The organism is Hanamia caeni (genome assembly GCF_003721595.1).
In the GTDB taxonomy this organism is placed as follows: domain Bacteria; phylum Bacteroidota; class Bacteroidia; order Chitinophagales; family Chitinophagaceae; genus Ginsengibacter; species Ginsengibacter caeni.
Genome location: NZ_RJJR01000014.1, coordinates 1 through 57,671, shown reverse-complemented (window position 1 = coordinate 57,671; position 57,671 = coordinate 1). Strand labels below are relative to the sequence as shown.

55 protein-coding genes, 2 tRNA genes and 1 pseudogene (1 of these 58 running past the window's edge) are annotated in these 57,671 nt (G+C 38.3%); 26 read left to right on the top strand and 32 right to left on the bottom strand.

Annotation, left to right across the window (positions count from 1 at the left end):
- The 3 genes from EFY79_RS16125 to EFY79_RS16115 form a co-directional block, all read right to left on the bottom strand.
- Positions 1 to 63, bottom strand: partial view of a glycoside hydrolase family 88 protein gene (locus EFY79_RS16125; protein ID WP_123121762.1) — the beginning only. It extends 1,131 nt beyond the left edge of the window; 63 of the gene's 1,194 nt are visible here — the first part of the coding sequence; its start codon is at positions 61 to 63; its stop codon lies beyond the left edge, outside the window.
- Positions 64 to 184: 121 nt separating this feature from the next.
- Complete coding sequence (locus EFY79_RS16120) at positions 185 to 952, bottom strand: SDR family NAD(P)-dependent oxidoreductase (RefSeq protein WP_123121882.1); 768 nt, start codon at positions 950 to 952, stop codon at positions 185 to 187.
- Between the two features lie 185 nt (positions 953 to 1,137).
- A complete protein-coding gene (locus EFY79_RS16115; protein ID WP_123121761.1) occupies positions 1,138 to 3,099 on the bottom strand; it encodes a heparinase II/III domain-containing protein in 1,962 nt (653 codons plus the stop codon).
- A 382-nt stretch (positions 3,100 to 3,481) separates the two neighbouring features.
- Between EFY79_RS16115 and rocD the strand changes: the two genes are divergently transcribed.
- Positions 3,482 to 4,714, top strand: a complete 1,233-nt coding sequence (rocD, locus tag EFY79_RS16110) for an ornithine--oxo-acid transaminase (protein ID WP_123121760.1) — start codon at positions 3,482 to 3,484, stop codon at positions 4,712 to 4,714.
- 75 nt (positions 4,715 to 4,789) lie between these two features.
- On the opposite strand, the gene EFY79_RS16105 is transcribed toward rocD, so the two are convergent.
- On the bottom strand, positions 4,790 to 5,275 hold the full coding sequence (locus tag EFY79_RS16105; RefSeq protein WP_123121759.1) for a cytidine deaminase: 486 nt from the start codon (positions 5,273 to 5,275) through the stop codon (positions 4,790 to 4,792).
- A 198-nt stretch (positions 5,276 to 5,473) separates the two neighbouring features.
- Entirely contained in the window at positions 5,474 to 5,866 is a 393-nt protein-coding gene (locus tag EFY79_RS16100; protein WP_148041947.1) for a hypothetical protein, read from the bottom strand.
- A 953-nt stretch (positions 5,867 to 6,819) separates the two neighbouring features.
- Between EFY79_RS16100 and EFY79_RS16095 the strand changes: the two genes are divergently transcribed.
- Positions 6,820 to 7,269, top strand: coding sequence for an LEA type 2 family protein (locus EFY79_RS16095; protein ID WP_123121757.1), 450 nt, complete (start codon positions 6,820 to 6,822; stop codon positions 7,267 to 7,269).
- A gap of 67 nt (positions 7,270 to 7,336) precedes the next feature.
- On the opposite strand, the gene EFY79_RS16090 is transcribed toward EFY79_RS16095, so the two are convergent.
- Both EFY79_RS16090 and pyrE read right to left on the bottom strand, forming a co-directional pair.
- On the bottom strand, positions 7,337 to 8,437 hold the full coding sequence (locus EFY79_RS16090) for a mechanosensitive ion channel family protein (protein WP_123121756.1): 1,101 nt from the start codon (positions 8,435 to 8,437) through the stop codon (positions 7,337 to 7,339).
- 157 nt (positions 8,438 to 8,594) lie between these two features.
- Positions 8,595 to 9,227, bottom strand: a complete 633-nt coding sequence (gene pyrE / locus EFY79_RS16085) for an orotate phosphoribosyltransferase (RefSeq protein ID WP_123121755.1) — start codon at positions 9,225 to 9,227, stop codon at positions 8,595 to 8,597.
- A 22-nt stretch (positions 9,228 to 9,249) separates the two neighbouring features.
- Between pyrE and EFY79_RS16080 the strand changes: the two genes are divergently transcribed.
- Both EFY79_RS16080 and EFY79_RS16075 read left to right on the top strand, forming a co-directional pair.
- Positions 9,250 to 9,873 carry an NUDIX hydrolase gene (locus tag EFY79_RS16080; protein ID WP_123121754.1) on the top strand — a complete coding sequence of 208 codons (624 nt, stop codon included), beginning with the start codon at positions 9,250 to 9,252 and terminating at the stop codon, positions 9,871 to 9,873.
- A 143-nt stretch (positions 9,874 to 10,016) separates the two neighbouring features.
- Positions 10,017 to 10,709 (top strand): class I SAM-dependent methyltransferase, encoded by a 693-nt coding sequence (locus EFY79_RS16075; RefSeq protein WP_123121753.1) that lies wholly within the window; start codon positions 10,017 to 10,019, stop codon positions 10,707 to 10,709.
- A 47-nt stretch (positions 10,710 to 10,756) separates the two neighbouring features.
- Here EFY79_RS16075 and EFY79_RS16070 read toward each other — a convergent pair whose 3' ends face one another.
- The 3 genes from EFY79_RS16070 to EFY79_RS16060 form a co-directional block, all read right to left on the bottom strand.
- Positions 10,757 to 11,443, bottom strand: coding sequence for a class I SAM-dependent methyltransferase (locus EFY79_RS16070; protein ID WP_123121752.1), 687 nt, complete (start codon positions 11,441 to 11,443; stop codon positions 10,757 to 10,759).
- Positions 11,444 to 11,455: 12 nt separating this feature from the next.
- On the bottom strand, positions 11,456 to 13,168 hold the full coding sequence (gene recJ / locus EFY79_RS16065) for a single-stranded-DNA-specific exonuclease RecJ (protein WP_123121751.1): 1,713 nt from the start codon (positions 13,166 to 13,168) through the stop codon (positions 11,456 to 11,458).
- A 130-nt stretch (positions 13,169 to 13,298) separates the two neighbouring features.
- Positions 13,299 to 14,261: a polyprenyl synthetase family protein gene (locus tag EFY79_RS16060; protein WP_123121750.1), complete on the bottom strand. Its 963-nt coding sequence runs from the start codon at positions 14,259 to 14,261 to the stop codon at positions 13,299 to 13,301.
- Between the two features lie 264 nt (positions 14,262 to 14,525).
- On the opposite strand from EFY79_RS16060, the gene EFY79_RS16055 reads away from it, so the two are divergent.
- From EFY79_RS16055 to EFY79_RS16020, 8 genes are all read left to right on the top strand, one after another.
- The gene (locus tag EFY79_RS16055; RefSeq protein ID WP_123121749.1) at positions 14,526 to 16,073 is read left to right on the top strand and encodes an OmpA family protein; all 1,548 of its coding nucleotides are present in this window, start codon (positions 14,526 to 14,528) and stop codon (positions 16,071 to 16,073) included.
- A 146-nt stretch (positions 16,074 to 16,219) separates the two neighbouring features.
- Positions 16,220 to 17,050, top strand: coding sequence for an outer membrane protein assembly factor BamD (locus EFY79_RS16050; RefSeq protein ID WP_123121748.1), 831 nt, complete (start codon positions 16,220 to 16,222; stop codon positions 17,048 to 17,050).
- On the top strand, positions 17,022 to 17,363 hold the full coding sequence (locus EFY79_RS16045; protein WP_123121747.1) for a DNA-directed RNA polymerase subunit omega: 342 nt from the start codon (positions 17,022 to 17,024) through the stop codon (positions 17,361 to 17,363). Before EFY79_RS16050 ends, EFY79_RS16045 begins: the two co-directional genes overlap by 29 nt.
- 97 nt (positions 17,364 to 17,460) lie before the next feature.
- Entirely contained in the window at positions 17,461 to 18,654 is a 1,194-nt protein-coding gene (coaBC, locus tag EFY79_RS16040; RefSeq protein WP_123121881.1) for a bifunctional phosphopantothenoylcysteine decarboxylase/phosphopantothenate--cysteine ligase CoaBC, read from the top strand.
- A complete protein-coding gene (gene porD / locus EFY79_RS16035; RefSeq protein WP_123121746.1) occupies positions 18,647 to 19,564 on the top strand; it encodes a type IX secretion system protein PorD in 918 nt (305 codons plus the stop codon). Before coaBC ends, porD begins: the two co-directional genes overlap by 8 nt.
- The gene (locus EFY79_RS16030) at positions 19,561 to 19,962 is read left to right on the top strand and encodes a DUF4296 domain-containing protein (RefSeq protein ID WP_123121745.1); all 402 of its coding nucleotides are present in this window, start codon (positions 19,561 to 19,563) and stop codon (positions 19,960 to 19,962) included. The genes porD and EFY79_RS16030 overlap by 4 nt, the downstream gene beginning before the upstream one ends.
- Before the next feature lie 68 nt (positions 19,963 to 20,030).
- Positions 20,031 to 20,732, top strand: coding sequence for a CoA transferase subunit A (locus tag EFY79_RS16025; protein WP_123121744.1), 702 nt, complete (start codon positions 20,031 to 20,033; stop codon positions 20,730 to 20,732).
- 60 nt (positions 20,733 to 20,792) lie between these two features.
- Positions 20,793 to 21,446 (top strand): CoA transferase subunit B, encoded by a 654-nt coding sequence (locus EFY79_RS16020; RefSeq protein WP_123121743.1) that lies wholly within the window; start codon positions 20,793 to 20,795, stop codon positions 21,444 to 21,446.
- Between the two features lie 12 nt (positions 21,447 to 21,458).
- Here the strand turns inward: EFY79_RS16020 and EFY79_RS16015 are convergent, their stop codons facing one another.
- From EFY79_RS16015 to EFY79_RS16000, 3 genes are all read right to left on the bottom strand, one after another.
- Entirely contained in the window at positions 21,459 to 22,115 is a 657-nt protein-coding gene (locus EFY79_RS16015) for a response regulator transcription factor (protein ID WP_123121742.1), read from the bottom strand.
- A 54-nt stretch (positions 22,116 to 22,169) separates the two neighbouring features.
- Positions 22,170 to 22,988 carry a sensor histidine kinase gene (locus tag EFY79_RS16010; protein ID WP_123121741.1) on the bottom strand — a complete coding sequence of 273 codons (819 nt, stop codon included), beginning with the start codon at positions 22,986 to 22,988 and terminating at the stop codon, positions 22,170 to 22,172.
- A gap of 790 nt (positions 22,989 to 23,778) precedes the next feature.
- On the bottom strand, positions 23,779 to 24,144 hold the full coding sequence (locus EFY79_RS16000) for a hypothetical protein (protein ID WP_123121739.1): 366 nt from the start codon (positions 24,142 to 24,144) through the stop codon (positions 23,779 to 23,781).
- 674 nt (positions 24,145 to 24,818) lie between these two features.
- Here EFY79_RS16000 and EFY79_RS15995 point away from each other — a divergent pair.
- A complete protein-coding gene (locus EFY79_RS15995) occupies positions 24,819 to 25,484 on the top strand; it encodes a response regulator transcription factor (RefSeq protein ID WP_123121738.1) in 666 nt (221 codons plus the stop codon).
- A gap of 13 nt (positions 25,485 to 25,497) precedes the next feature.
- On the opposite strand, the gene EFY79_RS15990 is transcribed toward EFY79_RS15995, so the two are convergent.
- The 3 genes from EFY79_RS15990 to EFY79_RS15980 all read right to left on the bottom strand — a co-directional run bounded on the left by EFY79_RS15990 (position 25,498) and on the right by EFY79_RS15980 (position 27,061).
- Positions 25,498 to 26,232, bottom strand: a complete 735-nt coding sequence (locus EFY79_RS15990) for a lysophospholipid acyltransferase family protein (protein ID WP_233578036.1) — start codon at positions 26,230 to 26,232, stop codon at positions 25,498 to 25,500.
- 19 nt (positions 26,233 to 26,251) lie between these two features.
- A complete protein-coding gene (gene ung / locus EFY79_RS15985; RefSeq protein WP_123121737.1) occupies positions 26,252 to 26,923 on the bottom strand; it encodes a uracil-DNA glycosylase in 672 nt (223 codons plus the stop codon).
- A gap of 65 nt (positions 26,924 to 26,988) precedes the next feature.
- A tRNA-Arg gene (locus EFY79_RS15980) sits at positions 26,989 to 27,061 on the bottom strand.
- Positions 27,062 to 27,288: 227 nt separating this feature from the next.
- On the opposite strand from EFY79_RS15980, the gene htpG reads away from it, so the two are divergent.
- Positions 27,289 to 29,142, top strand: coding sequence for a molecular chaperone HtpG (gene htpG, locus EFY79_RS15975; RefSeq protein WP_123121879.1), 1,854 nt, complete (start codon positions 27,289 to 27,291; stop codon positions 29,140 to 29,142).
- 73 nt (positions 29,143 to 29,215) lie between these two features.
- Here the strand turns inward: htpG and EFY79_RS15970 are convergent.
- Positions 29,216 to 29,286: transfer RNA gene (locus tag EFY79_RS15970), tRNA-Cys, on the bottom strand.
- 127 nt (positions 29,287 to 29,413) lie between these two features.
- Between EFY79_RS15970 and EFY79_RS15965 the strand changes: the two genes are divergently transcribed.
- The 3 genes from EFY79_RS15965 (at position 29,414) to EFY79_RS15955 (ending at position 31,625) form a co-directional block, all read left to right on the top strand.
- Positions 29,414 to 30,292, top strand: coding sequence for a nucleoside phosphorylase (locus EFY79_RS15965; protein ID WP_123121736.1), 879 nt, complete (start codon positions 29,414 to 29,416; stop codon positions 30,290 to 30,292).
- 98 nt (positions 30,293 to 30,390) lie between these two features.
- Positions 30,391 to 31,182 carry a diaminopimelate epimerase gene (dapF, locus tag EFY79_RS15960; protein ID WP_123121735.1) on the top strand — a complete coding sequence of 264 codons (792 nt, stop codon included), beginning with the start codon at positions 30,391 to 30,393 and terminating at the stop codon, positions 31,180 to 31,182.
- Positions 31,182 to 31,625: an NUDIX hydrolase gene (locus EFY79_RS15955; RefSeq protein WP_123121734.1), complete on the top strand. Its 444-nt coding sequence runs from the start codon at positions 31,182 to 31,184 to the stop codon at positions 31,623 to 31,625. The genes dapF and EFY79_RS15955 overlap by 1 nt, the downstream gene beginning before the upstream one ends.
- 146 nt (positions 31,626 to 31,771) lie before the next feature.
- Here EFY79_RS15955 and EFY79_RS21300 read toward each other — a convergent pair whose 3' ends face one another.
- On the bottom strand, positions 31,772 to 32,080 hold the full coding sequence (locus tag EFY79_RS21300) for a hypothetical protein (protein ID WP_148041946.1): 309 nt from the start codon (positions 32,078 to 32,080) through the stop codon (positions 31,772 to 31,774).
- Positions 32,081 to 32,125: 45 nt separating this feature from the next.
- On the opposite strand from EFY79_RS21300, the gene EFY79_RS15945 reads away from it, so the two are divergent.
- A complete protein-coding gene (locus tag EFY79_RS15945; RefSeq protein WP_148041945.1) occupies positions 32,126 to 33,268 on the top strand; it encodes a glycosyltransferase family 4 protein in 1,143 nt (380 codons plus the stop codon).
- Positions 33,269 to 33,310: 42 nt separating this feature from the next.
- On the opposite strand, the gene EFY79_RS15940 is transcribed toward EFY79_RS15945, so the two are convergent.
- Entirely contained in the window at positions 33,311 to 35,695 is a 2,385-nt protein-coding gene (locus EFY79_RS15940) for a hypothetical protein (protein ID WP_123121731.1), read from the bottom strand.
- Positions 35,696 to 35,834: 139 nt separating this feature from the next.
- On the opposite strand from EFY79_RS15940, the gene murQ reads away from it, so the two are divergent.
- Positions 35,835 to 36,647 (top strand): N-acetylmuramic acid 6-phosphate etherase, encoded by an 813-nt coding sequence (murQ, locus tag EFY79_RS15935; RefSeq protein WP_123121730.1) that lies wholly within the window; start codon positions 35,835 to 35,837, stop codon positions 36,645 to 36,647.
- Positions 36,648 to 36,757: 110 nt separating this feature from the next.
- Positions 36,758 to 38,545, top strand: a complete 1,788-nt coding sequence (gene argS / locus EFY79_RS15930) for an arginine--tRNA ligase (protein WP_123121729.1) — start codon at positions 36,758 to 36,760, stop codon at positions 38,543 to 38,545.
- A 26-nt stretch (positions 38,546 to 38,571) separates the two neighbouring features.
- Here the strand turns inward: argS and EFY79_RS15925 are convergent, their stop codons facing one another.
- Together EFY79_RS15925 and EFY79_RS15920 are read right to left on the bottom strand one after the other, a co-directional pair.
- Complete coding sequence (locus tag EFY79_RS15925; protein ID WP_123121728.1) at positions 38,572 to 40,080, bottom strand: MATE family efflux transporter; 1,509 nt, start codon at positions 40,078 to 40,080, stop codon at positions 38,572 to 38,574.
- A 103-nt stretch (positions 40,081 to 40,183) separates the two neighbouring features.
- Positions 40,184 to 41,917, bottom strand: a complete 1,734-nt coding sequence (locus tag EFY79_RS15920) for a M1 family metallopeptidase (RefSeq protein WP_123121727.1) — start codon at positions 41,915 to 41,917, stop codon at positions 40,184 to 40,186.
- Positions 41,918 to 41,946: 29 nt separating this feature from the next.
- Here EFY79_RS15920 and EFY79_RS15915 point away from each other — a divergent pair, with 29 nt between their 5' ends.
- Positions 41,947 to 43,602 carry an ABC transporter substrate-binding protein gene (locus tag EFY79_RS15915; protein ID WP_233578035.1) on the top strand — a complete coding sequence of 552 codons (1,656 nt, stop codon included), beginning with the start codon at positions 41,947 to 41,949 and terminating at the stop codon, positions 43,600 to 43,602.
- A gap of 97 nt (positions 43,603 to 43,699) precedes the next feature.
- Positions 43,700 to 44,182 (top strand): PAS domain S-box protein, encoded by a 483-nt coding sequence (locus EFY79_RS15910; RefSeq protein ID WP_123121726.1) that lies wholly within the window; start codon positions 43,700 to 43,702, stop codon positions 44,180 to 44,182.
- Here EFY79_RS15910 and msrA read toward each other — a convergent pair whose 3' ends face one another.
- The 3 genes from msrA to EFY79_RS15895 form a co-directional block, all read right to left on the bottom strand.
- A complete protein-coding gene (gene msrA, locus EFY79_RS15905) occupies positions 44,183 to 44,737 on the bottom strand; it encodes a peptide-methionine (S)-S-oxide reductase MsrA (protein ID WP_123121725.1) in 555 nt (184 codons plus the stop codon).
- A gap of 86 nt (positions 44,738 to 44,823) precedes the next feature.
- Positions 44,824 to 45,264 (bottom strand): cold-shock protein, encoded by a 441-nt coding sequence (locus EFY79_RS15900; protein WP_123121877.1) that lies wholly within the window; start codon positions 45,262 to 45,264, stop codon positions 44,824 to 44,826.
- Between the two features lie 227 nt (positions 45,265 to 45,491).
- A complete protein-coding gene (locus EFY79_RS15895; RefSeq protein ID WP_148041944.1) occupies positions 45,492 to 45,890 on the bottom strand; it encodes a hypothetical protein in 399 nt (132 codons plus the stop codon).
- Between the two features lie 346 nt (positions 45,891 to 46,236).
- Here EFY79_RS15895 and EFY79_RS15885 point away from each other — a divergent pair, with 346 nt between their 5' ends.
- Positions 46,237 to 46,437: a hypothetical protein gene (locus EFY79_RS15885; protein ID WP_148041943.1), complete on the top strand. Its 201-nt coding sequence runs from the start codon at positions 46,237 to 46,239 to the stop codon at positions 46,435 to 46,437.
- Positions 46,438 to 46,488: 51 nt separating this feature from the next.
- Here EFY79_RS15885 and EFY79_RS15880 read toward each other — a convergent pair whose 3' ends face one another.
- A complete protein-coding gene (locus tag EFY79_RS15880; RefSeq protein ID WP_123121721.1) occupies positions 46,489 to 47,346 on the bottom strand; it encodes a sigma-70 family RNA polymerase sigma factor in 858 nt (285 codons plus the stop codon).
- 328 nt (positions 47,347 to 47,674) lie between these two features.
- Between EFY79_RS15880 and EFY79_RS15875 the strand changes: the two genes are divergently transcribed.
- Positions 47,675 to 48,688 (top strand): threonine aldolase family protein, encoded by a 1,014-nt coding sequence (locus EFY79_RS15875; protein WP_123121720.1) that lies wholly within the window; start codon positions 47,675 to 47,677, stop codon positions 48,686 to 48,688.
- A gap of 147 nt (positions 48,689 to 48,835) precedes the next feature.
- Here EFY79_RS15875 and EFY79_RS15870 read toward each other — a convergent pair whose 3' ends face one another.
- The 4 genes from EFY79_RS15870 to EFY79_RS15855 form a co-directional block, all read right to left on the bottom strand.
- Complete coding sequence (locus EFY79_RS15870) at positions 48,836 to 49,174, bottom strand: type II toxin-antitoxin system PemK/MazF family toxin (protein ID WP_123121719.1); 339 nt, start codon at positions 49,172 to 49,174, stop codon at positions 48,836 to 48,838.
- Positions 49,164 to 49,388 carry a hypothetical protein gene (locus tag EFY79_RS15865; protein WP_123121718.1) on the bottom strand — a complete coding sequence of 75 codons (225 nt, stop codon included), beginning with the start codon at positions 49,386 to 49,388 and terminating at the stop codon, positions 49,164 to 49,166. The genes EFY79_RS15870 and EFY79_RS15865 overlap by 11 nt, the downstream gene beginning before the upstream one ends.
- Before the next feature lie 244 nt (positions 49,389 to 49,632).
- A complete protein-coding gene (locus EFY79_RS15860) occupies positions 49,633 to 50,688 on the bottom strand; it encodes a sensor histidine kinase (protein ID WP_123121717.1) in 1,056 nt (351 codons plus the stop codon).
- A 13-nt stretch (positions 50,689 to 50,701) separates the two neighbouring features.
- The gene (locus tag EFY79_RS15855) at positions 50,702 to 51,382 is read right to left on the bottom strand and encodes a response regulator transcription factor (RefSeq protein ID WP_123121716.1); all 681 of its coding nucleotides are present in this window, start codon (positions 51,380 to 51,382) and stop codon (positions 50,702 to 50,704) included.
- 898 nt (positions 51,383 to 52,280) lie between these two features.
- Here EFY79_RS15855 and pgi point away from each other — a divergent pair.
- The gene (pgi, locus tag EFY79_RS15850; RefSeq protein WP_123121715.1) at positions 52,281 to 53,915 is read left to right on the top strand and encodes a glucose-6-phosphate isomerase; all 1,635 of its coding nucleotides are present in this window, start codon (positions 52,281 to 52,283) and stop codon (positions 53,913 to 53,915) included.
- Between the two features lie 309 nt (positions 53,916 to 54,224).
- Here the strand turns inward: pgi and EFY79_RS15845 are convergent, their stop codons facing one another.
- Positions 54,225 to 54,737: a DUF3276 family protein gene (locus EFY79_RS15845; RefSeq protein ID WP_123121714.1), complete on the bottom strand. Its 513-nt coding sequence runs from the start codon at positions 54,735 to 54,737 to the stop codon at positions 54,225 to 54,227.
- Positions 54,738 to 54,826: 89 nt separating this feature from the next.
- Here EFY79_RS15845 and EFY79_RS21915 point away from each other — a divergent pair, with 89 nt between their 5' ends.
- On the top strand, positions 54,827 to 54,952 hold the full coding sequence (locus EFY79_RS21915) for a hypothetical protein (protein WP_262684649.1): 126 nt from the start codon (positions 54,827 to 54,829) through the stop codon (positions 54,950 to 54,952).
- Between the two features lie 156 nt (positions 54,953 to 55,108).
- On the opposite strand, the gene EFY79_RS15840 is transcribed toward EFY79_RS21915, so the two are convergent.
- The gene (locus tag EFY79_RS15840) at positions 55,109 to 56,944 is read right to left on the bottom strand and encodes an ABC transporter ATP-binding protein (RefSeq protein WP_123121713.1); all 1,836 of its coding nucleotides are present in this window, start codon (positions 56,942 to 56,944) and stop codon (positions 55,109 to 55,111) included.
- A gap of 238 nt (positions 56,945 to 57,182) precedes the next feature.
- A pseudogene (locus tag EFY79_RS15835) lies at positions 57,183 to 57,671 on the bottom strand (transposase); the annotation flags it as partial.

Here is a 57,671-nt window from a genome sequence, read left to right as displayed (position 1 = left end):
TGTTTGTGCTTGAGCACCAGCCATCATTAGCAGGAATAAAAAACCAAATGAAATTTTCTTCATAACAGGTAAGTTGATTTTTCAAATAAGATGATTAAAAAAACGTATCATTAAAAAAATTATAAAGTAACAATAGATACTCAGATTCTTTTTTTCAAAATTCCCCTTTTTATTAATAAAATAATTATCGTCCCATCCAACCCCCGTCAACCGTAAGTATTTCGCCATCTACATAATCAGACGCATGCGAACTTAAAAAAACAGTTGGCCCGATAAAATCTTCCGGAACGCCCCACCTGCCAGCCGGTATGCGGTCAAGAATTGATATGCTTCTTGTTTCATCTTCGCGTAAAGCCTTTGTGTTATCGGTAGCGATATAGCCAGGTGCAATACCGTTTACATTCACTCCTTTTGATGCCCATTCATTCGATAATGCTTTAACCAAACTGGCAATTGCCCCCTTGCTTGCAGCATAACCCGGAACATTTATTCCACCCTGGAAAGAAAGCAATGAGCAGGTAAAAATAATTTTTCCACTGCCACGGTTTATCATTTCTTTCCCAAACTCACGGGCAAGGATAAACGCAGCGTCAAGATTAATGTCGAGTACAGCATCCCAATCCTCATCGCTGTGGATAGCAGCGGGATTGCGTTTGATGATGCCTGCATTATTTACAAGTATATCGATGACAGGATGCGCGCTTTTTATTTTTGAAATTGAATCATAGACTTCTTTCCTATTGCCGAGGTTCACGGCATAAGCAGAAAAATTCTTTCCCGATTTTTTTACTTCCTGCTCAGCACGGCTTCCCGGCTTTAGTGTCCCGGATACCCCAATCACATCTGCCCCTGCTTGTGCCAGCCCTATTGCCATTGATTCGCCAATACCCCGAGAGCAGCCTGTAACCAATGCAGTTTTTCCCGTAAGAGCAAATAGTTCATTAAATTTCATGTTGTAAATTTTTTTTTCATTTCGATTCAGTTCGTTTTCAATTATGCGCAGGAAACGCCCGGTTATCAAAATCCATACGTTATTCTTTTTCGCAAATATAGACTCAACTGTTTAAAATAAACGGCCCCGATGACGCTCACTGAATAAGTTGCGAAAGCAGATTGACTACATGAAACGGGAAATTGTTATTTATGAATTGTATACATAACCGAAGCTTTTTTGACAGGTTTTTTTAATTGTAACAGTACCCGCCAAATGTCACGGCCATCCCATGATTCTTTTAAACCCTGGTCTTCAGGCGTTACTAATTCTATTTTTTCTTTTCTGGCTTTCCAGATTTTTGTATCATAATCGAGAAAAACTTTTTGTTCACCCGGAAGATAAAATATGATTTTGCCTGGCGAACTGATATCTGTATTGCAAACGGTCATAAAAGTTTGCAATATATTTTTCGTTTCATTCTTCAATTCAAACCGATCTTTTATCTCGATGTCATTTTTTTCTTTATTCAATTTTACCTCACGGTTCCAACTCTCAATTCCTGCTTCAGGCGGGTAAGCATCGGCAATATCCATAGTAAGCCGCGAACTGCTTTTATTGTTTTGATACCTTACATCAGCGGCAGCAAAACGGCCTCCCTCTTGTTGTTCTGTATTATTAACTGTAGGTAAATTATGATAGGCTGAAGTATTAAACCAAAGTTGATACCGTTCCTTGGAAAATGTGCGGGCAGTATAAGTACCCGAACCAACGTCAATAATTACAGGGTTCCCATCCGCATATACCATAAAATCGCCGACATCATTATGATTATGGCTTTCGCCATTGTTTCCTCCATGGGAAGCAACAAATAAACCGTTATCAGTTCGCGAAGCCATTAGCTGCACATCGCTATACCAAACGTCCTTCACGGGATTTTCTTTGTACGGATATGCTGAGCAAGCCTTAATGGCTGTAAGATTGTAAAGAGCGCGGGTACGGTGAAAGCGCCCTGAGCCTTTCTCGTCATACGTGTGAAAAGCCCAGCTTCCCATATTCATCATGTCTCCATTACTCACGCCTTTGCCATATTGGAAAATTAATAAACCATCCGGCTGCATCGTAGGATGGGCATCGGCTACATTGATAAAATATTTTCCATCAATATGGGTGTTATAAATGTAATCGCCCATTTTGTTGATGAATGGATTTTTGTATACATCAAAATGGCCGCCGGTAGCGTCATAGAGTAAATTTAAGGCGTCAAAAACGCATGCGCCGGCGGCCGTCCAATAGCTGGGGCCCTCATCACAGCCACCATCATCGCCTAAACCGTTGATGTAATGATTAATAATTTTTATGGCAATGTTGAGGGCGTCAATTCTTTTAGTCTTGTCTTTTTGAATCAGCAAATTTGCCGTGATATAATTTGAAGCAATCCATGGCGCCCAATTGTTGGTTTTGGCCTTGGGATTCCCACCTCCCATCCAGCCATATTGCGCTGTAGTCATCGGTTTGAAAATCCGGCGATCAATTTCACAACGAATCCGTTGGCGGATTAATTTAGAAACTTTATCCAACTGCGGACCAACAAAATAATCCGTCCAGGCGAGTATTGCGCCGGTTTCAGCAGAAAACAGGTCTACAATTGGGTCTTCCACGTCAGGCAATCCAGGGCCGGCTTTTTGAATACCAACATGGGCGCTTACTCCCCAAAAACTTTCTTCACAAATTGACCAGATACCATTGATAATTTGATCAGTATATTTTCCATCGCCCGATACTGCTTCGGCTATTACCATATTCCACAACTGTTCTCGTTTTGAAAAAGAAATGTTTTCATAATCGGTGCGGTTGTTATTGCGCGTAAATTCCAACATTATGGTTGCCGGAATCTCTTTAAAAGGCTTGGAAAGCGATTCATCGCCTTTTTCAATTAAAAAATTAATTACGGAATCAGGCAATATCTTTTTCCAATCTTCAGCCTTCCTGGGAAAAGGTTTGAAATCGTCCTGTGAAATCAAAAAGCTTACTAATTGCTGATCTTTAAATTCGGGTAAAATATTTCTTTGAGTGATTTGAGCTTTGGCGGATACATTGAATAAAATGCAACATCCTGCCAGAAAGTAGCAGTAGGTTTTAAAGAAAGAATGTGATTTGATAAGCATAATTTGTCAATTAGAAGTTAAGCAATACGTTCATAAATGATCTGGTAAACAATTCTGCGTGGATTTCAGTTCAACCATTCAATATCAATTCAAAGGTTCAAAATCATTTTTTAATAAACACAACTTTCCTAAATTTTTTTAGCGAAAACAGGTAAAATAAAAAACCCGGGTATTTATTGCTTTGCTGTCAAATAGCCTTTTTTTAAAAAAATTATTATAGCCGTTTTTATTACCTTTGAGTTAAATAATACAGAATTGGCGTTCCAAGCTTATAAAACATCCTTTCTTTCCATGAACCTGGATTTTCTCGATCACAGACTGTGACCATATCGCCTATTTTCTGTTTTCTTTCTCATTAATACATTTTTTTAAATTAATTTCTATGTCTGTACAGTCTGCTGTGTCTCAAACTGATTATTATATTAACCTCGAAAATCAATATGGTGCGCATAATTATCATCCTTTGCCGGTTGTTTTAAAAGAAGGCAAAGGTGTTTTTGTGTGGGATGTGGAGGGCAAAAAATATTTTGATTTTTTAAGTGCTTATTCTGCCGTAAACCAGGGCCACTGTCATCCTGTTATCATTCAATCCCTGCTTGAACAAGCGCAAAAACTGACGCTGACAAGTCGTGCATTTCATAGCGAGCAATTGGCTCTGTTTTCCCAATTTATTACTGAGTATTTTGGCTACGACAAAGTGCTGCCTATGAATACAGGTGCGGAAGCGGTAGAAACAGCTTTAAAACTTTGCAGGCATTGGGCTTACAGGGTAAAAAAAATAGAACAGAATAAAGCTAAAATACTTGTAGGTAGTGGTAATTTTCATGGAAGGACACTTGGCATTATTTCTTTCAGTGATGATCCGGTTGCCAGGGATAATTTTGGCCCATATTTATCCGGCTTTGAGACAATTCCCTACAATAATTTACCTGCTCTGGCTGATGCGCTAAAAGATAATAATGTGGCAGGCTTTTTAGTGGAGCCAATCCAGGGCGAAGCCGGAGTAAATGTTCCTGATGAAGGATATTTGGCAAAAGCAAAACAATATTGCGAATATGCCAATGTATTGTTCATTGCCGATGAAATACAAACCGGTTTAGGCAGGACGGGGAAGCTTCTTTGTTGCGACCATGAAAATGTACGACCTGATATTTTGATACTTGGAAAGGCGCTAAGCGGCGGCGTGCTGCCGGTAAGCGCTGTACTGGCGGATGATAAAATTATGCTGACAATCAAACCCGGCGAGCACGGAAGCACTTACGGTGGAAATCCGTTGGCATCAAAAGTAGCGATGACGGCGTTACAGGTTTTAAAGGACGAAAAAATGGCTGAAAATGCATCGCGGCTTGGCGAAATATTTCGCGAAGAACTGAAAAAGATAAATTCAAAGCATATTTTAAAAATTCGTGGAAAAGGACTGCTAAATGCCATCGTTATCGACCATCCGGAAAGAGACGCTGCCTGGAAATTATGCCTTGAATTGAAACAAAACGGCCTGTTAGCCAAACAAACCCATGGAGATATCATCCGTTTTGCGCCGCCATTGATTATTACCAAAGAACATTTAATGGAGTGTTTGGATATTATCAGCAAAAGCCTGAAAGTGTTGGATTAAACAACATATATTAATTACTGTAAAATAACAGTAAATCAACTTTTAAGGTTGATTTATATTTCCGTTCACGGATTTTCATTTCATATCGCCGGCTCCAAAAACCAGTGGCAGCAGGTTCTCCGCATTTTCGATTTCGAAGACTTTTCCTGTCATTCCACTAAGAAGTATTGTGATTGAATTCTGAGTGCGCTCCTGGAATTCATAAAATGATTGGCGGCAAATTCCACAGGGGCTAATTGGGTGATCACTCTTTCCATTCAGATTGTGATATGAAATGGCAATGGTTTCAATCCCCACGCCTGGAAACAATGAGGATGCTGTGGACATTAAAGTTCGTTCAGCACAAATCCCTGCGGGATAAGCTGCATTTTCCTGGTTGGTGCCGCTTACAGTTTTTCCATTTACCAATTTTGCGAAAGCCCCCACTTTGAAATTTGAGTAAGGTGCATAGGCATTTTCCGTTATCTTTCTGGCTTGCTGTAGTAATTCTGCTTTTTGCTTTTCTAATTCTTCAATCGATTCATAAACGATATAGCTAAATCGAAACAGTTCTTTCTTCATCTTCTCATATTTGTCATAAAGATAAATTATTACAAATTATAAATTGGTTGACCGACAGGCCAAACAATAAATGAAGCAAAACTACTAACCATGCTTGTAATTTCGGCTTCCTTAAAATAAAAAAAGCCGCATAGAAATGCGGCAATTGTTAAGAACCAATCAGGTTCTGTAACCCCCAAAGAAAACGAGTTTATATAATTATTTCAATGCAAACATTTTTATTTCGCTAAATTGAATACCACCATTAAAGTCCAGATGTTTTAAGCGATAGTATGAAATTTGCGTTTTACTATCTTTTTTATCAAAACAACCAAAACATTCACATCCTGGTTTGGCTGGGTCAGGACCCAAAACGTATGCAATGGTCCTAAAGTTTTTTCCATCAACACTTTTCTGCACTTCGAAGTAATTAGTTGCTTGCCCGCTATTTGTTGACCAGCCAATATTTATTTTATTTTGAATTTCACTCACCCGGAAATTATCGATCTGGATTTTTCCGGCATTATTGCTTTGAGCCTGTGCTCCAGCAGAAATCAAAAAAAAGAAAATCAATAAAAAACTATTTCTAATTAAAAAGTATCTTGATATCATTGTACGATTTTTTATAATATTTACAATGAATATTAGAATTTAGAATTTTATAAAATTTGGATTCGCTCAATTATGCCACTAAATAGTTCTAAACAAATAGATCTTTTTTAATAATTAGGCATCATCTGGCAGGTTAAATAAAACCGCTTTTTTGTTTAAGAAAGAAAAAAGAATAGCTTGTCCTTTTGGTAAAATTTAAATCCATTCCCTAAAGTTTCGAGGTTTATAATTTCTATCTTAATGATCCGAAGATCTTTCAAGGGAAACAGGATTAGCTTATTCTAAACTGAGCTTTAAAGCTTAAAAACTCATAAACACAGTGCAAACATAGAGTGCATTTTCGAAAAATGCAATACCGTAAAATTACTGTTTTACAAACTTTGAATATTTTCTACTGTTTATGGGATTATTCCAGAATTCTGTTTAATTGAACGGCCATATTTCTACATCATATTTCAACAATATCCTAAAATTTTAGATAAGTTTAAAAAAATTCATTTTTATAAAATGGATAGATCTAAAAAGCAAATTGACATATTGTCATACCATATCCATCGCGAGGGTCTACACTCTTTTATCAAATTGTAAATTTTTAGGGGGTTCTTCAACGTCCTGATAATAGAGAAATAAAATATGTTCCATATATAAAATAAAATTTATAATGTTACTTACAATAGTATGTTTATCAGAATATTAGTGTTAAAAATGTAGTTATTTTATGCTATCTCTCTAAATGGACAAATAGTAGCGGAATAGTAGGCGGTATCGGACGGTCTTTGATTTATTTAAATAAGCATATCTTATATTTATTTAGTTGTTTACCAGCATTATAAGCTTAATTTCTAATAGCTAAGTATTTTAGTTAAATACTTTTATAATATAATTAATGGGATGCTAATAACGTTAGTAGTAAGAAGTCTATCTTTGTAATTAAAAACAAAAAAAATTGAAAAATGAAGAAGAAATTTGTAACGGTATTTTCGGCGGTGGTTGTCTTTATGTCATGCTCCTCTCCTAAGGCCCTTGAGTATCGGGAATATCATAATTTTTCAGTAGAAAAGCTGGGGTATAGTAATTCTACGATCAAAATAGACCTGGTATATTTCAATCCAAATAATTTTAGAATGCAACTTAGGAATACGGATTTGGACATTTTTATCAATGGAAAATTGTTTGGTCATAGTTCTACTGATACGCTTATTCCAATACCTAAAAGAGATACTTTCAGCTTACCGGTAATGTTTGACGTGAATATGCAAAGCCTTTATCAAAACGCTTTGAATACCTTATTGGGAAAAGAAGTAACATTGAAGGTTTCCGGTAAAGTAAAAATCGGGAAGGCAAATGTGTTTATGTATTTCCCCGTGAATTATGAATCGAAGGAAACATTTTCCTTGTTTTAGCTAAAAACGATTGCAGGTAGAATTCAATTGAATTTCAATATTTCACTGTTTTATTAAGCAGTATAGCCTAATGGGATAAAATATCCTGGCTTTTTTTGAGTTTCTCATGCTCAGGTTCAGTTGTGTGCTTCAGAAAAAGAGTTTGTGTAGGGTATGCAAACTTCACATCCATCTTTTCGAAAGACTGGAGGATTGCCAAATAGATGCCTTGGTGGGTTGACATATAAAAATTGAAATCCGGGGTAAGAACATAATATACAAACTCAAAATTCATACTGGAATGGTTGAACCCGGTAAAGTGGCCCCTGTCAAAGTTGACATTTTCCTGTTGGTTAATAATTTCTTTAACCGTATCGGGAATCAATTTTATCTTGTCTATAGGTGTATCGTAGATAACGCCGAAATTGAAAACCACTCTCCTTTTCTCCATTCGCCCGAAATTGTGAAGCCGCGACTTCGTAAGATCCTGGTTGGAAAAAACAATTTGCTCTCCGGCTGGATTCCTCACTCTCGTGGTCTTTATTCCTATGTATTCAATCACGCCAGCTTTATCATCTACTTGCACAAAATCGCCTACCTCAAATGGTTTATCAAAATAAATAGCAAAATAGCTGAATAGATCACCTAAAATCGCCTGAGCCGCCAGCGCTATAGCAATGCCACCTATCCCAAGGCCGGTAAGAAGGGTGGCCATATTGTATCCAAGATTGTCTAAAACAAAAATGAATCCGACGATGTAAATACAAAAATTAAATATTATAATCAGGCCGCCAGCTTGTTTTTGCCTCACTTCACTATTTTCTTTGTCTTTAAGGGCTGAAAGAATAAAATATCGGAGGCACGCGGTAATTATTCTCAATACGAAAAACATGACGACTATCCAAAGCGCAACCGAAATACGATGTTCCCACTTTTCAGAAAGTGACAAATAACTGATACCGGCATACAGGAGGGAAATATAAAGAATCGGGAAAATAGATTTTTCAACGCCCGCAACAATTAAGTCGTCAAATGTGGTGGCTGTTTTGCCTGCCCATTTTTTTAACGTTGAAATTACTGTTTTTTTTATAAGCTTGAGTACGGAAAATCCTACAAGCACTATCCCAATTGCAATTAACCAGGCTTGTATGGTATTGTGAAAAAAGACCTGTTGCCACCAATTATTCATAAATATTTAGACTTGCATGAAGAATTATGCCCGGGAATTTGCAATTTTAAAGGAATTAGAAACACTTGCCGGGTAGCTACTAAGGTAACTTAAAGGAAAAAGATGTCCAAATAGCAGCTATGAGTCTCATTTTTTAAGGCGTTATCTCAACTTATCACTATGATGCTCGCCAATTCGAAGGGTCTTTTCTCCATTGCAATAATTGCTGATGATCATCTTCAGATATTGAGTTTTGGCTTATAGCAAGTTCAATCAGCGACGGATAATCGGTCAGGGATTTGAGGCGGACTCCTGATTCATCAAATGCTTTTTTTGCTTCGTCAAATCCGTAATTAAATATGGATACCATGCCTTCTACCTGCAATTCAGCAGATTTTAAAACATCCACTACCTGCAAACTGCTTTTGCCGGTAGATATTAAGTCTTCAACCACCACTACTTTTTTCCCGGGTTCATAATATCCCTCTATCTGGTTTCCGAGGCCATGGCTCTTGGGCTTGGGCCTTACATAAATAAAAGGAAGCTTTAACTGATCGGCGGCCATTGCGCCCCAGGGAATTCCTGCTGTGGCCACACCGGCAATCATATCAGCCTGGTCAAAAGTTTGAAAAATCGTATTACACATTTCAGATTTAATAAATTCTCTTACAAAAGGAAAAGAAAGAATTTTCCGGTTATCACAATAAATTGGGCTTTTCCAGCCGCTGGCCCAGGTAAACGGATTATCAATGCTTAACTTAATTGCCTTAACTTGTAGCAATTTTTCAGCAATCGCTTTTTTATCAGTCATGGCGCGAAGATAACAAACCCCTATGAGCTACATTACAATTTACTTTGACAACAAACCTGTGTTTTTATGTGATGAAATCACTCCGGAAATTAATGAATACCGCCGCCATCCCGACGCGGTATTTATCGATGAATTATCAACCGCCGCCATCAATTCGCTTCTTCATGAAATAAAAAAGTCGCAATTTCATGCAGGGATAATTTTTGATAAAGATTTTCAAAAGCTGAAGCGCGATTTCTTTAAACATTTTGAGTTAATCAAGGCCGGAGGCGGACTGGTAAAAAATAATTCAGGAAATATGTTACTTATGTTCCGACGCGGAAAATGGGATTTACCAAAGGGCAAACTTGATGAAGGCGAATCGATTGAAGAATGCGCATTAAGAGAAGTTGAAGAAGAAACAGGCTTGCATCATCTTTCACTCATAAAACCACTCACCATAACCTATCATACGTACAATTTATTCGGCAAGCATAATTTAAAAGAAACGCACTGGTTTTTAATGCATGCAGACGGGAATGAAAATTTAATTCCACAAACCGAAGAAGATATTTCTGAAATACTTTGGGTGGAAAAACAAGATTTAAAAAAATACCTGGCAAACACCTTTCCTACTATCGAAATCGTCTTGAATTGCGCAGGTTAAATCAGATTATTTGCTCCTTTTTGTGAAGAATAAAGAAAGAAAATTTGAACTATAAAAGATTCATTAGTGCAAAAATTAGGCTTGTTTATTGACAGGTGCGTTTATCTTTTGCAATAACCTTAACCGTAAATTTAAATATTCGCATGGATAGAATTAAACTTATTAAATTCTTATTAGGCCGGAAGAAATCAAAACATTACCTAGAAATAGGAGTTTTTAGCGGTCACGTGTTTTTCAAAATAAAAAGTACATTCAAAGTTGCAGTGGACCCCGAATTCCAATTTAGTTTTTTTAGAAAATTAATTAAAACACTTTCCAATCCATATAATTTCTATAATAAGTATTTCCTAAAAACCAGCGATCAATTTTTTAGCGAAAATGCAGCCATTTTATTTAAATCAAAAAAAATAGACGTAGCATTAATAGATGGAATGCATGAACAAGATTTTGCGTTGCGCGATGTTGAAAACACTCTAAAATATCTTGATGAGGATGGTATAATTATCATGCACGATTGTAACCCGTTAAAAGAAGAAGCAACAATAAGTTTCCGGGAATGGCAGACAAAAGGAATGAACGGTACATGGAACGGAGATACCTGGAAAACAATTGTCCATCTTAGATCTCTCAGAAAGGACCTTAATGTGTTCGTTTTGGATTGCGATCATGGGTTAGGAATTATCACAAAAAGGAAGCCTGAAAACATGCTTAATTTTTCGCCAGAAGACATAAGTCACCTCACTTATGAACAATTTAATGAGACCAAAAACCACTGGATTAATTTAAAGCATGCCGATTATATCTTTGAGTATTTACAGCATGCAAAAATCATATAGAAAGATAGGTTGTAAAAGCAATTTAAGAATCTGCATTTTTTGTTGCTTTACTCATTCTGCCAATCGCTTTTTGACAAAATACAAAACTCCAGGTATTCCATTTTTTTGAAAAAATATTCCTCTTCAAACCCGGCACTTAAAAAAACTTCTTTATGAACAGGATTGAGATAAATCACATATATTTTTCTCGGAAACTTTTTTATTGAATCAAGAATATTTTTGACCACTTTTAATAATACAACCTCATCAAAAGGATTGAAAAAGAAGAAACAATTCTGGTAATTGCGAATTTGATACGAAGCTGCATCAGCGCATATCACTTCGAACTGAATTCCTGGGAATAATGTTGATATCTTTTCAACATTAGCTTCGGCTTCGATGCACAGCATCGTGGAAAAATCGATGCCGGTTATTGCTTTGAAGCCATAGTGGGCCGCTACCACCAATATTCTTCCCCTTCCACAGCCAAAATCAACAAGCGCATGATTTACGTTTTCTTGTTTAAGATATTCAAATGCTTTTTCAATCAAATAATAATTACTGGCCTGGTAAATGGATGCATGTGAAAGATTTTCGCTGTCAATTTTTTCATCGTGAAGCCGGTTGATTTTGATTGTATCAATTGCATATTTTTTTTCTCCACTTATTTCGTGATATACGGTAAATGCGCCCAGCCAGGGATTCCAGTTTTTAGAAATGAAATAAAAATATTTAAAATAATAGAGCATCTTCATTTCTACCAGACATTAATTCAGAGAATCAGAAAGCCTGAAATCGATTACTTTTAATTGAAAGTTGACTGTATTGTTCCATTCGTTTTCATCTATTGTAAAAACGAGATCCAGCGGTTTATTTAATTGAAGCAAATCAAATTTATCAGCAAGGTTAAAGCCAATTCCGGTCATGGTAATATTTTCATTTTTTACCACAAAGCGGATGTGCTTTTCCTTAACAATTTTAGTCCACGGAGTGCTCATCACGTTCCTCGCTATAAATACCGGGCGTAAATTTCCCGGGCCATACGGCTCCATCTGCTGTACAATATTATAAAAACCGGAAGTGATATTTTTAAAAGTAATTTCCGTGTTAATAATGAGTTCAGGAATAAGAAGCAAAGGATCAATATTTGCTGAAACAACTTCCTCAAATTTTTGGCTGAACGCTTCAATATTTTCAGGATACATTGACATTCCGGCTGCCGCAAAATGGCCTCCATAGCCTATGAGGTGCTCACGGCAGGCATGAATGGCCTCATATAAGTTGAATCCCGGAACGCTGCGGGCGCTGCCCCCTGCAATATTTTCACCAAGGGTTAAGATAACTGTTGGCCGGAAATAAGTTTCTATAAGCCTGCTGGCAACAATGCCAACCACACCTTTATGCCAGTGCGGTTGAAAAAGGACCGTGGTTTTCCGCGATATCATTTCAGGATTGTTTTCTATCATGGCCAGCGCCTCTTCCGTAATACTTGAATCTGCATCTTTCCGGTCGCTGTTATCGCTGTGAAGCATTTCTGCAAACTCTTTTGCCTTTAGCTCATCATCTTCAATAAACATCCTTACCGCTTTGGAGGCATCATCCATTCTTCCTGCAGCATTTACCCGCGGCGCAATGATAAAAACCACATTGGTGATAGAAATTTTGCTTTTAAGCTGGCTTAGCTCAATCAATGCTTTTATGCCTGCGCACGGTGATGTATTTAAATGTTGCAAACCATAATAAGCGAGAATACGGTTTTCACCTGTAATCGGAACGATATCCGCGCCGATGGCGGAAACCACTAAATCAAGATAGCAGAGATATTCATTTTCGTGTAGCCCTAACCGTTGACAAAGAGCAGTTATTAATTTAAATCCTACTCCGCAACCGCAGAGTTCCTTGTAAGGATAATTACAATCTTTTTGTTTAGGATTTAAGATAGCTATGGCGGGAGGCAATTGCTCGTCGGGAAGATGATGATCACAAACAATAAAATCAATTCCCAATGCGCATGCATACTGTATTAAATCCACCGATTTGATTCCGCAATCAAGGGAAATGATTAAGTCAAAATTATTTTCTTTTGCAAAATCAATTCCCTGTTTACTCACGCCATATCCTTCCTTATACCGGTGCGGAATATAAAATGCAATCTTCTCCTCATTATAAATTTTTTTTAGAAACCGGTACATGATTGCGACAGATGTAGTTCCATCTACATCATAATCTCCAAACACCAGGATTTTTTCATTGTTATCAATTGCAAGCAATATCCGCTGCACGGCTTTTTCCATATCCTTCATCAAAAAAGGGTCGTGTAATTGACAAAGCTGGGGCCTGAAATAATCTTTGGCTTTTTGGAAGCTGTCAATTTCCCTTTGCACCAATATATTGCATAATGGCAAACTGATGCCTAAAGAACTTTTTAACGACAACACTTTAGATTCATCGGCCTTCAATATTTTCCATCTCTTTTCCATTTATAAATTTTTCAGCGGGTGCAGCCAGCTTGGAAAAATGGCGCAGCAGTTTTGAATTAAAATAAAAACAGGAGTATTTATTCGTTTACTACATCCCCCGCAAATCCAGAAGTGAATGTATGTTTATTTCTTAATATTTCCTATCAGTAGTATACCTCACTAATTCTTCAAGCCCCCTGCGAATATCACCATCAGGATATTGTGAAAGTATTTCCAACGCCTCATCCCTGTATTGAATCATCTTTTTATTTGCATAACTAATTCCCCCCGCATCTGTTACTTTTTGCAAAACATACTTTATTTTATCAGGCTCCTTGTTTTGATTTTTTATAATATAAATAATCTTTTGTTTTTCACTTTTGGGGATATTGTTTAAAGTAAATATTAAAGGTAAGGTCAATTTCTTTTCCTTCAAATCATTTCCCGTTGGCTTGCCCACGTCGTCATTACCATAATCAAAAAGGTCATCTTTAATTTGAAAAGCAACCCCCGTTTTTTCTCCAAAAAGTTTCATGCGCGCCGTCAGCGCTTCATCTTTACTCGTGCTCCACGCACCTACAGCACAAGCGGAAGATAGTAATGAAGCGGTTTTGCTGCGGATGATTTCAAAATATATCTCTTCATTTAAATTGAGATTCCGGGCTTTTTCTATTTGCAACAATTCTCCTTCACTCATTTGCTTTACTGCATGAGAAAGAATATCAAGATGTTTAAAATCTCCGGCGCCTGTAGATAGCAATAATCCCTTTGAAAGAAGATAGTCGCCTACCAACACCGCAATTTTATTTTTCCATAGTGCATTAATGGAAAGAAATCCTCTACGTTCCAGGGATTCATCCACTACATCATCATGCACCAGCGTAGCTGTATGCAATAGCTCCACCAGCGCTGCCGCACGATAGGTAGATTCATTCACCTCACCATGAAGTTTAGCGCTCAAAAAAACAAACATCGGTCTTAATTGTTTGCCCTTTCTTTTGATAATATACTTCATGATCCTATCCAGCAAAGGGGCCTGGCTCTTTACGGAATCAGCAAACTTGTCTTCAAAAGTGGCTAATTCGGTGGCAATAAGATTTTTAGAAAACTGCATGATGTCTTTTGGAAAAAGGCAATTTAATACAGATTGGGAAATAAATCATTTTTAAAGCATTTAGAATTTAAAAAGCTTAGTAACCAAGCGATAAGATGAAATTAAAAGGCAGCGCTCTTAAATATTTGGCCTCGTAAGTACTCAATTCTATTAAGAATTAAAATATTAAATAATAAAAAAAAATAAAAAGTTTGAACTTTTCATACCCGTTCGATACTTTTGCACCCATTATTAACGTTTTGTTCGAAACCACAACTATAAACTATGCCAAAGAAAATTACTCTGCTGTTTATCGGGATATTCTCCCTTTTATCCTTTAATTTATTTGCCCAGGATTCTGGCCGCTATGATATTTATGATTCCAGCGTAATATCAAGCAAAGCAAAAAAGCAACAGGATGCATTTATGAATTATTCAAATGACTTTCCTGCCAAGCCAAGGAGCCAGACTGAAATCGGCGTTTCAGGTGGATTATTCGCTATCAGCGGCGATGTAAGTTCCAAACTCCCTACCGGCGGTTTTTCAGTTCATATCCGCAAAGCGCTTGGATATGTTTTTTCCTTAAGAGCACAATATGTATATGGCGTGGCCCGTGGCCTCAATTGGAAGCCTTCTTACGGTTATTCAAATAACGAAGTTTGGTCCGGCTTTAGCGTTGCCGATCTTGACAAAGTATATTATAATTATAAAACCACCGTCAGCGATTTGTCTTTGCAGGGAATATTTACTTTAAATAATGTAAGATTCCACAAACAGAAATCAGGTATGGTTTTGTACGCAGGCGTTGGCTTTGGAGCAACTGTTTACAATGCAAAAGTACAGGTGCCCGATAATTTTAATAGTGTACAGGCTGTAACCGACCAGTATGGCGACCGCAAGAAAACCAGGGATGCATTAAAAGACTTGCTGAAAGATGTTCCATATACCCCGGCCCAGAATGAAAATAAAACCAAACCCACCCTTGGCGGACATCCGTTACGTCCAACTGGTACCGGCCTTGCAGGCGTGGCGTTTAAATTGAGCAAAAGAGTGAACCTTGCAATTGAAGACAGGTTCACCTTTACCAAGGATGACCTGTTGGATGGACAGCAATGGCAGGAGCACCCTCTGCTTGATCCGGCTCAAACAAGGGATTTTGACAGTTATAATTATTTTTCTGTTGGATTAAACTTTAATGTCGGAAGTAAGGCAGTTGAACCGCTTTGGTGGGTAAATCCACTTGACTATGCTTATAGCGAAATCAGCGTTCCAAAACATATGAAACACTGGAAAACTGAGTATATTGATACTGATGGCGATGGTGTAGTGGACGATCTGGACAAAGAGCCAAATACACCGGAAGGATGTCCTGTTGACACCCACGGCGTTTCAAAAGATACAGACGGCGATGGTGTTCCTGATTGCAAAGACAAACAATTGATAACACCAACTGAATGCCAGCCTGTGGATGCAGACGGCGTAGGAAAATGTCCTGAACCCGAATGTTGTAAAACGCTGGCTGCACAGGCAACTATGTGCAATCTGGGTAATCTTCCAAGTATTTCTTTCAAAGGCAGAAGCACTATCTTGTCAGGCGATGCACAATCGATGCTCTCAAACGTAGCTTCTCAATTGAAAAACAATCCTAACTGCAATATTACGTTAAGCGGATACCCTTCTGCTACAAAGGCTTCCCAGGCAGTTTGCAATAAAAGGCTGGAAGCGATCAAAGCTTACTTTACAGAAAAAGAAGGAATCAGTGCAGATCGGATTACACAAAATTGTGAAACTGGTGGCGGAGACGCAAATACAGTTGATATAAAAGCAGATTAACTCCAAATTATAAATTCTATATAAACCCTCCCGAATTTCGCGAGGGTTTATTTTTAATTCCTTATGAAAACATTAACTACGTTGATTTTGCCTGCATTAATTTAAAATACATATTTGTCTAAATTCACTTAATTTTGCGGCTCTTTATGAAGTTGAAGACAATCCTGGTTTTATTGATTATACCCTTTATGATGCTTACCGGTTGTAGCAACCAGTTTACAAAGGTCCTTAAAAGCACTGATTATGAGTATAAACTAAAGAAAGCAGACGAGTATTTTACTAATAAAAAATACAGGTTTGCACAGCAATTGTACGAAGAATTATTTCCCGTGTTTAAAGGCTCCGATAAGTTTGAGGACTTATACTACAAATATGCATATTGCGCTTATTATCAAAAAAATTATGCTGACGCTGAAAATCTTTTCCAGGGATTTCTTGGCGTTTTCCCCAATAGCAGCCGGGCACAGGAAATTGCCTATATGCATGCGCTAACGTTTTATAAACAATCCCCAAATGTGCAATTGGATCAAACCAATACGCACAAGGCAATTGGCATGATGCAGGGATTTATCAATACTTATCCGAATTCTGAAAGAGTAGCAGACGCTAATAAGATTATAGAGCAGTGCAGGGCCAAGCTGGAAGAAAAAGATTACCTGGCTGCAAAATTGTATTTCAATCTTCAGATGTACCAGGCAGCGGGGATTGCCTTTTCCAATTTGATAAACGCTTATCCTGAGTCATCTAAGGGCGACAGCTACATGCTTATGGCAGTAAAATCTTTCTATGAATTTGCCAAACTAAGCGTTGCAGATAAACAGGAAGAAAGATATGCAAAAGTTACTTCAGAATATTTTGATTTTGCGGATCGTTATCCCCAAAGTTCACTTCTGAAGGAAGCTGAAGAATATAAAAATTTAAGTCAAAATAATATTAAAACCATAAAAAATGAGCAAACTAAGGCGTCAACAGAATAGTAATACCGCTAATGTGGTAGAAACTCAAAATCTAATTGACATAAAAAATAAGACCGGGAATTTATACGAGTCTATTACTATCATTGCAAAAAGGGCAAACCAGATAAATATTGCGATAAAAGAAGAGCTTCATAACAAGCTGGAAGAATTTGCAAGCCATACAGACAGTCTTGAAGAAATTCATGAAAACAAAGAACAAATAGAGATTTCACGCGCGTATGAAAGAATGCCAAACCCGGCATTGCTTGCTACTGCAGAATTTATGGAAGACAAAATTTATTATCGCAGAAACGAGGATAATCTCTTTGACTAATCGTTTTTACACTTTATTTTAATAAGAAATGATAATTTTAATGGTGGATATTTCCACCATTTTTAATTAATAGTATCTTTCCAAATAAAACTTGCCTGTGCTCAAAGGAAAAAAGATATTGGTAGGAATTACCGGAAGTATAGCAGCATATAAATCTGTGATATTTGTTCGTTTACTGGTAAAGGCTGGCGCAGAAGTAAAAGTCATCATGACTGAAAGTGCGCAGGATTTTGTTTCGCCCCTCACCTTCAGCACGCTTTCTAAAAATAAAGTTTTACTGAATCTTTTTGATGAAGATAATTGGAACAACCACGTAATGCTCGGCCGTTGGGCAGATATTATTATAATTGCGCCTGCCTCATGCAACACGATTTCAAAAATGGCAAATGGAATTTGTGATAATCTTTTGCAGGCAGTATTTCTCAGTTCAAAAGCTCCGGTGGTGCTTGCCCCCGCAATGGATGAAGATATGTGGCACCATCCTTCTACCCGGAGAAATATTCAAAAATTAAAAGATGATGGCGTACATGTTTTGCCGGTATATAAAGGAGAACTTGCCAGCGGACTTTCGGGCGAAGGCAGAATGCCGGAGCCGGAACAGTTAATCAATTTTATCGAAGATTTTTTTATTTCAAAAAAAGATTTTAATGGGAAAAAAGCATTAGTAACTGCCGGGCCTACTCACGAAGCCTTGGATCCAGTCCGGTTCATTAGCAATGCTTCAAGCGGTAAAATGGGCATCGCCATTGCCAATGAGCTGGCGCAAAGAGGCGCCGACGTTCGACTTGTGCTCGGGCCTTCAAACGTAAAGCCATCTGCTAACGTAAAAATTAAGAATGTAATATCTGCAGAAGATATGTACCGGGAATGTATGAAGGATTTTGAATCCTATGATGTAATCATTATGGCTGCTGCAGTGGCTGATTATACTCCAAAAACAATAAGTGATAAAAAAATCAAAAAAGAATCAGATGCCTTTTCACTGGAACTAGTCAAAACCAAAGATATTCTTTTTGAAGCCGGAAAAAGAAAAAGCGCTAACCAGGTATTGGTGGGTTTTGCACTTGAAACCAATAATGAGAAAGAAAATGCGTTAAAAAAATTAAGGCAAAAAAATGCCGATCTTATTATCCTTAATTCAATGAATGACGAAGGTGCGGGATTCGGGCTTGACACTAACCAGGTTACGATTTTAGATAAAAGTAATAAGGAACACAGGTTTTCTGTCAAATCGAAAAAAGAAGTTGCTGAAGATATTGTAAACATCATTATTCAATATAAAAATGAATAAATATTTCCTGTTTTTTTTCTTATTATTTTTCGCAAAGCTAAGCCAGGCGCAGGAGTTGCGTGCCAGAGTCAGTGTAATAAGCAACCGTGTAAATAACACTGTGGATAAACAAACATTTACCAATCTGCAAACCGCGCTCAATGATTTCGTAAATACAAGAAAGTGGAGTAACGATGTTTTTAAAACCAATGAAAAAATTGATTGCAGCTTTCTTTTGAATCTTGAATCTACAGGCGAGTCAAATGTATATAAAGGTTCATTAACCATTCAGTGTGGCAGGCCGGTTTTTAATACTTCCTATGTGTCGCCGGTGATTAATTACCAGGACAACGATGTAACTTTTAAATACATTGATTTTCAGCAACTGGAATTTAATGATACAAGGGTTTCGGGTACAGATCCGCTGGTGTCCAATCTTACCGCCGTATTTGCTTATTGGATTAATATCATCCTCGGATTTGATTATGATTCCTTTTCCTTAAGAGGAGGAAATGCTTTTTTTCAGAAGGCGCAAAATATTGTGAACAATGCTCCTGAAGGAAGAAATATTTCAGGATGGAAACCTTTTGACGGAACGCGGAACCGGTATTGGTTAACAGAAAATTTATTGAATAGCAAGTATACGATTATCCACGATGCTATTTATGATTACTACAGGCTGGGTATGGATAAGCTTTATGAGCAGGAAGCCACCGCAAGGGGTAATATTTTGAACGTATTGAATATGCTGAATACCTTCAATGTTCAAAATTCAAATACCATGATTCTTCAGTTTTTTATGCAGGCAAAAACACAGGAACTGGTCCAGGTATTTTCAAAAGCTAATCCTACCGACAAAGCAAAAGCATTGGATTTATTGAAAAAGCTGGATATCAGCTCTGCAAGTCAATATGAAGAACAGCTAAAATGAGAAAAGCTATCATTTATTTGTTTACTGCAATTTGCTTCTTTTCATGCCGGTCTTCTGATAGAATACCGAAGAATATTATTAAGCCTGAAAAAATGAAAAGCATTTTGTGGGATGTGATGAGAGCCCAATCGCTTGCCCAGGAAATTGCTGCAAAAGACAGCACATTGAACTTAGCTGCTGAAACAAAGATTTTTTCCCAAAAAGTTTTTGAAATTCATAAAACGGATTCTGTGCGTTTTGTTCAAAGTTATAAATGGTATGTGAAACACCCGGAAACATTAAAGCTTATATTTGATAGCCTTTATGCACAAAAACAAAGAGCAAAAGAATTGAATTTATTGCAAAAGGAAAAGCAGGCTGGCCATCCCCTTGAAAATAAATCGCTGAAAATAAAATAGGCAACGGCAATCTGGTTGTGTCTGAAAAAGAACATTTATAAAGTAGAATTCAAAATAAAAGCTTCGGGATGAAAAAAGTATATAAAAATGCTGATGAAGCTATTGCTGATATCAGCGATGGAAGTACGCTCATGCTGGGAGGTTTTGGCGTTTGCGGCATTCCTGAAAATTGTATCAGCGCGCTGGTTAAAAAGGGAATTACCAATTTAACCTGCATTTCCAACAATGCCGGCATAGATGATTTTGGAATAGGATTGCTTTTGAAAAAAAAGCAGCTAAAAAAAATGATAGCATCCTATATTGGCGAAAACGCTGAATTTGAAAGGCAACTGTTGCATGGTGAACTGGAGGTAGATTTAATTCCACAAGGGACCCTTGCCACCCGCTGTTTGGCCACCGGCTATGGGATGCCTGCTATTTTTACGCCGGCCGGAGTAGGCACTGAAGTAGCAGAAGGAAAAGAATCCCGGGTATTTAATGGAAAAGAATATTTGCTGGAATATGCATTTGAGCCAGACTTTGCACTGGTAAAAGCCTGGAAAGGCGATACAGCAGGAAATCTTATTTATAAAGAAACCGCCAGAAATTTTAATCCGCTTATGGCAATGGCCGGCAAAATAACCATCGCGGAAGTAGAAGAACTTGTGGAAGCCGGAGAATTAGACCCAAATCAAATTCATACACCCGGAATTTATGTTCATCGCATTTTTAAAGGAAGCTTTTATGAAAAAAGAATAGAACAAAGAACAGTTCGCCAATTAGCTGATTAGCTAATTGGCTGTTGAATCCCAATTCGTTAATTAGCATATTATCGCATTAGCACATTAACCATGTTAGATAAAAATCAAATTGCTCAAAGAATCGCCAGGGAATTAAGGGATGGGTATTATGTAAATCTCGGAATAGGCATTCCCACGCTTGTTGCCAATTTTATCCCTGAGGGAATCAATGTTACCCTTCAATCGGAGAATGGTTTGCTTGGCATGGGGCCATTTCCATTCGAAGGCGAAGAAGATGCCGACCTAATAAATGCCGGCAAGCAAACTATCACCACTTTGCCGGGCTCTTCCTTTTTTGACAGCGCCATGAGTTTTGGAATGATTCGGGCTGGCAAGGTGCATTTAACTGTTTTAGGTGCAATGGAAGTAAGTGAAAACGGCGATATTGCAAGCTGGAAAATCCCCGGAAAACTGGTAAAAGGAATGGGTGGTGCAATGGACCTGGTAGCAAGTGCAAAAAATATTATTGTTGCGATGATGCACACCAACTCAAAAGGCGAGTCGAAATTATTAAAAAGGTGCCGCCTGCCGCTGACAGGGATTAATTGCGTAAAAAAAATTGTAACTAATCTCGCTGTGATAGAAGTTACCGGCGGAGGTTTTCGCCTTTTGGAAAAAGCCAGCGGCGTATCTGTAGAAGAAATAAGAAGTAAAACAGAAGGGAACTTAATAGTGGAAGGCGAAATCCCCGACATGCATTTTTAAGTTTTGCGGAAGCTAATCTATCAGGGAGTTCTTCATTGCAAAAAATACAAGACCTACAGAATTTTTTACGCCAAACCGTTCCATTAGCCTGTCTTTAATTGCTTCCACCGTTCTGGGGCTCAAGGTCATTTTTTGTGCAATCTCCTGGGCGGTATATTCCATACAAACCAAAGAAAGCACCTCTTTTTCCCGGTCGCTCACCACAATTTCACTGTTCAGGTTAGGATTAAACTTTTGCTTTGCGTAATTTTTTTTAATCAAAACACGGTTCACAAAATTATTGAGGTAAAATCCCGTGGTCATCACATCCATAATTGCCTGTTTAATTTCTGCTGGTTCTGTACTTTTAAGCAAATAACCGTTTGCCCCGCTTTCCATCAGATGCCCAACAAACCTTTCATCTTCAAACATGGTAAGTATAAGGATTCTTACGCGGGGAAAATGTTTATTAAGATATTTTGTCGTTTCAATTCCATCTTTAACCGGCATTTTCAAATCCATCAAAACAATATCAGGCTGTTCCTTTTCAATACCTTTTATCAGTTCTTCGCCGTTCTCAGCTTCCAGGATAAAATTGAAGTTGTGGTAAGATCTTAAGGAAAGAATTACCCCTTTCCTGAAGATTTGGTGATCATCCGCTATAGCTACTTTTATAGATTCGGGGGTCATATTTAACAGCTTAGAGGGAAAAGATAATAGAAAAAAAGATAAAATACAATAATTTTATTTATAAGGTAACCTCGGAACTTCTATAGTCACTTTATAGTAAGTATGAGTATTATCAATCTCAAAAGTAATTTTTCCTTTTAAAACTCTTATTCTGCTTTGGATGTTTTTTAATCCAAGCCCTGTGGATCCATGTTCCATTTTTTCAAAATCATGTTGCAATATACCCCTCCCATCGTGATGCAATCTGAAAAACACCGAATTCCCCTGGGCATTTTGCGTGAGATGAATGAAACCGGCGCTGCTGTGTTTAAGAATATTAGTTACCAACTCCTGTACAACTCTGAAAACTAATAATTCCTGCTCATCGGTTAATCTCTGCCTGTTATCATGAAACCTCGCGCTGGCATTAATAGAACCCGAGGCGTTTATTTTTTCAAACTGGTCTTTTATTGCTGCCTCCAGCCCAAAATTCTTTAAGGTTGGCGGCATAAGGCTGTGAGAGATATTCCTGATTAGCTGGATACTGTCGTCAATAATTTGTTTGGCGCTAAAGATAGCCTGCAGTTGAACTGCCGGCTCCTGGTGAATCATATTTTCATTGAGATAAAGACGGGCGGTTGCTAAAAGCGGGCCGGCGTCATCGTGCAAATCAGCCGCAATTCGTTGCCGCTCTTCCTCCTGGAATTGTATTGAAGCGCGCAATAACATTTGCTGCCTCTCCTCCTCCATTTTTTGAATTTGTTTATTAAACCGGATAACCCTTCTTTGGTGAAAAACCACTATTGAGACCAACGTAATGGCCATAAAAAACATGCCGAGAGTTCCCAGGATGAGCACACTCGAAACGCCTAAAGTGGATTGCAAAAAAGACATTAGTTCGGAAAGTTAACATTTTCTGAAATGAAAAGATCATCATCCAAATCAGGAATAGTGTTTTTTTGTTGGTTTACTGTATCGCTTAACTTCATAGTCAAAGCAATACTAAGTAAAACATTTTTTAGAAGATTGAAGGAGATATTAATAATAAAGTACTGGCCTCTGAAGGCCAGGTTATCTCGCATACTTTCAGCCAAAATATAAAGGAAAAAAGTACCCGAAAAATAAATAAGAAATGTGATTACAATCCAGAATTCAAATGTTGAATAAATAAATAAATTATTTGATTTTCGAAGAATAAGAAACAAATAAGAACTGCACAAAAACAAAACCAAGATACATTCAATGCCCATGGCAACTGAATCAAAGCCTTTGCCTTTATTGATAAAAACTAAGTCAATAAAATAGAATATTATAAAACAAAGCCACAAATATCGAATTATTCGTTTGACAAAACTCTCAGGAATTATTACAAATATGAAGAGGCAGAAAAAGGAAAATTCAAGAATAGTGAAAGAATAAAGTAATATTAAAAACGTTTCACTGTGAATGCTTTGAAGGTAAAAACCTAAACCTTCGTTGAATATGCAGTATAAGATATAAAATAAAATTACCCTCAGTGACTTCTCTTTGCTGCTTCTTTTATACAACAAATAGAACACCAAGGGTAGTGTGGTTGAAAAAATTCCTGTATATAATAATAGATATTTCAGAATGGCAGTTATATTTTCTTTCAAATATAACTACATAAATTAAAATCTATTGTTCAGGTTTGAAAATAGATCAATTATTTTTTACCATCCAGAAGATCCCAGTCAATGATAATCCTGTCAGCTACAATGCCATCATATTTTTCAATATCGCCGGTATTTGTAACTACTGAAAAGCTAAGGATATCTTTGCTATCAGCGTCAACGCCTGTGTAAACTAAATGCTCTTCATTGTTTGAAAGGCATTTGCGGAATCTGATTCCTACACATCCTGGCTGGCTTAATATCTGGTCCAAAATGTTACGGCCAATGTAATAGCCTGGTGTAGCTTCAGGGTTAGCTTCTCTGAAGTCATTTACCAGTTGGATTCCTTCTGCTAATCCGATTTCTTCTCCTACTTGAGCAAGATTTTTTGTTTCTGTTGCGGTTGTGATTGTGTTCATAACTGTAAGTTTTTGTTGTTTTTTAATATGGTTTATCTGAGTAATTCAGAGTGCTAACTTCAGACAAATAAAAATTATGTGCAACCGCTTATTTTATGACACAATTAATGTATTTTCGCTAAAACGTTGTACCATTAAGGGTTTCAGCGAAAATCAAACGTAAAATAACGTGGAAAAAATGCGTAGTATCACGATACATTTACCGTAAATTTACTATTCAGAAAATAGATTTTTACTCAGGTAATTATCTTTATTTTTTGCATTTTGGGAGATGGCCAGGCAAAAGTTGCCTGGATTTTGATTTGTAGTGTAGGTTCATTCGCCAACGACACTGTGTAAAATCAAGAATTGGATTTGAACCTGCTTTTGATTTAAATTATCTGCTGCAGGCGCGAAAATTACTTACACTTTTTGACGAATTCCCGGCAAAGATAATATAGTGAGTAAGAATTAAACAGAGCACATTTTCGCTTTTTTTTCCTTGAAAAAATACTGGTAAATAGTAAAAAAACGATAAGTCAGGAAGGAAACATTACCAGCGAATAAGATCGAAATTTTACGATACAATTTATGCAACAATATTTTTAATAATCAGATTAGCAAGCAGTAATATACTTTTTTAAATATTCGTTATTGTCACTATATTTACAATATATCCCTAAGATTTAAATTCAATGTCGCTATCTACCATTATTAAATTTGCTATTGCAGACGATCATAAAATTTTCAGAGACGGGATTAAAATGGCGCTTACACCCAGGGAAAATCTTAAATTACTTTGGGAAGCGGAAGACGGGAAAGATTTGATGCACAAGATGACCATTAAAAAGCCCGATCTAATATTGATGGATATCAGGATGCCTGAAATTGATGGAATTAATGCGATTGAGATGCTCCGTAAAGAATATGATAATCTTAAAATTATCGTCGTTTCCATGTATGACGACCAGCAAATGATAAGTAAAATGATGGAAATGGGAGCGAACGCTTATCTGACGAAGACAACCGATCCGGATGAAATTTATGAGGCTATCATTACCTGCATGAACGAAGAATTTTATTTTAACCAATTGGTGAATAAGGCGGTAATGGGGAAACTGATGCAGAAAAGAAACGTAAAAACTCAATACGGCCGCGAGCTTCCGGTAAATTTTAATGAAAAAGAGTTAAAAATTCTTCAGTTGTTAGGAGAAGATAAAACCACCGACGAAATTTCAAAGCTTATTTTCCTAAGCCCAAGGACAATAGAAACCATACGGCAAAATATGAAAAACAAGGTGGGCGCGAAGACAATCGGTGGCCTGATTATGTATGGAATGAGGAATAAAATGATTGAATAAACACTTTCCAACCTTACGATTTGCCATTTGCCACCAGCCAATCATTCATTACCCGGTGGGTTTTTTTCTTTAATAACAGAAAATCTTCATAATCGCCCGGCACAATAGTCGGTAAAAAGTGAATTTCAATTTTTCCCGGGCTGAAATAAAAGGCTTTTCCCGCGGGCAATATTTTTTTTGTGTTAAGAATAATAGCCGGAATTATAGATATTCCTGTTTCCCTGGCAAGTTTAAAGGCGCCATCATGAAATTCTTTTAAGGGCAAATTCGTTTTATTTCGCGTGCCTTCAGGATAAATACACATGTGCATTCGCATTTCAAGCACCCGTTTCATTTTTCTAAAACTATCCTGCCTGCTCTTTTTATCACTTCTGTCTACCAAAACAGAGCCGCGTTTATAGATAAGACCGAAGAGCGGAATTTTGGCCATTTCGGCCTTCGCAATCGTTTTGTTGGTTCCCGGAATAAATGGCGTTGAAACCGGTATGTCCAATAGTGAATTATGATTACAAGTAACGATATATACTTCGCCGGGCTTAAAATTTTCTTTACCAAATACCTTTAACCGGCATCCGGAAAGAAAAAAAAATACCTGCATCCACACTTTTGATATTTGCCGGAAATATTCAGTTCTTTTTGGTTCGGGATAAATACCTATAAACCATATTGGTAAATCAACGAGCAACATGGTTACCACAAAAATTATTAACGCCCATGCTGCGGTTATTCCAAAAATAAAATTCTTCAATATTTATTGGTTTACTGGATCATAATTTCCAATCAATGGGAGATTTGTGCTGCTTCATTAATAGTTCATTCGTCATCGAAAAATGCCTGCAGCCAAAAAAACCATTATTAGCACTGTATGGCGACGGATGCGCCGCTTTCAAAACAAAATGTTTGGTTTCATCTATCAGCGCTTGCTTTTCCTGTGCAAATTTGCCCCACAGCAAAAATACAATTCCCTCCTTTTCATCAGATATTTTCCTGATAACGCTATCTGTAAACTGGAGCCATCCAATTTTCGCATGACTGCCGGGTTCATTTTGACGAACCGTTAAAGAGGCATTTAACAATAGCACACCTTGCCTGGCCCATTTTTCAAGATTACCGCTTTCAGGAATATTAATCCCCAAATCGTTATGCAGTTCTTTAAAAATATTCACAAGTGAAGGCGGCTTTGGTACGCCATCGGGCACAGAAAAGCTTAGTCCGTGCGCCTGCCCTTTGTTGTGGTAAGGGTCCTGGCCCAGCAATACCACTTCCAACTTGTCAAAAGGCGTCTGTTTAAAAGCGTTAAATATCAAAGGTCCGGGTGGGTAAATTACTTTCCCGGTCGCCTTTTCCGCTTTTAAAAATGTTATAATGTGCTGGAAATAGGGTTTTTCAAATTCTTCTTTCAAAACCTTTTTCCAGCTTTCTTCGATTTGAACGTCCATTTTAAAATGCTTTGGAGGGAAATTAAGTTAAATGTCGAATGGAAAAAAATCTGAGAGAAAATGAGTGACCCCGGAACGACTCGAACGTTCGACCCACAGCTTAGAAGGCTGTTGCTCTATCCACTGAGCTACGGGGCCGCAGAAATAAGTAAAATATTTTAGCCGCAAAAAAGTTTTGCAAATATAACTGAATCATCTTGTGGTTTCAAAAATGAAAAGCTATCCAGGCAAAATAATCAATCGAAAAATATTGTGTCAACACGTTCATTTCCCTTACAGAAAAAAAGGACCGATATTGATGTCATGATGTCAGAAAGGCGGGAATGGCACCGCTTTTGCAAAACCCACCAATAAAAAAAGTACGTATGCAAAAAGGAAATATCAGAGTCCAAACGGAAAACATCTTTCCAATTATTAAAAAATTTCTCTACAGCGACCATGAAATTTTTATCCGTGAACTGGTAAGCAACGCAGTGGATGCTACACAAAAACTGAAAACGCTTGCAGCGAATGGAGAAGTAAAAGGAGATATAGGAAACACCGACATCCATGTAAAAATAGACAAGGATAAAAAGACACTAACGATTTCAGATAAGGGAGTCGGCATGACTGAGGAAGAGGTTGATAAATACATTAACCAGGTGGCTTTTAGCGGCGCAGAAGAATTTTTGGAAAAATATAAAGGTAAAAATGAGGCCAATATTATTGGCCATTTCGGGTTAGGATTTTATTCGTCTTTTATGGTGAGCGATAAAGTTGAGATTATTTCCAAAAGTTATAAAGAAGATGCCATACCTGTAAAATGGGAATGCGACGGCAGCCCTGAATATTCTTTTTCAACTGCTAAAAAGAAAGAACGTGGCACAGACATAGTGCTTTTCATCAATGAAGAAAGCAAAGAATTTCTGGAGCCGGACAGAATCAGGCATATGCTTGAAAAATTCTGCAGATTTTTACCTGTTCCCATTTTCTTTGAAGACAAGCAAATTAACAATCCTAATCCTGCGTGGACAAAAAAACCGGCTGACCTCACCGATAAAGATTACCAGGATTTTTATAAAGAACTTTACCCGTTCAGTGAGCCACCGCTTTTTTGGATCCATCTTAATGTAGATTATCCTTTCAATCTTACCGGGATTCTTTATTTCCCTAAAGTAAAAAGTAGTTTCGAAATTCAAAAAGATAAAATCCAGCTTTACAGCAACCAGGTGTATGTTACGGACGAAGTAAAAGACATCGTTCCTGAATTCCTGATGTTGCTTCATGGCGTTATCGACAGTCCTGATATTCCTCTCAACGTAAGCCGAAGCTATTTACAGGGCGATGCTAATGTAAAGAAAATCGGTTCCTATATCACCCGGAAAGTGGCCGATAAGCTGGAAGAACTTTTTAAAGAAAACAGGAAGTCTTTTGAGGAGAAATGGGACAGCCTCGGACTTTTTGTGAAATACGGAATGATAACCGATGATAAGTTTTTAGAGAAAGCCAACAAGTTTAATTTATTTGAAGATGCAGATGGCAGCAGATTTTATACGATGGAGGAATACAGGACAGCTACAGAAGCGCTGCAAAAAAATAAAGACGGCAAACTGATAATGCTTTATACAACAGATCCTATTCAGCAAAACAGCTTTGTAAAAGCGGCACAACAAAAGAATTATGTGGTAGTGAAGCTTGAAACGCTGGTGGATGCCGCATTCATCAACAACATGGAGATGAAGTGGAATGATGTTCAGTTTGTAAGGGTGGATGCTGACATTACAGAAAACCTGATTAACAAAAACGAGAATGACGAAAGTGTTTTAAGCAAAGAGGAAAACGAAAAATTGAAAGAACTGTTTAAAGTTGAGATTCCTGAATTGCATACCACCGTTGAAGTAAAAGGCTTGTCGAAAGAGTCGGCGCCGGTAATTGCGACGCGTCCTGAATTTATGAGGAGGATGAAAGATATGGCGATGAACGGCGGAGGCGGCATGGGCAGTTTTTATGGAAATATGCCGGAAGAAGTTACGCTGACCGTAAATGGTAATCATCCAGTATTTCAAAAAATTCTCGCAGAAAATAATAAAGACCAGCAGGAAAAAATGGTAAAAAGCCTCACCGATCTTGCTTTGCTTTCGCAGGGATTATTAAAAGGGAATGAATTGACTTCTTTTATCAACCGAAGTGTTGAAATGATGGAAGGAAGGCCAGTAAGTAAGATTATAACAGAAATATAATCGTTGCGCCTTTAAAAGAAAAGCTGTTTCAAAAGTGACACTCGTTTTGCTTCTGAAACAGCTTTGTATTTTGAGGTCCCGAGCGGATTCGAACCGCTGTGGAAGCTTTTGCAGAGCTCTGCCTAACCACTCGGCCACGGAACCCTCTATTTTTAAAGCGCACAAAAATAGGTAATTTTTACTTAGAACAAAGTTATTAACGCGGGCAAAAATCCGATTCATTGTTTATGAAGTAATTTTGCATTATTATTCACAATTTTTCAAAACCATCATGCAGCAGATTGCTGAATCAGAACTCATTATAAACGACCGCGGAGCTATTTACCACCTCGATGTTAAACCGGAAGAAATTGCGGAAAATATAATCACAGTAGGCGACCCGGCACGCGTGGAAGAAGTGAGCAAGCATTTTGACAAAATTGAATTTAAAAGGCATCACAGGGAGTTTGTAACGCATACGGGCTTCATCGGAGATAAAAGGATTTCAGTAGTAAGCACAGGCATCGGCCCCGATAATATCGATATCGTTTTAAATGAACTGGATGCACTTGTGAATATCAATTTTGAAAGCCGCACTATCAACGCCGTATTGAAACAATTAAATGTCATCAGGATAGGAACCTCAGGATCTTTGCAGGCAGATGTGCCGGTAGATAGCTTTGTTGCAGCCAGCCATGGGCTTGGCGTTGACAATCTTTTAAATTTTTATCTCCATGAAAATAATGAAGAGGAAAAACAAATTATCCATTATTTCAAAACACAAACACAGTTGCAAAGTACTTTTGGCGATCCTTACATTTCTTCAGCATCCATGCATTTGCTAAAGCATTTTGTAGACGGATACCACCAGGGAATAACGGTGACGTGTCCTGGCTTTTATGGCCCACAAGGCAGAGTTTTAAGGCTTGGCATCGCCTACCCGAATTTAATCGATCAACTTACTACTTTTCGATTTGGTGACCATCGCATCACTAATTTTGAAATGGAAACTTCAGCAATCTACGGGCTTGGCAAAGCGTTGCACCATCATTGCGTTTCTTTAAATGCAATCATCGCCAATAGGATTCAAAAAAATTTCAGTAAAGATTCGCCCGCATTAATTGAAAAATTAATTGTAAAATCTCTTGAAATTATTTCAGACAAATTATAAAAACATAACAGTAATGATGTTAGCCATGGAAAAATTTAATCTATTGAAATGCAATAGAGCTCAGCTTTTTTCTATAGTACATCACAAATATTATCAGAATGAAAATTAAATTTTATAAATACCAGGGATCAGGAAATGATTTTATTATCATAGACAACCGCGAAAAAGCAGGTGATAAATTAACTACGAAGCAGATAAATAAAATGTGCGACCGCCATTTTGGAATAGGTGCAGACGGCCTTATGCTGTTGAATGAAAAAGAAGGTTTCGATTTTGAAATGGTCTATTTCAATGCCGATGGAAATTTAGGTTCTATGTGCGGCAATGGCGGCAGATGTATCGTTCAGTTTGCTTCAAACATGGGCATCAAAAAAAATGAATACATTTTTTCGGCCAGTGATGGCACACATAAGGCTAAAGTTGACCTTGACAAACAGGTAAGCCTTGAAATGAAAGACGTTCCGGGAGTGGAATTTTCCCTGGATCATTATGTATTAAATACAGGCTCGCCCCATTACGTAAAATTTGTAACCGGCCTTGAAGATTTAGATGTGGTATCAGAGGGCCGCAAAATCCGAAACAACAAAGCATTTGTGACGGAAGGCATCAATGTAAATTTTGTAGAAACCATCGATGACGATCACATTTTTGTACGTACCTATGAGCGCGGCGTTGAAGATGAAACTTTAAGCTGCGGCACCGGCGTTACTGCATCAGCGTTGATAGCTGCGCACAATGAAAATGGATTCAACCGTGTAGAAGTTAAATCCAAAGGCGGAAATTTAAGCGTCGAATTCGATAAAATAAGCGATACAAAATTTACGAACATCTGGTTATCCGGCCCTGCAACTTTTGTATTTTCCGGCGAATATGAAATAAAAGCTTACTAATGTTTAACGTTAGAGTGTACGGACTGCTCATTAATGATAAAAATGAAATTCTGCTGAGCGATGAAATTATCAGGGGAAATTTTTATACCAAATTTCCCGGAGGAGGTATGGAATTTGGCGAAGGAACCATTGATTGCCTTATAAGAGAATTTAAAGAGGAATTGCAGATAGATGTCGAAGTGCTCCATCATTTTTATACAACCGATTATTATCAGCAAAGCTATTTTAATCCTAACGATCAGATTATTTCAATTTACTATTGTGTCAGTTGTAAGGAGGCTTTCGATATACAACAAATCAATTCGGAACAGGGCCGTTCAGAACAATTTCGTTTTGTCAATCTTTCTGATTTTGCGGAAGATAAGGTAAGCTTGCCGATTGATAAAACAGTTGCACGCCTGCTAACCGAAAACAAAAAACAGCAGGATAAAAATCCTGGTTAAAAGTTCTTTTACTGACCAATCAAAGCATCGCCCATGGCAACTTCCTTCATTTGTATGGCCACCTCATCACCAACAAAATGCTGAAAATCCGACGAATATTTTAGTTGGCTTATCCTTTAAAATTTTTTGGACCATCCAAAAATTATTTACAAAAAGAAGAAGTAATAAAATTCAAAAATCAGGAAACAAACATTTACGACAGAAACCCATACAGGCAGCACAACCATTTTTTTAACAGCAAAAATTATCACGTAAATAATGCACATCACCAGGTTAATTAAAATTGCTGAAAATCCAAGAATAACAATCAGATCCTTAAGAAAGGGCAATGAGACGACAGTGCCGGGAGTTCCCGTTACATCCTTTGCTGCTTCCAGCTTTGAGAAGATGACAAATAATAAAAAACAAAGGTTGCAGATGAAAGTAAACCGCGAAAAAAATGAAATCAATTTCATTTAAATAGTTTGTTTTGAAAAAATTCTCAACAAAATAATAGTAATTTGTCAGAATTATTTTTACCTATGGCAAATGTACTGAGTATTGTAACCTATAAAATTTTTCCGCCGAAGTTAGGAGGGCAAAAAGGAATTGCCTTGTTTAATCAATATTTTTCAGGTGAGGTAAATCTTTTCTGTTTTACGATTCAGGACAATGACCCTTCGGGCGTTTCTTATAAAGTTTATAATGAAATGGAAAACGGAAGCGGGCGATATGCCAACATTTTAAATTTTACCAAAATAAAAAAAATAATCAGGGAAAATAATATTTCAGTGGTAATAGTTGAGCATCCTTATTATGGCTGGATGGGACTGTTGTTAAAAAAATTTTGTAAGTTGAAGCTCATCATCCATTCACATAATATAGAATCAGAAAGATTCAAAAGGGCTGGAGAACGGTGGTGGAAAATTTTGTGGCATTATGAAAAATACGTTCACCGAAAAGCGGATTTTACTTTTTGTATCAATTCAAAAGATAGAAATTATTTTCATGAGCGGTACAAAATTCCTTTTGAAAAAAGCGCTGTGATTACCTACGGTATTTCGTGGAATACAATTCCTTCCGTCACAGAAAAAAAAGCGGCCAGGAATGAACTGCTGTCGAGATATTCCTTAACTACCGACACATATTTGTTTCTTTTCAACGGCACACTCGATTATTTTCCCAACCTGGCTGCCGTAAAAAATATTCTTTATAAAATCAACCCGCTTTTTTTAAAAAAACAAATCAGCTACAAAATAATTATTTGCGGCAAAGGCCTTCCTGCCGAAATGAATGAGCTAAAAAATTTTGAAGGCCAAAATATAATTTATGCAGGTTTTGTCGACGACATTACGGAATATTTTAAAGGCGCCGATGTGTTTATAAATCCTGTTCCCGAAGGCGGTGGCATTAAAACAAAATTAGTAGAATCGCTTGGATACAACATGAATGCGGTTTCTACCACAGACGGCGCAATTGGTGTAGACGAAAATATTTGTAACGGCAAATTGCTGCTATCGCCAAATGAAGACTGGCAGGCTTTTGCAGATAATATGGAAAAAAGCTTAGCCTCTTTCCCTGATATTACCTCAGCCTATTTTAATCATTTTTATTGGAAAAAAATTGCAGCCAAGGCAGCAACGATTGTGAGAACCCTGGAATAAAAAAATTGTTTAAAAGTTTGTTTACTGAAAAACGAATTTTTTTTATTCCATCATTTGTTCAATATGAGCAAGGCGTCCGTCCTTTGTCATTCCTTCAATTATGACGCGGAAAGATTCTGTTACATCATTATTATAAAACTTCAGCAATACTTTATTTTTTCCCGGAACTGTTACTACAGAAGGGTTCCAATACAGCGTACTTCGCAAATCCTTCTTCTCATTTTCTTCATTGAACGAATCATAATCAGGTGAATAAAATTCCCTTATCATAGTGTAACCGCTAACGGTATTATTTGAAAGTCCCTTACCGGGTTCCTGCTTTTCATCACCTCCTTTGCGGGTATAGATTGCAATGCCGCCGCCACTACCGCCGCCTGCAGCGCCCATAAACGGAGGAGAAAAAACTTTTACATAAGCAATATCATTCACCGGGATTGAGGTAAGCATATCCGACGTAACAGGCATTTCATCAAGGAACAGCGAAGGACTGCCGCCGCGCCAGGAAAGGCTGGGCGGGTTTTGGGTAGCATTTATTTGCAAGCCTGCCACCTTTCCCTGCAGGTATTGAAAAATATTGAGCGCCGATGCCGCAAAAGGATCATTTACCAAATCAAATTCGTGTGCATCGCCTCCGCTAAACATTCCGGATGTATATCTTTTGTCCATCTCATCCAGCGTGGATTTTGGCTTCGCTTTTATATTTACGGTTGCAAGCACTTTGCCTTTGTAATATTCCAGCTCGCGTTGCAGAGCATCATTCAAATGGATCTGATAACTGTTGCCGGTAGTATCCGCCGCATGATTGAAATCCATTCCCGAAGCGCTGGCATTATTTGAAAATGGCAAAAGCTTGTTAGCCAAAAATTGCACACTCACATTATCAAGGCCACTGTTTTTTCCTAACTGGTAATAAATTCTTGCCGTATCGAAAAGAATAAGCGAAGGATCATTAAAGCTACCGTCAGGCTTCACCGGCACTGTAAAAATCTGTGTTCCCAGGTTTTTTCTATTCACCATCAGCACAATTTGTTTGGCGAGTTCTAACTGAATAGGCGTGGCTCCATAAATTTTACCGGATATTGATAAATACGATGTATCGCGCTGGTATTTGATTTCAGGAAATTCGCCTGCTACAAGCTTTTGCCAGTTGAACCTGCGCCAGCCATGTGTAAGCATTATTAAATCGAGCTGCTGTGCCAGCGAATCGCTGTTGTTGGAAAAATAATAAGCGGGCTCGTATACATTTCCTTTCAATTGGCCCGAAAGCAGAAGATGGGAAATAATGTTATCCGATGAGTCGGTGCCAATTGCAGCATCCGTTACTGCCACAGATAAATTAGCTGAAAGGCTGTCTGGAACCTCTATTTCTATTTCATTTTTAGCACGCTTATTTAAGCCCCAATGCTTTACGGTCATCGTTGGTTGAAATTGTGCTTCATCATTGTTCACATAGGTGATGCGCTCAGCCAGCGGAATCCAATTTTCATCGAAGACGGTGATGGTTAAAATGCCGGTGGGCAAAGCTTCTGTAGGAATAACGCCCTGTGTAATTCCATTAGTAAATTGCTTCGTAATATTAAAAACCGGCTGGTGATATTCAGTGCCCACAATATGAACGGAAGATATTTTAGCAACATCTCCGGGAGCCACCGCCACTAAAAAATTTCTTTTAGTGCCCGCAAGCGCTATTTGCAGAGAAACGCCGGATTGTTTTACAGCAGGCAGAGGCGTAGTGTGTTGCGCGCCTTTTTCATCCTGCCAATAAGCAGTGTATTTATCATTTTGCTGTGGCATCAAATAAAAAAATCCCATGCCGCTGTGCACTGCTTCCAGTTTGGCAATCGATTCGCCTTTCCCATTTTTTATTTCCCCTTTAATATTCACCGGCTTTCCAAATTGATCATTTGCTTTAAAAGCAATTTTATTATTGATACCGTTGATGATATCGCCACCTTCGGGAAAAAATTCAAGCTCTGGTTTAATTGCAATTTTATTTGCATGAGAAACGGAATCTGAAAGTATCCTTAGATCTTTATTGTATAAAAATGCTGAATCAAAATTCAGCATCCATTTGGTATACGATTTTACATGAAGAAATTTTCCTTTATAATCATCAGGGATTGTAAACTGGCCAAAAGCAGTTCCATCCTGCACAGGGCTAATCGTATGCAACAATAACTTCCCATCCTCATCTGTCCAGTCAACATAAACCGATTTGCTATTCTCTGCCGGAAAAATGGTCTGCATCATATAAAGCTTGAACCAAACCGTTTCTCCGGCTGCGTAGGCAGATTTATCATAATGCAAATAAATTCTTTCGGTGGTAAATTTATTTGCGTAGGTTTCCAGGTTTTTCTGAAAATTTTGAGCAACCGCACACGATATGGAAAGGAAAAAAAATATAAACGCGGCAACCAGTTGTTTCATTTTGAAATCGTTACATTAAAAAATTAAAGCGCTGTAATTTAATGCAAGTATAGAATTGCGCCAAAGAACAAAATGTTTTTAACAGGATAATACGATACGGAACAATCTAATTATTAAATTAGTTTTGCATAAAAAAAGAATGGCTTTTAGAAAAGTTACCGAGGAACCATCCAACCACCGTCATCTTGAAAAAATGACGGTTGCAGAAATTATCAAAAATATAAATGAAGAAGATATGCAGGTGGCACCGGCCGTTACAAAAGCTTTGCCTGAAATGGAAAAGCTGATCTCGGTTGTTGCGGAAAAAATGATTGATGGCGGACGGCTGTTTTATATTGGCGCCGGCACCAGCGGCCGCCTCGGCATTTTAGATGCCAGTGAGTGTGTGCCTACTTATGGCGTTCCCAAAGGTCTTGTTGTTGGCATTATTGCAGGCGGCGACAAAGCCATCGTTGACCCTGTTGAGAATGCTGAAGATAATACAGAGCAAGGCTGGAAAGATTTGCAACAATACAACGTAAATGATGCAGATGTGGTAATTGGCATCGCCTCCAGCGGCACTACACCCTATGTAATCGCCGCATTAAAAAAATGTAAAGAAAATAATATTGTTACCGGCAGCATTGCCTGCAATCCAGGTTCGCCAATAAGCGAAGTTGCCGATTTCCCTGTTGAAATCATTGTCGGACCTGAATTTGTTACAGGCAGCACAAGGATGAAAAGCGGCACTGCACAAAAAATGGCCTTAAACATGATTTCCACAGCAGCTATGATACGTATGGGCCGTGTGGAAGACAACAAAATGGTGAACATGAAGCTTACCAATCAGAAAATTGTGGGAAGAGGCGCCCGCATTCTGATGGAAAAAACAGGAATTAAAGATGAAGCCACTGCCCGCGCGCTTTTGCTAAAATATGACAGCGTAAAAAAAGCCATAGAACATTATAAATAATGCGCTGTCAATTCTAAATAAAAAAAACGAATATTTGTTTACCTACCGTCAGGCAGGTTCGTTTACTAACCCAGCAATTGCTCTTTTCAAAATTGTCAATATTTTTTTTCATGTCTTTTTCTTCGTTTATACAATCCGTCGCCATCAACAGCCTGTCAAAGATTTCCGGGCAAACATTTACTTCTGATGATTTCCAGATAAATGAAACCAGGCCTGAATTTGAAGGCGATTATACGATAGTGCTTTTTGCACTTGTAAAAAATTTAAAGAAAGCTCCTGAAAAGTTAGGAGCAGAATTAGGCGAACAAATGTTGAAAGATTATCCTGGTTTTTTTTCCGGATATAATGTTATCAAAGGATTTTTAAATCTCGTTGTTAGTGAAAAACAGCTCACTACTTTTTTGTACGAAAACTATAATGATGAAAACTATGGTAAAAAACCTTTAAATCATCAAAGAGTGATGGTGGAATATTCTTCTCCCAATACCAATAAACCATTACACCTCGGGCATTTAAGAAATAATTTTTTAGGATGGAGCGTGGCTGAAATTTTGAAAGCCAACGGAAATGAAGTAGTAAAAACTTCTATCATAAACGATCGCGGAATTCATATCTGCAAAAGCATGCTTGCATGGGAAATGTTTGCCAATGGCGCCACACCTTCATCTACTCACACCAAAGGAGATCATTTTGTGGGCGATTATTATGTAATGTTCAATGATGAGTACAGGAAAGAAGTGAACGCCCTTGTTGATTCAGGAATAAAAAAAGAAGAGGCCGAAAAAGAAGCGCCCATTATGAAACAAACGCAGCAACTGCTGGTAGAATGGGAACAGGGAAATCCTGAAGTCAGAAATTTGTGGTCCACAATGAATGGCTGGGTGTATAAAGGTTTTGACGAAACTTATAAAAGGATCGGAAGTGATTTCGACAAAACTTTTTATGAAAGCCAAACCTATCTGCTGGGCAAAGATTTCGTTAAAGAAGGCCTTATGAAAAAAGTTCTTTTTCAAAAAGAAGATGGAAGTGTGTGGATTGACCTCTCTGATGAAAACCTGGATGAAAAGCTGGTATTAAGGAGCGATGGAACCTCCGTATATATTACGCAGGATATAGGCCTCGCAATAGAAAAATTTGAGCAATACCATCTTGATAAAAGTATTTATGTGATTGGCGATGAGCAATTGTATCACATGAAAGTGCTGAAAGAAATTATCAGGAAGCTCGGAATGCCATTTGCAGATAAAATTTATCACCTCAGCTACGGAATGGTTGAGCTCACTTCCGGCAAAATGAAAAGCCGCGAAGGAACGGTAGTAGACGCCGATGATCTTATCGACGAAATGGTTGCTACCGCCGAAGAGCATACCACGGAACTAGGCAAGGTCAATGATTTCTCAGAAGAGGAATTAAAACAACTGTATGAAACGCTTGGCCTTGGTGCAATGAAGTTTTATCTTTTAAGAGTAGACCCAAAAAAAAGAATGATTTTTAATCCTGACGAGAGTATCGATTTTCATGGATTTACCGGCCCTTTTGTTCAATATACCTACGCGCGCATTCAATCTATCTTAAGAAAAACAGGACAGGAAGATTTGGCAATTATAAACAACAATTTTTCAGAAAGTCTTTTTCCTTTAGAAAGGCAACTGATTATCATGTTGGAAAAATATGGAAATATTATTGCAGAAGCGGCGGATGAAATGAACCCTTCGGTTATTGCGAATTATGTTTTTAACCTCGCCAAAATTTATAATTCCTTTTATACCGAACATTCGGTGGCCAATGCTGAAACAGATGAAAAGAAAAATTTTCGTGTAGCCCTAAGCGTTATGACAGCCAACAATATAAAAAGTGGTCTGCAATTATTGGGAATTAAAGCGCCTTCAAAAATGTAAGACACAAATCCGGAAGATATTCTTTACTATCTATCTTTTTTCTTTAGCATCCTACTTTTCATATTAATCCATACTGATAAAATATCCGGTGTAAGATTAAAATAAACAATCGCTGCAACGTAGAATGCAATAAACACAAGGCTTCTCAAAATGATCGCTATAATGCCGTGCATGTTAATAAAGGAAAAATAACAAACGCCATAAATGAAGAATGCCCATAGCACTACAAAAATTGTTTTCCTGCTAAAGGGATGCATGTTGAATTTTCTTTTTAAAAAAAGAATACGGATAGTATTGTAAACCGAATAAGAAATTACTGCAGAATAGCCGGCGCCGATAACGCCATAGTGTTTCACCAGGTAATAATTAAGCGGCACCGCCAGCGATAACAAAATCATTCCACTGATAAATTCGAACCGCCAGAAAACCGACGTGCCAATAATTTGCGAATTAACGCCCGTTCCCAAATCAATCACTCTTGCAATTCCAAGGAAGAAAAAAATCCATACAGATTCAATATAAGCGGGCTTGAGCTTAAAAGTTTGAACCGCGTCCACATAATTAAGCCAGATCATTAAAAATATTCCGAGCGATACAATTAATAAATTAATTCCTGAACGCTGGTAGATAACATTGATCTTTTCATAATCTTTATTTTTCCAGGCCCTTGATAAGACGGGAATGGAAGCCGCTACTGCACCGCGTTGTGGCGCCTGCACCAATCCGGAAATCACAAAAGCAAATCCGAAAATCGCAACTGAATCTGTTCCCAAAAGCGAAGCAATAATAATGTTGTCAATAAACATGGCTATGGTAAATATGGTACTTCCCACATACACCAGCGAAGCCATTGTGGCAATTTTTTTATAAAATCTTTTCGTAACCCGGCTAATAGTAAAGGTGATATAAAACTCCTTTTTATAGATAAGATAAACTAACAATACAAGGGCAACAACTCCATAACTGAACGCATATAATTTGATGAAGCTATCAAAATCATCAACAACCTGAAAGCTTACTAAAAAAATTAAAGCGAGGATTACTGCCCTGAAAAAAAACTCGCGCAGGAAAGTAGTAAAAACTGATTTACCCATATTCCAGGCAAATACTTCAAGAATAGAAAATATTAAAAGCGAAAAACCAAAAGGAAAAATCCAAAAATAATAGGTAACAAGTTCAGGAGAATTGCTTCCGAATTTCCGAATCACCAAATCTTTAAACACAATGCCCGCAAGGATTACAAAAACAAATCCAATCAGGCTGACGACTAAAACCCACGTAAGAAGATCATTATTTTTTTTGGGAAGATTATCATCGTAATAAGGATAAAATTTGTAAATCACAGAAACCATCCCCAGGTTGGCGAAGGCATACATCATGTTGCCGACCGCGATAAAAATAATTGTCAGCCCATATTCCGAAGGCGTAAAAAAAGAACCCTGCCTTGTAAATAAATAGGTATTCACAAAGCCGATTAAAAAACCAGCATACACAAAAATGGTGGAAACAATACCCTGCTTTCTTACGTGTGACATGATCGTGATTCAGCGGCGTCAGAAGCCATTAAGATTTTGTTGAGATTAAGGCAAAGTACAGTAAACACACAAATAATTGATTTTTTATTTCTAACAACCGGCATCATTTTATCACTTTTAAATTTACATAATAATTGTCATCCGGTTTAATAGTAGAAACGCCTTTGGGAGCGCTGAGAAATTTATTGGTTGGATGAATGATAAACGGTTTTCCTTTCTGATTATAAATTTTTAAGGGCATATCAAATCCGTCTACACAATTTTCCCATTTGAAAAAAGGTTTTCCTAACTCATATTTTACTACAAGCTCAGGCACCTTGGTAGTAGTAAGATATTGCTCAAACACTTTTGTAAAGTCGATCCCTGATTCTTTACTTATGTATTGTTCTACCTCTTCGCCAGTTACCGTCTGATGATAAAACTTTTTGTTTAAGCCTCTCAGAATGTTTCTGAATTTTTCATCGTTATTGATTATCTGCCGGATGGTATGAAGCATATTTCCACCTTTGTAATACATATCGCCACTACCCTCTTCATTTACGCCATAAGGGGCTATTACCGGCTTGTCGTTCAGAATATTTTTTCTAACGCCAATCACATATTCATCACCCGCTTTTTTGCCATAATAATAACCCGTAAAAAGTGTTTCGGCATAATTGGCAAAAGATTCATGAACCCACATATCTGCCAAATCTTTAGAAGTAATATTATTGCCAAACCACTCGTGCGCACTTTCATGTACGATGATGAAATCCCATTTTAATCCCCAGCCTGTGTGCGACAGGTCGCGGCCAAGATAACCGTTCTCATAATGATTGCCATATCCAACCGCGCTCTGGTGCTCCATTCCAAGGTAGGGCGCGTCTACCAACTTATAACCATCTTCGTAAAAAGGATACGGACCAAACCAATGCTCAAATGCTTTCATCATCCTGGGCGCCTCCTGAAATTGTTTCTTAGCCTTGGTAAGATTTGAGTCAAGCACCCAGTAATCCATGGTGAGCGGCCCTTTTTCTCCGTTGTATATCTGTCCAAAATGAACAAACCTGCCAATGTAAAAAGTAATGTCATAATTATTTATCGGGTTAACTACCGCCCATGTGTACACGTTTTTTCCGTTGTGTGAAGAATCAATATTTCTTAATCTTCCATTACTGATGCACATCAGGTTTTCAGGTACGCTAAAATGCATTTCTGCGCTATCAGGTTCATCGGCCTGGTAATCTTTGCAGGGATACCAAACACTTGCGCCAAGGCCCTGGCAGGCAACGCCTACCCACGGATTTCCCGACTTATCGCTGCTATACACAAAACCGCCATCCCATGGCGCTTTTTTGGCTATCCTTGGTTTTCCGTGATAATAAATCACCAGGTTGGAAACGGAATCCTGTTTCTGAACCGGCGATTCACCCGGGTTTTTGGATGTAGGCATAATCGTGTTGATATCATGTTTCCTTGTAATGATCGGCGCCTGGCCCGGGAGGTATACAAAAAATGCGTTTCCTTCCCTGGTAAAAGATAGTTTCTGTTTTTTCAACGGATATTGCGTGTTGCCGGTTTCTAAAATTGCTGAATCCATTTCCAAGGGTTCCTGCAAGTCTATCTGAAAAAAACCGGCATGGTCATTATTAAGCGACTGGTAGCTAATCACATTGTATCCCTGTATAGCGCTATCGTTCAAATTGAAATCCAGGTGCAGATCGTATTTTGTAGCATTCCACCAGCTTCTTCCGGGACCGTTGCTTCCTCTCAAAGTATCCGCGCGCGTAAACTGCTGTGCCTGAATCGCGTGAAAGCTGAGAAGCATTCCAGTTAAAACAACGATTGTCTTTTTCATTTATTAAATTTATTTTTTTATAGACAAAGATGAAGTTAAAAAAGCAAATGTCGAAGGCCGGTAAAAAGATAGTTTTTGGGTTGTGGTTTTTTTATAGTGTAATGGTTCTATGCTCCTGTTCCCATCATTCTGATGATAAAAATATTTTCAGGTATAATGAACAATCAGGTATCGCTACGCTTGATCCTGCATTTGCAAAAAATCAATCTATCATGTGGGCCGTACACCAGATTTATAATACGCTTGTTCAAATAGACAATAATTTAAATCTTGTGCCATCGCTGGCTAAAAGCTGGGATATTTCGGCAGATAATCTCGTGTTTACTTTTCATCTTCGCAACGATGTGTATTTCCAGGATAACGAAGCATTCCCCGGCGGCAAGGGAAGAAAGATGACGGCTGCCGATGTGGTATACAGTTTCTCGCGCATACTGGATAAAAGCATTGCCAGCAGCGGCGCATGGATTTTCAATGGGCGCGTGGATACTACGGAGCCGTTCAAAGCGGTAGATGATACTACTTTCCAGTTAAAATTATTGAAGCCTTTTCAGCCGATATTGGGTGTGATGAGCATGCAGTATTGCTCAGTAGTACCCAAGGAAGTAGTGGAAAAATACGGAAAAGATTTTCGCCGCCATCCCTGTGGCACCGGCCCTTTTGAAATGGTCGCCTGGGAGGAAGACCAGGCGATGGTGCTCAAAAAAAATCCGCGATATTTTGAGAAAGACAGCGATGGCGTAAGGCTTCCCTATCTTAACGGAATTAAAATCAACTTTCTCCAAAATAAAGCAACCGAATTTTTAGAATTTCAGCAAAAAAGGCTTGACTTTATCAACGAAATTGATCCGTCATTTAAAGATGAAGTGCTTACCAAATCCGGGCAACTTAGAAGTGACTGGAAGGGAAAAATAAATTTGGTAACCCATCCTGCACTTACCATAGAATATTTGGGATTTTTATGTGATAGTTCCCTGCCATTGGTAAGGAATTCGCCTTTGAAAGATGTACGCATCCGCAAAGCATTCAACTATGGATTCAACAGGAAAAAAATGATTCTTTACATACGCAATTCAATGGGCACGGCTGCGGAAAGCGGATTTATCCCCGCCGCGTTTCCTTCCTTTGACTCCGGCGCTGTAAAGGGCTATGAATATAATCCGCAAAAGGCTTTGCAGCTTCTTAAAGAAGCCGGATTTCCCAATGGAAGAGGACTTCCGGAATTTAAGCTTCTTACGGTGCCTCTGTATGCGGATATTGCCAGCTATATTGCCAACGAACTGCTGCAAATTGGCATTACAATTAATGTGGAAGTAGTGCAAAAAAGTTTATTGCTGGAGCAGACTGCAAAATCCGAAGCTCTGTTTTTTCGCGGAAGCTGGATAGCTGACTATCCGGATGCAGAAAATTTCTTAAGTGTTTTCTACAGTAAAAATCCTGCCCCACCGAATTATACACGATACAATAATCCGGCCTTCGATAAATTATATGAAAAATCCTTATCCGAAAAAAATGACAGTACCCGATATAAAATTTATCAGCAGGCCGACCAGATAATGATAAAAGACGCGCCGGTAGTGCCTCTGTGGTATGATATGGTAATTTGGCTGGTTCAGCCTTACGTTAAAAATTTTGTTCCAAACGGCCTGAATTTGCTCGAATTAAGAAAGGTAAAGCTGGAAAATTAATTTGCTTTGTGATTTATGTGTGTAAAAAACGGATGCCATGTGAAAAATTTTAGCATGGTAATTGCAACTATAGGGATAACCCCTATAAAAACATATCATGAACAACCTTAATTACCTTATGCCCAGGCCAATCGTAAAACTACATGCGACACAGCTTCACATTCAATCTCCTACGCCGGAATCCTTCAAAAATCCTGACCTGATTTCGCCGGAACAATTGTATGATGCGGTTTATGAAAGCGCTTTTCATCCGATGTTTGTTGGAGATTTTAATGGCAACATTATCAAGTTCAATGAAAAGTTTTCATCTCTTTTCGGCTATGCGCCTTCAGAGATTGAAAAAATAAAAGCAGATGACTTTTTCAAGTCAATGGATAGCTCTTTTATAACTTTTATAGATGAAATGAATGAAAAAGGCATAGCCAGGGCCGAGGTACGTGGCATAAAAAAATCCCGTGAAATCTTCCCATGCCGTATTTCTTCAGTGTTGTATCAATCTGATAAAGGAGAAAGGCGGTTTATGAATACTGTGGTAAACATTTCCGAACACATTTCTGCGCGGTGGAACCTTAACGGTTAATCAGGCTGGCATTTTAATTTTATCTCCGAAAATCTTTTTGAATTTTTCCATCTTTGGCTTTATTACATAGTAGCAATAAGACTGTGATGGGTTTCTCTTGTAATAATTTGAGTGGTAATCCTCTGCAGGATAAAAAACGGTAAAAGGTTCAATCGTTGTGACGATTGGTGCATCAAATATGCCGCTTGCATCTAATTCATTCTTGTATTTTTCGGCTTTTTCTTTTTGCTCTTGATTGTGGTAAAAAACAACGCTCCTGTATTGAGGACCCACGTCGTTTCCCTGCCTGTTAAGCGTGGTTGGATCATGAGTTTTCCAAAATACTTCCAATAGTTCATCAAAAGAAATTTGTTGGGGATCATATTCTATACGCAGGGATTCTGCATGGCCGGTATTTTTGGCGCAAACCTGCTCGTAGGTCGGATTTTCAACATGCCCGCCCGAATAGCCGCTTGTCACTTTTTTTACGCCTTTCAATTCCTGGAAAACTGCTTCTGTACACCAAAAGCATCCATTGGCGAAAGTGGCTATTTCCAGGTTCTCTTGTTCGTTCATAATTGTAAATATTAAAGTACACATTCATAGTGAATCAATAAATGGCTTTAATTTTTATTTTGGCTGTCCAAATCGTTGAAGGCAGCCTACTTAATCAGCTTAACATTTATTGCACTGAGGCCTTTAGGGCCTGTTTCTGTTTCAAAGGAAACAATAGCATTTTCCTGAATCGGCTCTGATAAAGAATTAATATGAACAAAAACCCTTTCATCGCTTTCTTTATCTTTTATAAACCCATACCCTTTTTCATTATTGAAAAAAGTAACAACTCCCGTTCTTATGAGGTCTTCGGGGTTTAAGGCTTCCTGTTTTGGAACCCCAATCTCAATATCTTCTACTTTAATGGAAAATTTTTTCTTGGGATCCGGCGGAGTCGAAGATAAGTTTCCGTTTTCATCTATATAAGCAATCATATCTTCAAATTCAGCGCTTTTATTTTCCTTACGCTCCTGCCTTCTTTCAGCTTTTTCTTTTTTATTTTGTCGTTTTTTCTTTTCTCTTTCTTTCTTATTCCAGGTTTCAGCCATAAATTTTTTTTGATTTTTTTTTGATCTTATCGATCGTGATTGAATAAAACGCAACCGGCTGGTTACGATTCATTCAAAGGTACATCAATTATCAGCATGGCTATGTAAAGATTCTTCCAAAATCTGCGCAAGACAGCCGGGGCAATTACGAAAGATAAAACACCTCCGCAAAATGGCCCATAAATTGGCTATTTTACCGGCTGATTACCCTGGAAAAAAATTTGAAATTATTTTGGCGGCTTAAAATCAGGATTGTTGTACATGGATTTATCAAACAAATAGTATTTACCATCACTGTAATTCTTCCAATACCTGTGGCCTAAAACGTCATAAAATAATCGTCCATCAACGCTTTTGCTGGCTGCACCATCATTAACGCTAATCACCTTTGGGAAATCAGCTTTGGCCGGTGGCTTTGGCGCGGGTTTTTCGGCAGTGGGTTCTGCCGCAGCGGTATCAGCCTTTGGAGGCTCAGGTGCCGGAATTACTTTTTTAGCAGGCGTTTCCGGCTTCTCATTTTTAACCGGTGTAACAGAAGCGGTTTTTGTGGGAACTGTTTTTTTACTGCAACCGATTATCAGCATACCGGAAAATGCCAATGCAACCACCAACGCCTTTCTTATCATTTGGAATATTTTAATCCAACAAACCAAAAATTATGCCGATGAATTTTTACCCAATCTGCACCAATATAGAATAAAAAATTGGTGTAAAAGCCGGTTTACTGTTCCTGGTTTTTTATTGATTTTAAATGAAGCTTACCAAGTTCGCAACAAAAAAAATTTGTAAAGACATTTTTGATTTTGATGGCGCGTGCCGACAACAATCTGTTCAAAATATGACCGGATTTAATTCTGTAGAATCCTGTACAGCATTATGTTGCAGTAAAATATTTTAAGATTTAGTTTTTTTATCGGAAGTTTGAAGCGCCAAAGTAAGAAACGGTATATTAAAAACTTAAAAAAAAATTGGATGAAAGTATTTAGAATTTGCGCAATTGTTGCTCTTACATTGTTTTTTGCCTCATGCCGGCCAAACGGCAGCGCTCTTGATCATGATATTATGCGTGGAACTCCAACAAAAGCAGATACCGTATTGCCAGCCAAACATCATGTAAACCCCGACACATCAAAAAAAGAAGCTGAAAATCTTCCTGCTGTTTTAAGGAGATAAAAAAAAGCCGCTCTTGTGGAACGGCTTTTAGTATGATAGCTTAATCGTTTGTTATCCTAAATAAGCTTTGAGCGCACTGCTGTAGCGGGCTTTTTGCAAACGCTTGATTGCCCTTTCTTTAATCTGGCGGATACGTTCTTTGGTAAGGTCGTATTTCTGTCCTATTTGTTCAATAGTCACTCCGTTTTCTCCATCCAGGCCAAAATAAGCATTTACGATTTCAGCTTCACGCGGACTGAGAGATTTCAACACACGGCGGATTTCATTTTTTAATGAATCGTGCATTACATCTTCATCAGTTTCGCCTGCGCCTTTTAATAAATCGCCCATCGCAACATCTTCAGCTTCATGAACCGGCGCATCCAAAGAAGTATGCCGGGTATTGCTCTGAAAAATATTGTTAATCTCGGTTTCGCTCATTTCGAGTATTTCAGAAAGTTCTTCCGTAGAAGGCTCTCTTTCATGTTCCTGCTCAAAAGCCATGTAAGCTTTGTTCGCTTTGTTATATGTGCCAATTTTATTTTGAGGCAGGCGGACTAATCTGCCCTGCTCTGCCAACGCCTGTAGTATTGATTGGCGAATCCACCACACAGCGTATGAAATAAATTTGAAACCTTTGGTTTCATCGAAGCGTTGTGCCGCTTTAATTAATCCGAGGTTACCCTCGTTAATAAGATCACTTAATGAAAGCCCCTGGTGTTGGTACTGTTTTGCTACAGAAACTACGAATCGTAGGTTGGCTGTTGTGAGACGCTCTAATGCTCTCTGGTCGCCCATTTTTATCTTCTGTGCTAAAATAGTTTCCTCCTCCGGAGTAATCATCCCAATTTTTGAAATTTCCTGCAGATACTTTTCAACCGCTTGTGAGTCACGGTTAGTAATCTGCGTAGCAATTTTAAGTTGCCTCATTTGTATATATAATTAATAGTGATTAGACAATTTTTATTGGGGAAAAGTTTCTAAAGATATGTTAATTTCTATTTCTACAAACCTGTGCAAAGTTACAACGCAATATTGGAAGTTCATAATCTTCAGGCAAATAAATGTTTGAAATATAATATTTTATTGTTTTTTTTGATTTTCATTTAAAGTTTGTATATTCCTGAAACTCAAATTAATATCCATCAATTGACAAGCGCTAATTAAACGCTTATCAGAAGCATATCACAGGAATCTAATGACATGCCTCTTACTTTTCCATAAACATTAATGCAATAATTTTGCCCAAAAACCGCTCATGATTGATTTTAGGTCTGATACGTTTACCAAACCGACCGAAGCCATGCTACAGGCAATGTATGATGCAGAAGTAGGTGATGATGTTTTTGAAGAAGATCCTACGGTAAATAAATTACAACTGATGCTTGCCGAAATGTTTGGAATGGAGGCGGGATTATTTTGCGCCAGCGGCACTATGACCAACCAAATTGCCATAAAATGTCATACACAACCTGGTGACGAAGTGATTTGTGATAAGCTGAGCCATGTATATATTTACGAAGGAGGCGGCATTGCTTTTAATTCGGGCTGCCAGGTAAAGCCGGTTAATGGCAATTTAGGCAGAATAAAAGCCAGCCAGGTACGGGAAGCCGTCAATCCGATTGATATTCATAAAGCGAATTCAAAATTGGTAAGCCTTGAAAATACCGCTAACCGTGGTGGCGGCAGTTGTTACGAAATGCGCGATATCCAGGAAATCAAACAAGTATGCCTGGAATATAATCTTATGCTGCATTTGGATGGTGCGCGCCTCTTCAATGCGCTAATTGCCAAAAATGAAACTCCCAAAGAATATGGGGCGATATTTAACAGCATTTCAATTTGCCTCAGCAAAGGCCTTGGCGCTCCGGTAGGAAGCGTTTTGCTGGGCACTAAAGATTTTATTAAAAAAGCCCGGCGTGTCCGTAAGGTGTTTGGCGGCGGAATGAGGCAGGCCGGCTATCTCGCAGCCGCGGGAATATATGCGCTCGAAAATAATATTGAACGCTTGGCGCTTGATCATCGCCACGCACAGCAAATTGTAGCTGCATTGAGCGAAAAAGATTTTATCGGAAATATGTATCCCGTTGAAACCAATATTATCATTTTTGAAGTAAAAGGGAAATATTCTGCTCAATCCTTAACCGGAAAACTTAAAGAAAACAACATTTTAGTGATGGCAATTTCAGCCACGCAGATAAGGATGGTATTGCATTTGGATGTGACTGAAGAAATGGTGAAGGAAACAATTTCAGTAATAACCGGTTTATAATATCGTGTGTAAAGGATTATTAAGGTAAGCTGCACACTGGCTTCCGGCTGGCCGTCCGCAGTTTTATATGGCGAATTGATTTGAAAGGGCCGTAGGAGTATGCAATTTACAACCTTGCGAGTAAAAGAAAAGTTATGCAAACAGGAATTAAATATCAAGATGTTTCCTGAGTGCTGTTTCGATATCTGCTATAAATCTATCAGAAAGCTCTCCAACTTCATTTAGAATCCTCGTTTTGTCAATGGTTCTTATTTGATCGCATTTAATTTTAGAATCTTTAGGAAGATTACCTTCATATCGTGGAACAAAAACTTCAAAAGCCCTGACAGCTTTTGTATTTGAAGTAATAGGAATTATTGTGACTGTATTGGAATATTGGTTATTGATGTCATTTGAAATAACAAAAACCGGCCTGGTTTTGTTTATCTCACTTCCTTGTGTTGGATCCAGCGCGGCGAAATAAATAAATCCTCTTTTAATAGTCATTCCAGTTTTCGTTATCTACATTAATGAACTCTTTTGTAATCTGAGTATTTTCCTCAGCGCTATCGGCATATTCTTTAGCTAATTGCTCTTTTGAAATTGTCTTTATCTGTTTTGCAATTTTTTGCCTTACGGCTTGAATAATAAATTCTTTTTTATCTTCTGTAATCGAGGATAATTGTATGTCAATTTCGTCGGGAATGGAGATTGTTAACATGGCCGGTAATGTTTTTATAATAAACAAATTTACATTTTTTTCTGTGCAAGGACCTATCGGACAACCTATGGTTTTACACTTACATTTAATTTTGCAGATCCGGGATCAGGGAAGTCTAAGGAATGTAAAATTTTCTTTTGCGTAGTGCGGTTCCCAAAACGGTAATTCTTATTTGATTTATCGATCATATTACTGATTCATATCAAAATAAAAAACAGGCTTATTTCTTCGTTTACTGTTCGTTTTATTTTAATTTATGAGCTTCAGCCAAAGTAAATCCGATAGTAGTGCCGATTTCAGGTTTACTGCGGGCATGTATGGTTTCTCCGTGCGCTTCGATAGTGTGTTTACAAATAGAAAGGCCAAGGCCGGAACCACCGGCATTTCTGCTTCTTCCGGTTTCAGTACGGTAAAAGCGTTCAAAAATGCGGGGGAGCGATTGCTCCGCAATGCCAATTCCATCATCACTGATTTCTATTAAAACTTTTTTTTCTTCCGTTTTATAAACGCTTGCAATAATATTTCCCTCATGTTTACTATACTTTATTGAATTTTGTATAAGATTCGTCAATACACGGTTGATTTTTCCTTTATCGGCATATACCCACACAGGCGCTTCCGATCCCCTTTTAATAGCGGTCCGTATATTATTTTTTGAAATCTCAATAGATAAAGAATCAAAAACTTCCTTTATCACCTCCTGGATAATAAAGGGCTCTTTAAGCAGGGATTTTTCCCCGCTTTCCAATTCGGTTATTTCATCCAAATCTTTTATTAATTCAACAATCCGGGTAATATTTTTATGCGTATTCTGAAGAAACTTTTCTGCCAGCTCTGGCTGGTTCATCGCGCCATCCAGTAAGGTTTCCACGTAGCCTAACACCGAAAAAACCGGGGTTTTAAATTCATGCGAGAGATTTTGTAAAAATTCCTTACGGTAAATTTCATTATTTTTTAAAACAGCAATTTCTTCTTTTTTTTGGGAAGCCCATTTTTCAACATCTTCACGAACTTCTTCAATGCTTTTTTTGGGAAGAATATATTTATGATACATTTCTTCCTTCTTGCTGGCCTTTGTATTAAAAATAAATTTGTAAATTAATTTGATCTTCCTGTAAATAAAGTTATCAAATACATAGCTGATTAAAATGTAAGTAAGCACAAAATTCAGCACGAAAGCGATGCTGCCGCTGATGATATCCCTGCTAACCCATAAAAATCCGAGGCCAACGGGAACTGAAAGCAGTAAAGCAGTAAAAAACGATAATTTTTTTGGTGAAAAGTTCCCGAACTTAGACATAACTGCTGTTGGGCTAGTTGAGGTTAAACTTATATCCAATCCCTTTTACGGTAGTGATACAATCCATGTCGAGCTTTTGCCTGATCTTCCGGATGTGCACATCAATGGTACGGTCGCCAACAATCACTTCGTTTCCCCAAACGCGGTTTAATATTTCCTGCCGTTGAAAAACCTTTCCGGGTTTTGATGCCAAAAGATATAACAGCTCAAATTCCTTCTTTGCTAAAAGTATTTCTTTGCCATCCCTGTAAGTGAGAAATTTTACCGGGTCAATTGTAACAGGGCCAATTACCAGGGTTTTTTCATCTTCTTTCTGGCTGCGCCTTATAAAAGCATTCACCCGGCTAACCAGTATTTTAGGACTGATGGGTTTGGTGATATAATCATCCGCACCTGTTTCCAATCCCTTTACATGCGTGGTTTCATCGGATAAAGCCGTAAGAAAAAGAATATACGTATCATTGAAAGAAGGGTCCATTCTTATGATTCTGCATACCTCAAGGCCGCTTTTGCCCGGCATCATAATATCGAGGATTATCAGGTCTGGCTGTACTTTTTTTGCCACCTCAAGCGCCTCATTACCGCTGCGCGCTGCATGCACTTCATAGCCGTTCAATTCAAGGTTAAACTTAACTATTTCCAGGATATCATTGTCGTCTTCCGCTACTAATACTTTTTTGGGTTGCAGTTCCATCAATATCTCTTTACACAAAACTAATTTTTAATATTAAACATCGACAGAAGTTTACATTATTTTATTGTTAAGCCATTAATTGCTTTGATTAAAATTCGTCCAGCCTTTATACCAGTTGTCATTTGCGCCCGCTGCTCCGCGGTAATTCACCGTTGTAAAACCATTTAATCCGGATTGCAAAAAAGAAGCCCCGGTTAAAGCAGGCGATCCATTTTCGGGGCGTCGCTATGAGATTAATCAAAAAAATGAACATTATTCAAGCTCGCCGCAATGACGTATGTAAATGAGATTGCTTCGTCGCTATGAGATTAATTCAAAAAAATGAACATTATTCAAGCTCCTCGCAATGACGTGGAAAAACGCTCCTCGCAATGACGTAGATAAAGGCTCCTCGCAATGACGTGAATAAAGAGATTGCTTCGTCGCTATGAGATAATTCAAAAAAATGAACATTATGCAAGCTCCTCGCAATGACGTGGAAAAAAGCTCCCCGCAATGACGTATGTAATGAGATTGCTTCGTCGCTATGAGATTAATCAAAAAAATGAGATTATTCAAGCTCCTCGCAATGACGTGGAAAAAAAGCTCCTCGCAATGACGTGGAAAAAAGCTCCTCGCAATGACGTGGAAAAAGGCTCCCCGCAATGACGTGGAAAAAGGCTCCCCGCAATGACGTGGAAAAAGGCTCCTACGCAATGACGTGGAAAAAAGCTCCCCGCGATGGCTGTAGATAAAGGCTTTCCGCAATGACGTAACACGGGAAGAAATCGGCTCTCCTCATACTTCTTAGTTTTCTTCATCTATTATTGTTCGCATATTGTAACTTCGTAATATTCAATAAAATTCTCAAAATGAAGTACATCGCATTTTGAAATCACCAATCTTAAATCGCAATCGTATGTTTCCAAAAGTAAATCCTACAAAAACCCAATCGTGGAAAAAGTTGCAGGAACATTCTAAAGCAATGAAATCTGCTTCCATGAAAGACCTCTTCAAAGAGGATCCCAATCGTTTCAAAAACTACAGCCTTGCCGTACCTGATATTATTTTCGATTATTCCAAAAACCTTGTAAGCGACGAAACAAAAAAGCTACTGCTTGATCTTGCCAGCGAATGTGAATTGGATAAGGCCATCGCTGCCATGGTTAAAGGCGAAATTATTAATGAAACAGAAGGAAGGTCGGTCTTGCATACCGCGTTGAGAAACTTTTCAGGCAAGCCTGTATTAGCAGATGGGAAAGATGTGATGCCTGAGGTAAAAAAAGAGCTGGAACATATGAAGAACTTTTGTAGCAAGGTGCACGAGGGCGAATGGAAAGGATATAGCGGCAAGAAAATTAAATACATTGTCAACATAGGAATTGGCGGTAGCGATCTTGGCCCGGTGATGGTGACCGAAGCCCTGAAACCTTATTGGATAGAGGATATGCAAACCTGGTTTGTAAGCAATGTGGATGGAACTGATATAGCAGAAGTATTGAAAAAAGTTACGCCGGAAGAAACGCTGTTCCTGATTGCCTCCAAAACTTTTACCACGCAGGAAACCATGACCAACGCACATACTGCACGCAACTGGTTTCTGAAAACAGCGAAGGATAAAAAGTCGGTAGCCAAACATTTTGTGGCGCTCAGCACAAATGAAAAGGGAGTAGAAGAGTTTGGAATAGATAAGGAAAATATGTTTGTGTTTTGGGATTGGGTAGGCGGACGGTACAGCCTCTGGAGCGCCATTGGCTTGTCAATTGCCCTCACCATTGGGTATGATAATTTTGAAGATTTATTGAAGGGAGCTTATGAAATTGATAATCATTTCAGGGAAAAGATGTTCGAAAAAAATATCCCGGTTATCATGGGAATGATTAGCCTTTGGTATATTAATTTCTTTGGCGCTCAATCCGAAGCGATTCTGCCATACGACCAATACCTGCATCGTTTTCCTGCTTATTTTCAACAAGGAAATATGGAAAGTAATGGAAAGCATATGGACAGAAATGGGAAAAAAGTTACTTATTCAACCGGACCTGTAATCTGGGGAGAACCGGGCACCAATGGCCAGCACGCTTTTTATCAATTGCTTCACCAGGGAACGCCAATGATTCCGGCAGATTTTATTGCCCCTGCCATCAGCCACAACCCAACGGGCGAGCACCACGCAATTTTACTCTCCAACTTCTTTGCCCAAACCGAAGCGCTGATGAATGGCAAAAACAGGCAGGAATTAATAGAAGAAAAAGTGCCTGAAAAATTAATTCCTTTCAAAGAATTTGAAGGCAACAAACCCACCAATTCTTTTCTCATCACTAAAATAACTCCCTTCACTTTGGGGGAAATGATTGCTTTGTATGAGCATAAAATTTTTGTGCAGGGCGTTATCTGGAATATTTACAGCTTTGATCAGTGGGGCGTGGAATTAGGTAAAGTGCTGGCTAAAAAGATTTTGCCTGAGCTGGAAAATAATAAGAAAATCACGTCGCATGATTCTTCTACCAATGGTTTGATTAATGCGTATAAGAGGGTGAAGGGGGAGTTGTGAGTGGTGAGTGGTGAGTGGTGAGTTGGGAGTTGGGAGTTGTGAGTTGTGAGTTGTGAGTTGTGAGTGGTGTGCGGAGGATAGATGTTGGATTGTTATATTGTTATAGTGTTTGTTTATTGTTTAGTACTTAGTACTTACTACTTATTGCTTATTACTTATTGTTTAGGGTGTTTAGATGGATTAGGTAGGTTAGAGCAAAGAAAAAATCCGCTTATTTATTCGTTGACTGTGAATGCCGTCACAGCAGAGCAAAAAAAATCCTCATGTTATAAAGCTTGAGGATTTTTTCTTTAATTGTATAGAATTAGTTTACCATTTATCTACTTCTTCATGATGGGTAGTATTGCCATCGTTGTCTCCCGGTGAATCGTCTTTTTTAGGAGCGGAGGAATCGTCGGCAGTGGCGTTGGAGGCAAAAGGATTTGTTTCAGGTTCGGGGAAGGCGGCGCTACCTTCAGCAGCAGACGCCAGAGGAGGCTGTGATGATCCGGCATCTTTGTTCGGCGTATAGCCACTGCCATCCTGCTCGCTGTTTTCGTGATTAAATGCATCAAAATCAAAATCAGGCATCAACTCGGTTTTTACATAGTCTATCGCCTCGGTCATGCCCTTTAAAAATTTATTAAAATCCTCTTTATACAGAAAAATTTTGTGGCGGTCATACCCGTCTTCATTAAACTTTTTCCGGCTTTCTGTGATGGTTAAATAATAATCATTCCCTCTGGTTTCCCTCACATCAAAGAAATAGGTTCTCCGCTTGCCTGCCCTGATTCGCTGACTATAAACACTTTCCAACTTTTTGTCGTTATTTTCGTACGCCACTTTTTGAAATTTTTAAATTATTTAAAAACGTAATTAACTGCGACAAAGATAAAATTGTTTTTTAATTGACAAAATAATTAGGAGGGGGATTGGTGATTGGTGATTGGTGGTTGGTGATTGGGGATTGGGGATTGGGGATTGGGGATTGGGGATTGGTGATTGGGGATTGGGGATTGGGGATTGGTGATTGGGGATTGGTGATTGGGGATAAGTAATAAGTTATAAGTAATAAGTGATAGGTACTTACAACTCTCAACTTACAACTCTCAACTTACAACTCTCAACTTACAACTCTCAACTTACAACTCTCAACTTACAACTCTCAACTTACAACTCTCAACTTACAACTCTCAACTTACAACTCTCAACTTTCAACTTTCAACCATCTTCTTGTCCTGTTCCTGCTGGCGGCGGTACATTTCTGTATACAATCCATTTTTTTCAAGCAAAGTCTGGTGAGTTCCCTGCTCGGCAATCGCTCCGTCTTGCAGTACCACTATCTTATCAAAACTAAACAAGGAAAAAATCCTGTGTGTAATGATTATTGCTGTCTTTTCATGCAGGAACTGATACAGGTTTGAAATGATTTCGTTTTCCGTTTTGGCATCCACCGCGCTGAGGCAATCATCAAAAACAATTATCTCATGTTCCTTTATCAATGCCCGCGCAATAGAAATGCGCTGTTTTTGCCCGCCGCTCAGCGTTACGCCCCGCTCTCCTATCAGCGTATTGTATTTTCCCGGGAAAGAATTGATCTCCCGGGCGACAACTGCATTTTCAGCAGCCTCCATTACTTTTTGTTTTGGTGGATCAGATAGCGCGAATCCAATATTTTTTTCTACCGAATCACTGAATAAAAATACATCCTGGGGAACATAACTAATCTGCGAGCGAAGGCTTTTCAAATCAATTTTGGTAACAGCAATCCCGTCATAAAAAATGTTTCCTTTTTGGGGATCATACATGCGCAGCATTAATTGGGCAATCGTTGATTTGCCGGAGCCGGTTTTGCCAATGATGGCTATTTTTTGGCCCTTTTTAATGTGCAACGAAAAATCTTTAATAGCATGAATGCCGGTGTGGGGATACACAAAATCAACATGCCTGAACTCTATATCACCTTTCAGAACCGGCTTTTGTGGTATTTCGGGATTTTCAATGGAAGGTGTGGTGTGTAAAAATTCGTTGATGCGCCGTTGTGAAGTAGCTGCGCGCTGAATCATGCTGGCCGTCCATCCTATGGCGCTTACCGGGAAAGTAAGCAACAAAACATACATGATAAATTCGCCAATCACCCCTATACTGATGCTTCCGTTTATCACATACATGCCCCCTATTAAAATGGTGATCAACGTGCTCAATCCAATCATCAGGCCCATAGCAGGAAAATAAATGGCTTCCGTTTTTGCGAGCGAAATCGATTGGGTGCGGTAATCTTCACTGTTTTTGTCAAAAAAGCCCAGCATAGCCTTTTCCTGCACGAAGGATTTAATGACCCTGATGCCGGAATAAGACTCCTGCGCATTGGTAGTAAGGTCAGATAATAAAGACTGTATTTTATCAGCCTTCCTGTTTATAATCGTATTTACATAATAGATGGTAATGGCAAGTATTGGCAGCGGCGCCAATACATATAGGGTAAGTTCTTTGTTTTCATTCACCATATAAGTTACCGAAAAACCTATGGTAGCCGCCAGGTTGATTACATACATCACTGCCGGGCCTACATAGCTCCTTACGCGGCTTACATCTTCCGAAATACGGCTCATCAGATCGCCGGTATTGTGTGTTTTAAAAAAATGGGAATCCAGCTTCTGGTAATGGGAAAATATTTCATTCTTTTGCGCATACTCAATATGGCGGCTCATCACGATGATGGTTTGCCGCATCAGGAACATAAAGAGCCCGCTGATTAAGGCAATTACTAAAAGTATAATCCCTGAATATAAAATCTTTGTTTGATAGCTCACGTCCCCGCGGTTTAATCTGGATACAAACACGGTCACCAGCGGGTCGTAATGGGTAGCGCTTTTGGGCGTAACCTGCGGGCCATGGCTCAGGCTTACTTCCACGGTATTCAACACATATTTAGTGACCTGCGGCGCCAGTATCCTGAAATAATTGGAAAGCACAATGAAAATGGTTCCCAGAACCAACATCCACTTATAGCGCCAGAAATATTTATTGAGTGATTTTAAATGTGACAATTTGAAAATGTGAAAATTTGAAAATGTGAAAATGTGAAAATTCGAAAATGTGAAAATTCGAAAATGTGAAAATTCGTACAGCGCAAATTTAATGGCTAATTAGTCAACCCTTAAAAACCAAATTTAAGATTTAAAGAGCTGAAGAATTCTCCATTTTTTGTTTTAATAAGTTTGTAAAGAGTTTGGAAAAAATGAAATAAAAATAAAGGTGGATTCATTTTCCACTTATTCATCATCCTTTTAAAATTCATGGCCGCTGCCGCAAGCATCACATTGATGTTATCTCCTGTAATTCCTTTATAAAAGTTGCGGCTCAGCCGGTGGTCTTGTTTGAGATGCCCAATCTTCGGCTCTATCGCTGCTCTTCTTTTAAATCCTTTTCGCAGTTGTTGTTTCTGATAACTGGTTCTTTTCTTGCCTGGTGAATCAGGTAAAATAATTTTTGTTCCTAAAACTTCTTTTACTCCCCGGTACCCCCTGTCAACGAAATTATTTTTAAGAGTGATCCCTGTAAGCCTTTGTTGTTGTACAATAGCAGGTTCTAATGTTTTACTGTCGTGTATATTTTTTTCTATGTTGATGGCACCAATAATCACTCCGGTGTTTTTTGTGGTAATGATGGAAACCTTTGATCCAAACTCATACTTTTTGTGTTCTTTTCCTTTGCTGATGCATTGAACAGCGGGTTCATGCAAAGAATAAATCTTATTGGAATCTGATCTCTTTT

What these genes read in the sequence shown, in the direction of transcription:
- EFY79_RS16070 (WP_123121752.1), bottom strand. Translation starts at nt 11,443, where the DNA reads ATGAAGATGCTCTATTATTTTAAATATTTTTATTTCATTTCTAAAAAC.
- EFY79_RS16105 (WP_123121759.1), bottom strand. Translation starts at nt 5,275, where the DNA reads ATGAAGAAAGAACTGTTTCGATTTAGCTATATCGTTTATGAATCGATT.
- EFY79_RS15900 (WP_123121877.1), bottom strand. Translation starts at nt 45,264, where the DNA reads ATGGCTGAAACCTGGAATAAGAAAGAAAGAGAAAAGAAAAAACGACAA.
- EFY79_RS15880 (WP_123121721.1), bottom strand. Translation starts at nt 47,346, where the DNA reads ATGAGGCAACTTAAAATTGCTACGCAGATTACTAACCGTGACTCACAA.
- EFY79_RS16100 (WP_148041947.1), bottom strand. Translation starts at nt 5,866, where the DNA reads ATGATATCAAGATACTTTTTAATTAGAAATAGTTTTTTATTGATTTTC.
- EFY79_RS15920 (WP_123121727.1), bottom strand. Translation starts at nt 41,917, where the DNA reads ATGAAAAAGACAATCGTTGTTTTAACTGGAATGCTTCTCAGCTTTCAC.
- EFY79_RS21300 (WP_148041946.1), bottom strand. Translation starts at nt 32,080, where the DNA reads ATGAAATTGATTTCATTTTTTTCGCGGTTTACTTTCATCTGCAACCTT.
- EFY79_RS16115 (WP_123121761.1), bottom strand. Translation starts at nt 3,099, where the DNA reads ATGCTTATCAAATCACATTCTTTCTTTAAAACCTACTGCTACTTTCTG.
- EFY79_RS15965 (WP_123121736.1), top strand. Translation starts at nt 29,414, where the DNA reads ATGCAGCAGATTGCTGAATCAGAACTCATTATAAACGACCGCGGAGCT.
- EFY79_RS15910 (WP_123121726.1), top strand. Translation starts at nt 43,700, where the DNA reads ATGAACAACCTTAATTACCTTATGCCCAGGCCAATCGTAAAACTACAT.
- EFY79_RS16030 (WP_123121745.1), top strand. Translation starts at nt 19,561, where the DNA reads ATGAGAAAAGCTATCATTTATTTGTTTACTGCAATTTGCTTCTTTTCA.
- EFY79_RS15870 (WP_123121719.1), bottom strand. Translation starts at nt 49,174, where the DNA reads ATGACTATTAAAAGAGGATTTATTTATTTCGCCGCGCTGGATCCAACA.
- dapF (WP_123121735.1), top strand. Translation starts at nt 30,391, where the DNA reads ATGAAAATTAAATTTTATAAATACCAGGGATCAGGAAATGATTTTATT.
- EFY79_RS16055 (WP_123121749.1), top strand. Translation starts at nt 14,526, where the DNA reads ATGCCAAAGAAAATTACTCTGCTGTTTATCGGGATATTCTCCCTTTTA.
- EFY79_RS15925 (WP_123121728.1), bottom strand. Translation starts at nt 40,080, where the DNA reads ATGTCACACGTAAGAAAGCAGGGTATTGTTTCCACCATTTTTGTGTAT.
- recJ (WP_123121751.1), bottom strand. Translation starts at nt 13,168, where the DNA reads ATGGAAAAGAGATGGAAAATATTGAAGGCCGATGAATCTAAAGTGTTG.
- EFY79_RS16025 (WP_123121744.1), top strand. Translation starts at nt 20,031, where the DNA reads ATGAAAAAAGTATATAAAAATGCTGATGAAGCTATTGCTGATATCAGC.
- EFY79_RS16010 (WP_123121741.1), bottom strand. Translation starts at nt 22,988, where the DNA reads ATGTCTTTTTTGCAATCCACTTTAGGCGTTTCGAGTGTGCTCATCCTG.
- porD (WP_123121746.1), top strand. Translation starts at nt 18,647, where the DNA reads ATGAATAAATATTTCCTGTTTTTTTTCTTATTATTTTTCGCAAAGCTA.
- EFY79_RS16075 (WP_123121753.1), top strand. Translation starts at nt 10,017, where the DNA reads ATGGATAGAATTAAACTTATTAAATTCTTATTAGGCCGGAAGAAATCA.
- EFY79_RS15860 (WP_123121717.1), bottom strand. Translation starts at nt 50,688, where the DNA reads ATGTCTAAGTTCGGGAACTTTTCACCAAAAAAATTATCGTTTTTTACT.
- EFY79_RS16120 (WP_123121882.1), bottom strand. Translation starts at nt 952, where the DNA reads ATGAAATTTAATGAACTATTTGCTCTTACGGGAAAAACTGCATTGGTT.
- EFY79_RS15915 (WP_233578035.1), top strand. Translation starts at nt 41,947, where the DNA reads ATGAAGTTAAAAAAGCAAATGTCGAAGGCCGGTAAAAAGATAGTTTTT.
- EFY79_RS15885 (WP_148041943.1), top strand. Translation starts at nt 46,237, where the DNA reads ATGAAAGTATTTAGAATTTGCGCAATTGTTGCTCTTACATTGTTTTTT.
- EFY79_RS16060 (WP_123121750.1), bottom strand. Translation starts at nt 14,261, where the DNA reads ATGCAGTTTTCTAAAAATCTTATTGCCACCGAATTAGCCACTTTTGAA.
- EFY79_RS16000 (WP_123121739.1), bottom strand. Translation starts at nt 24,144, where the DNA reads ATGAACACAATCACAACCGCAACAGAAACAAAAAATCTTGCTCAAGTA.
- pyrE (WP_123121755.1), bottom strand. Translation starts at nt 9,227, where the DNA reads ATGACTGATAAAAAAGCGATTGCTGAAAAATTGCTACAAGTTAAGGCA.
- EFY79_RS16095 (WP_123121757.1), top strand. Translation starts at nt 6,820, where the DNA reads ATGAAGAAGAAATTTGTAACGGTATTTTCGGCGGTGGTTGTCTTTATG.
- EFY79_RS16090 (WP_123121756.1), bottom strand. Translation starts at nt 8,437, where the DNA reads ATGAATAATTGGTGGCAACAGGTCTTTTTTCACAATACCATACAAGCC.
- EFY79_RS15955 (WP_123121734.1), top strand. Translation starts at nt 31,182, where the DNA reads ATGTTTAACGTTAGAGTGTACGGACTGCTCATTAATGATAAAAATGAA.
- msrA (WP_123121725.1), bottom strand. Translation starts at nt 44,737, where the DNA reads ATGAACGAACAAGAGAACCTGGAAATAGCCACTTTCGCCAATGGATGC.
- htpG (WP_123121879.1), top strand. Translation starts at nt 27,289, where the DNA reads ATGCAAAAAGGAAATATCAGAGTCCAAACGGAAAACATCTTTCCAATT.
- EFY79_RS15865 (WP_123121718.1), bottom strand. Translation starts at nt 49,388, where the DNA reads ATGTTAACAATCTCCATTCCCGACGAAATTGACATACAATTATCCTCG.
- EFY79_RS15855 (WP_123121716.1), bottom strand. Translation starts at nt 51,382, where the DNA reads ATGGAACTGCAACCCAAAAAAGTATTAGTAGCGGAAGACGACAATGAT.
- EFY79_RS16020 (WP_123121743.1), top strand. Translation starts at nt 20,793, where the DNA reads ATGTTAGATAAAAATCAAATTGCTCAAAGAATCGCCAGGGAATTAAGG.
- EFY79_RS16080 (WP_123121754.1), top strand. Translation starts at nt 9,250, where the DNA reads ATGAGCTACATTACAATTTACTTTGACAACAAACCTGTGTTTTTATGT.
- EFY79_RS15895 (WP_148041944.1), bottom strand. Translation starts at nt 45,890, where the DNA reads ATGATAAGAAAGGCGTTGGTGGTTGCATTGGCATTTTCCGGTATGCTG.
- argS (WP_123121729.1), top strand. Translation starts at nt 36,758, where the DNA reads ATGTCTTTTTCTTCGTTTATACAATCCGTCGCCATCAACAGCCTGTCA.
- rocD (WP_123121760.1), top strand. Translation starts at nt 3,482, where the DNA reads ATGTCTGTACAGTCTGCTGTGTCTCAAACTGATTATTATATTAACCTC.
- murQ (WP_123121730.1), top strand. Translation starts at nt 35,835, where the DNA reads ATGGCTTTTAGAAAAGTTACCGAGGAACCATCCAACCACCGTCATCTT.
- EFY79_RS16050 (WP_123121748.1), top strand. Translation starts at nt 16,220, where the DNA reads ATGAAGTTGAAGACAATCCTGGTTTTATTGATTATACCCTTTATGATG.
- EFY79_RS16015 (WP_123121742.1), bottom strand. Translation starts at nt 22,115, where the DNA reads ATGACCCCCGAATCTATAAAAGTAGCTATAGCGGATGATCACCAAATC.
- pgi (WP_123121715.1), top strand. Translation starts at nt 52,281, where the DNA reads ATGTTTCCAAAAGTAAATCCTACAAAAACCCAATCGTGGAAAAAGTTG.
- ung (WP_123121737.1), bottom strand. Translation starts at nt 26,923, where the DNA reads ATGGACGTTCAAATCGAAGAAAGCTGGAAAAAGGTTTTGAAAGAAGAA.
- EFY79_RS15995 (WP_123121738.1), top strand. Translation starts at nt 24,819, where the DNA reads ATGTCGCTATCTACCATTATTAAATTTGCTATTGCAGACGATCATAAA.
- EFY79_RS15875 (WP_123121720.1), top strand. Translation starts at nt 47,675, where the DNA reads ATGATTGATTTTAGGTCTGATACGTTTACCAAACCGACCGAAGCCATG.
- EFY79_RS16045 (WP_123121747.1), top strand. Translation starts at nt 17,022, where the DNA reads ATGAGCAAACTAAGGCGTCAACAGAATAGTAATACCGCTAATGTGGTA.
- EFY79_RS15940 (WP_123121731.1), bottom strand. Translation starts at nt 35,695, where the DNA reads ATGAAACAACTGGTTGCCGCGTTTATATTTTTTTTCCTTTCCATATCG.